This is a genomic window from Streptomyces sp. NPDC088354 (assembly GCF_044753585.1).
Classification (GTDB): domain Bacteria; phylum Actinomycetota; class Actinomycetes; order Streptomycetales; family Streptomycetaceae; genus Actinacidiphila.
In genome coordinates this window covers 1-55402 of the sequence record NZ_JBIVNJ010000020.1, presented here as the reverse complement: position 1 = coordinate 55402, position 55402 = coordinate 1, and the positions used below count along the sequence as shown (strand labels likewise).

General features: G+C 73.7%; 57 protein-coding genes, 1 pseudogene and 1 riboswitch (1 of these 59 cut by a window edge). Of the genes and pseudogenes, 26 read left to right on the top strand and 32 right to left on the bottom strand.

Going from position 1 to position 55402, the window contains the following annotated elements; translation table 11 throughout:
• The 4 genes from ACIP98_RS26015 to ACIP98_RS26000 form a co-directional block, all read right to left on the bottom strand.
• Positions 1 to 859: the 5' portion of a hemolysin family protein gene (locus ACIP98_RS26015; RefSeq protein WP_401978164.1), read on the bottom strand. It extends 533 nt beyond the left edge of the window; only the first 859 of its 1392 coding nucleotides appear in the window; its start codon is at positions 857 to 859; its stop codon lies beyond the left edge, outside the window.
• A gap of 108 nt (positions 860 to 967) precedes the next feature.
• The gene (locus tag ACIP98_RS26010) at positions 968 to 1423 is read right to left on the bottom strand and encodes a GNAT family N-acetyltransferase (protein ID WP_319660695.1); all 456 of its coding nucleotides are present in this window, start codon (positions 1421 to 1423) and stop codon (positions 968 to 970) included.
• Between the two features lie 567 nt (positions 1424 to 1990).
• Positions 1991 to 4558, bottom strand: a complete 2568-nt coding sequence (locus ACIP98_RS26005; RefSeq protein ID WP_401978162.1) for an ABC transporter permease — start codon at positions 4556 to 4558, stop codon at positions 1991 to 1993.
• Positions 4559 to 4567: 9 nt separating this feature from the next.
• A complete protein-coding gene (locus tag ACIP98_RS26000; protein WP_401978160.1) occupies positions 4568 to 5353 on the bottom strand; it encodes an ABC transporter ATP-binding protein in 786 nt (261 codons plus the stop codon).
• A gap of 150 nt (positions 5354 to 5503) precedes the next feature.
• Here ACIP98_RS26000 and ACIP98_RS25995 point away from each other — a divergent pair, with 150 nt between their 5' ends.
• Positions 5504 to 5731, top strand: coding sequence for a toxin-antitoxin system HicB family antitoxin (locus ACIP98_RS25995; protein WP_401978158.1), 228 nt, complete (start codon positions 5504 to 5506; stop codon positions 5729 to 5731).
• On the top strand, positions 5728 to 6099 hold the full coding sequence (locus tag ACIP98_RS25990) for a fic family toxin-antitoxin system, toxin component (RefSeq protein WP_319660691.1): 372 nt from the start codon (positions 5728 to 5730) through the stop codon (positions 6097 to 6099). Before ACIP98_RS25995 ends, ACIP98_RS25990 begins: the two co-directional genes overlap by 4 nt.
• A gap of 31 nt (positions 6100 to 6130) precedes the next feature.
• On the opposite strand, the gene ACIP98_RS25985 is transcribed toward ACIP98_RS25990, so the two are convergent.
• The 6 genes from ACIP98_RS25985 to bioB all read right to left on the bottom strand — a co-directional run bounded on the left by ACIP98_RS25985 (position 6131) and on the right by bioB (position 11359).
• Positions 6131 to 6721, bottom strand: coding sequence for a DUF4865 family protein (locus tag ACIP98_RS25985; protein ID WP_319660690.1), 591 nt, complete (start codon positions 6719 to 6721; stop codon positions 6131 to 6133).
• An 8-nt stretch (positions 6722 to 6729) separates the two neighbouring features.
• Positions 6730 to 7290, bottom strand: coding sequence for a TetR/AcrR family transcriptional regulator (locus ACIP98_RS25980; protein ID WP_401978155.1), 561 nt, complete (start codon positions 7288 to 7290; stop codon positions 6730 to 6732).
• Between the two features lie 39 nt (positions 7291 to 7329).
• Positions 7330 to 7995, bottom strand: a complete 666-nt coding sequence (locus ACIP98_RS25975; RefSeq protein ID WP_319660688.1) for a class I SAM-dependent methyltransferase — start codon at positions 7993 to 7995, stop codon at positions 7330 to 7332.
• 136 nt (positions 7996 to 8131) lie between these two features.
• On the bottom strand, positions 8132 to 8857 hold the full coding sequence (bioD, locus tag ACIP98_RS25970) for a dethiobiotin synthase (RefSeq protein ID WP_319660687.1): 726 nt from the start codon (positions 8855 to 8857) through the stop codon (positions 8132 to 8134).
• Positions 8854 to 10155 carry an adenosylmethionine--8-amino-7-oxononanoate transaminase gene (locus ACIP98_RS25965; protein ID WP_319660686.1) on the bottom strand — a complete coding sequence of 434 codons (1302 nt, stop codon included), beginning with the start codon at positions 10153 to 10155 and terminating at the stop codon, positions 8854 to 8856. Before ACIP98_RS25965 ends, bioD begins: the two co-directional genes overlap by 4 nt.
• Positions 10148 to 11359 carry a biotin synthase BioB gene (bioB, locus tag ACIP98_RS25960; protein ID WP_319660685.1) on the bottom strand — a complete coding sequence of 404 codons (1212 nt, stop codon included), beginning with the start codon at positions 11357 to 11359 and terminating at the stop codon, positions 10148 to 10150. Before bioB ends, ACIP98_RS25965 begins: the two co-directional genes overlap by 8 nt.
• A 147-nt stretch (positions 11360 to 11506) precedes the next feature.
• On the opposite strand from bioB, the gene ACIP98_RS25955 reads away from it, so the two are divergent.
• Entirely contained in the window at positions 11507 to 12655 is a 1149-nt protein-coding gene (locus ACIP98_RS25955) for an 8-amino-7-oxononanoate synthase (protein WP_319660684.1), read from the top strand.
• A gap of 2 nt (positions 12656 to 12657) precedes the next feature.
• Here the strand turns inward: ACIP98_RS25955 and ACIP98_RS25950 are convergent, their stop codons facing one another.
• Together ACIP98_RS25950 and ACIP98_RS25945 are read right to left on the bottom strand one after the other, a co-directional pair.
• Positions 12658 to 12909 (bottom strand): DUF397 domain-containing protein, encoded by a 252-nt coding sequence (locus ACIP98_RS25950; protein ID WP_319660683.1) that lies wholly within the window; start codon positions 12907 to 12909, stop codon positions 12658 to 12660.
• Positions 12910 to 12923: 14 nt separating this feature from the next.
• Complete coding sequence (locus tag ACIP98_RS25945) at positions 12924 to 13778, bottom strand: helix-turn-helix transcriptional regulator (RefSeq protein WP_319660682.1); 855 nt, start codon at positions 13776 to 13778, stop codon at positions 12924 to 12926.
• A 275-nt stretch (positions 13779 to 14053) separates the two neighbouring features.
• On the opposite strand from ACIP98_RS25945, the gene ACIP98_RS25940 reads away from it, so the two are divergent.
• On the top strand, positions 14054 to 14491 hold the full coding sequence (locus ACIP98_RS25940) for an ATP-binding protein (protein ID WP_319660681.1): 438 nt from the start codon (positions 14054 to 14056) through the stop codon (positions 14489 to 14491).
• Here ACIP98_RS25940 and ACIP98_RS25935 read toward each other — a convergent pair.
• Positions 14451 to 15416 (bottom strand): LysR family transcriptional regulator, encoded by a 966-nt coding sequence (locus ACIP98_RS25935; RefSeq protein WP_401978232.1) that lies wholly within the window; start codon positions 15414 to 15416, stop codon positions 14451 to 14453. The two genes, ACIP98_RS25940 and ACIP98_RS25935, sit on opposite strands and share 41 nt — an antisense overlap.
• 73 nt (positions 15417 to 15489) lie before the next feature.
• On the opposite strand from ACIP98_RS25935, the gene ACIP98_RS25930 reads away from it, so the two are divergent.
• The gene (locus ACIP98_RS25930; RefSeq protein WP_401978149.1) at positions 15490 to 16131 is read left to right on the top strand and encodes a LysE family translocator; all 642 of its coding nucleotides are present in this window, start codon (positions 15490 to 15492) and stop codon (positions 16129 to 16131) included.
• A gap of 5 nt (positions 16132 to 16136) precedes the next feature.
• On the opposite strand, the gene ACIP98_RS25925 is transcribed toward ACIP98_RS25930, so the two are convergent.
• The 4 genes from ACIP98_RS25925 to ACIP98_RS25910 all read right to left on the bottom strand — a co-directional run bounded on the left by ACIP98_RS25925 (position 16137) and on the right by ACIP98_RS25910 (position 18826).
• Complete coding sequence (locus ACIP98_RS25925; RefSeq protein WP_319660678.1) at positions 16137 to 16778, bottom strand: GNAT family N-acetyltransferase; 642 nt, start codon at positions 16776 to 16778, stop codon at positions 16137 to 16139.
• 73 nt (positions 16779 to 16851) lie between these two features.
• Positions 16852 to 17325 (bottom strand): C40 family peptidase, encoded by a 474-nt coding sequence (locus ACIP98_RS25920; protein WP_319660677.1) that lies wholly within the window; start codon positions 17323 to 17325, stop codon positions 16852 to 16854.
• A gap of 4 nt (positions 17326 to 17329) precedes the next feature.
• Positions 17330 to 17489, bottom strand: a riboswitch (cyclic di-AMP (ydaO/yuaA leader).
• 383 nt (positions 17490 to 17872) lie between these two features.
• Positions 17873 to 18178 (bottom strand): hypothetical protein, encoded by a 306-nt coding sequence (locus tag ACIP98_RS25915; RefSeq protein WP_401978146.1) that lies wholly within the window; start codon positions 18176 to 18178, stop codon positions 17873 to 17875.
• Between the two features lie 6 nt (positions 18179 to 18184).
• A complete protein-coding gene (locus tag ACIP98_RS25910; RefSeq protein ID WP_401978143.1) occupies positions 18185 to 18826 on the bottom strand; it encodes an ATP-dependent Clp protease proteolytic subunit in 642 nt (213 codons plus the stop codon).
• Between the two features lie 77 nt (positions 18827 to 18903).
• Here ACIP98_RS25910 and ACIP98_RS25905 point away from each other — a divergent pair, with 77 nt between their 5' ends.
• From ACIP98_RS25905 to ACIP98_RS25870, 8 genes are all read left to right on the top strand, one after another.
• Positions 18904 to 19197, top strand: a complete 294-nt coding sequence (locus ACIP98_RS25905; RefSeq protein ID WP_319660672.1) for a type II toxin-antitoxin system Phd/YefM family antitoxin — start codon at positions 18904 to 18906, stop codon at positions 19195 to 19197.
• Between the two features lie 256 nt (positions 19198 to 19453).
• Positions 19454 to 19756, top strand: coding sequence for an urease subunit gamma (locus ACIP98_RS25900; RefSeq protein ID WP_319660671.1), 303 nt, complete (start codon positions 19454 to 19456; stop codon positions 19754 to 19756).
• A gap of 9 nt (positions 19757 to 19765) precedes the next feature.
• Positions 19766 to 20077 carry an urease subunit beta gene (locus tag ACIP98_RS25895; RefSeq protein ID WP_319660670.1) on the top strand — a complete coding sequence of 104 codons (312 nt, stop codon included), beginning with the start codon at positions 19766 to 19768 and terminating at the stop codon, positions 20075 to 20077.
• On the top strand, positions 20070 to 21791 hold the full coding sequence (locus ACIP98_RS25890) for an urease subunit alpha (protein WP_401978141.1): 1722 nt from the start codon (positions 20070 to 20072) through the stop codon (positions 21789 to 21791). Before ACIP98_RS25895 ends, ACIP98_RS25890 begins: the two co-directional genes overlap by 8 nt.
• An 8-nt stretch (positions 21792 to 21799) precedes the next feature.
• Complete coding sequence (locus tag ACIP98_RS25885; RefSeq protein WP_401978139.1) at positions 21800 to 22546, top strand: urease accessory protein UreF; 747 nt, start codon at positions 21800 to 21802, stop codon at positions 22544 to 22546.
• 9 nt (positions 22547 to 22555) lie between these two features.
• Positions 22556 to 23257, top strand: a complete 702-nt coding sequence (gene ureG, locus ACIP98_RS25880) for an urease accessory protein UreG (RefSeq protein WP_401978138.1) — start codon at positions 22556 to 22558, stop codon at positions 23255 to 23257.
• The gene (locus ACIP98_RS25875; RefSeq protein ID WP_401978137.1) at positions 23254 to 24015 is read left to right on the top strand and encodes an urease accessory protein UreD; all 762 of its coding nucleotides are present in this window, start codon (positions 23254 to 23256) and stop codon (positions 24013 to 24015) included. The genes ureG and ACIP98_RS25875 overlap by 4 nt, the downstream gene beginning before the upstream one ends.
• A gap of 5 nt (positions 24016 to 24020) precedes the next feature.
• Entirely contained in the window at positions 24021 to 24464 is a 444-nt protein-coding gene (locus ACIP98_RS25870) for a type II toxin-antitoxin system PemK/MazF family toxin (RefSeq protein ID WP_319660749.1), read from the top strand.
• Positions 24465 to 24567: 103 nt separating this feature from the next.
• Here the strand turns inward: ACIP98_RS25870 and ACIP98_RS25865 are convergent, their stop codons facing one another.
• On the bottom strand, positions 24568 to 24885 hold the full coding sequence (locus ACIP98_RS25865; protein WP_319660665.1) for an antibiotic biosynthesis monooxygenase family protein: 318 nt from the start codon (positions 24883 to 24885) through the stop codon (positions 24568 to 24570).
• A gap of 292 nt (positions 24886 to 25177) precedes the next feature.
• Positions 25178 to 26086, bottom strand: a complete 909-nt coding sequence (locus ACIP98_RS25860; RefSeq protein WP_401978136.1) for a LysR family transcriptional regulator — start codon at positions 26084 to 26086, stop codon at positions 25178 to 25180.
• A 77-nt stretch (positions 26087 to 26163) separates the two neighbouring features.
• Between ACIP98_RS25860 and ACIP98_RS25855 the strand changes: the two genes are divergently transcribed.
• A complete protein-coding gene (locus ACIP98_RS25855) occupies positions 26164 to 26928 on the top strand; it encodes a hypothetical protein (protein WP_401978134.1) in 765 nt (254 codons plus the stop codon).
• A 107-nt stretch (positions 26929 to 27035) separates the two neighbouring features.
• Positions 27036 to 28628 (top strand): alpha/beta hydrolase, encoded by a 1593-nt coding sequence (locus ACIP98_RS25850; protein WP_319660662.1) that lies wholly within the window; start codon positions 27036 to 27038, stop codon positions 28626 to 28628.
• A 78-nt stretch (positions 28629 to 28706) separates the two neighbouring features.
• On the opposite strand, the gene ACIP98_RS25845 is transcribed toward ACIP98_RS25850, so the two are convergent.
• The 4 genes from ACIP98_RS25845 to ACIP98_RS25830 all read right to left on the bottom strand — a co-directional run bounded on the left by ACIP98_RS25845 (position 28707) and on the right by ACIP98_RS25830 (position 31816).
• Positions 28707 to 29060, bottom strand: a complete 354-nt coding sequence (locus tag ACIP98_RS25845; RefSeq protein ID WP_319660661.1) for a cupin domain-containing protein — start codon at positions 29058 to 29060, stop codon at positions 28707 to 28709.
• 9 nt (positions 29061 to 29069) lie between these two features.
• Complete coding sequence (locus tag ACIP98_RS25840; RefSeq protein ID WP_401978132.1) at positions 29070 to 29897, bottom strand: TIGR02452 family protein; 828 nt, start codon at positions 29895 to 29897, stop codon at positions 29070 to 29072.
• Entirely contained in the window at positions 29894 to 30997 is a 1104-nt protein-coding gene (locus ACIP98_RS25835; RefSeq protein ID WP_319660659.1) for an NAD-dependent epimerase/dehydratase family protein, read from the bottom strand. Before ACIP98_RS25835 ends, ACIP98_RS25840 begins: the two co-directional genes overlap by 4 nt.
• A 93-nt stretch (positions 30998 to 31090) precedes the next feature.
• Complete coding sequence (locus tag ACIP98_RS25830; RefSeq protein ID WP_319660658.1) at positions 31091 to 31816, bottom strand: lysophospholipid acyltransferase family protein; 726 nt, start codon at positions 31814 to 31816, stop codon at positions 31091 to 31093.
• 272 nt (positions 31817 to 32088) lie between these two features.
• On the opposite strand from ACIP98_RS25830, the pseudogene ACIP98_RS25825 reads away from it, so the two are divergent.
• Positions 32089 to 33284 (top strand): annotated as a pseudogene (locus ACIP98_RS25825) (S1 family peptidase).
• Between the two features lie 26 nt (positions 33285 to 33310).
• Here ACIP98_RS25825 and ACIP98_RS25820 read toward each other — a convergent pair.
• Positions 33311 to 34774, bottom strand: a complete 1464-nt coding sequence (locus ACIP98_RS25820) for an MFS transporter (protein ID WP_401978130.1) — start codon at positions 34772 to 34774, stop codon at positions 33311 to 33313.
• A gap of 126 nt (positions 34775 to 34900) precedes the next feature.
• On the opposite strand from ACIP98_RS25820, the gene ACIP98_RS25815 reads away from it, so the two are divergent.
• Entirely contained in the window at positions 34901 to 35605 is a 705-nt protein-coding gene (locus ACIP98_RS25815; protein ID WP_319660655.1) for a TetR/AcrR family transcriptional regulator C-terminal domain-containing protein, read from the top strand.
• A 211-nt stretch (positions 35606 to 35816) separates the two neighbouring features.
• Here ACIP98_RS25815 and ACIP98_RS25810 read toward each other — a convergent pair whose 3' ends face one another.
• From ACIP98_RS25810 to ACIP98_RS25785, 6 genes are all read right to left on the bottom strand, one after another.
• Positions 35817 to 35978, bottom strand: coding sequence for a hypothetical protein (locus ACIP98_RS25810; protein WP_319660654.1), 162 nt, complete (start codon positions 35976 to 35978; stop codon positions 35817 to 35819).
• 72 nt (positions 35979 to 36050) lie between these two features.
• Positions 36051 to 37097 (bottom strand): hypothetical protein, encoded by a 1047-nt coding sequence (locus ACIP98_RS25805; protein ID WP_319660653.1) that lies wholly within the window; start codon positions 37095 to 37097, stop codon positions 36051 to 36053.
• Positions 37098 to 37129: 32 nt separating this feature from the next.
• Positions 37130 to 38083: a cytochrome c oxidase assembly protein gene (locus ACIP98_RS25800; protein WP_319660652.1), complete on the bottom strand. Its 954-nt coding sequence runs from the start codon at positions 38081 to 38083 to the stop codon at positions 37130 to 37132.
• Between the two features lie 141 nt (positions 38084 to 38224).
• Complete coding sequence (locus ACIP98_RS25795; RefSeq protein ID WP_319660651.1) at positions 38225 to 39250, bottom strand: 6-phosphofructokinase; 1026 nt, start codon at positions 39248 to 39250, stop codon at positions 38225 to 38227.
• A gap of 167 nt (positions 39251 to 39417) precedes the next feature.
• Positions 39418 to 40146: a glutamine amidotransferase gene (locus ACIP98_RS25790; protein WP_319660650.1), complete on the bottom strand. Its 729-nt coding sequence runs from the start codon at positions 40144 to 40146 to the stop codon at positions 39418 to 39420.
• A gap of 31 nt (positions 40147 to 40177) precedes the next feature.
• On the bottom strand, positions 40178 to 41416 hold the full coding sequence (locus ACIP98_RS25785) for a MurT ligase domain-containing protein (RefSeq protein WP_319660649.1): 1239 nt from the start codon (positions 41414 to 41416) through the stop codon (positions 40178 to 40180).
• A 163-nt stretch (positions 41417 to 41579) separates the two neighbouring features.
• Between ACIP98_RS25785 and def the strand changes: the two genes are divergently transcribed.
• Complete coding sequence (gene def / locus ACIP98_RS25780; protein WP_401978127.1) at positions 41580 to 42125, top strand: peptide deformylase; 546 nt, start codon at positions 41580 to 41582, stop codon at positions 42123 to 42125.
• A 14-nt stretch (positions 42126 to 42139) separates the two neighbouring features.
• Here def and ACIP98_RS25775 read toward each other — a convergent pair whose 3' ends face one another.
• Positions 42140 to 42790, bottom strand: coding sequence for a TetR family transcriptional regulator (locus ACIP98_RS25775; protein ID WP_319660647.1), 651 nt, complete (start codon positions 42788 to 42790; stop codon positions 42140 to 42142).
• A 125-nt stretch (positions 42791 to 42915) separates the two neighbouring features.
• On the opposite strand from ACIP98_RS25775, the gene ACIP98_RS25770 reads away from it, so the two are divergent.
• Positions 42916 to 44139: an acyl-CoA dehydrogenase family protein gene (locus ACIP98_RS25770; RefSeq protein WP_401978126.1), complete on the top strand. Its 1224-nt coding sequence runs from the start codon at positions 42916 to 42918 to the stop codon at positions 44137 to 44139.
• 658 nt (positions 44140 to 44797) lie between these two features.
• Here the strand turns inward: ACIP98_RS25770 and ACIP98_RS25765 are convergent.
• On the bottom strand, positions 44798 to 46897 hold the full coding sequence (locus ACIP98_RS25765) for an FUSC family protein (protein ID WP_319660645.1): 2100 nt from the start codon (positions 46895 to 46897) through the stop codon (positions 44798 to 44800).
• Positions 46898 to 47478: 581 nt separating this feature from the next.
• Between ACIP98_RS25765 and ACIP98_RS25760 the strand changes: the two genes are divergently transcribed.
• The 7 genes from ACIP98_RS25760 (at position 47479) to ACIP98_RS25730 (ending at position 55280) form a co-directional block, all read left to right on the top strand.
• A complete protein-coding gene (locus tag ACIP98_RS25760) occupies positions 47479 to 48012 on the top strand; it encodes a winged helix-turn-helix domain-containing protein (protein ID WP_319660644.1) in 534 nt (177 codons plus the stop codon).
• Positions 48013 to 48199: 187 nt separating this feature from the next.
• Complete coding sequence (locus ACIP98_RS25755) at positions 48200 to 50338, top strand: SpoIIE family protein phosphatase (RefSeq protein ID WP_319660643.1); 2139 nt, start codon at positions 48200 to 48202, stop codon at positions 50336 to 50338.
• Positions 50339 to 50476: 138 nt separating this feature from the next.
• Positions 50477 to 51100 carry an SRPBCC family protein gene (locus ACIP98_RS25750; RefSeq protein ID WP_319660642.1) on the top strand — a complete coding sequence of 208 codons (624 nt, stop codon included), beginning with the start codon at positions 50477 to 50479 and terminating at the stop codon, positions 51098 to 51100.
• A gap of 98 nt (positions 51101 to 51198) precedes the next feature.
• Entirely contained in the window at positions 51199 to 52638 is a 1440-nt protein-coding gene (gndA, locus tag ACIP98_RS25745) for an NADP-dependent phosphogluconate dehydrogenase (RefSeq protein ID WP_319660641.1), read from the top strand.
• Positions 52639 to 52723: 85 nt separating this feature from the next.
• Complete coding sequence (locus ACIP98_RS25740; RefSeq protein ID WP_319660640.1) at positions 52724 to 53356, top strand: uridine kinase; 633 nt, start codon at positions 52724 to 52726, stop codon at positions 53354 to 53356.
• A 52-nt stretch (positions 53357 to 53408) separates the two neighbouring features.
• Entirely contained in the window at positions 53409 to 54431 is a 1023-nt protein-coding gene (locus tag ACIP98_RS25735; protein ID WP_319660639.1) for a GNAT family N-acetyltransferase, read from the top strand.
• 255 nt (positions 54432 to 54686) lie between these two features.
• Positions 54687 to 55280: a lytic polysaccharide monooxygenase gene (locus ACIP98_RS25730; protein ID WP_401978124.1), complete on the top strand. Its 594-nt coding sequence runs from the start codon at positions 54687 to 54689 to the stop codon at positions 55278 to 55280.
• The last annotated feature ends 122 nt before the right edge of the window (positions 55281 to 55402 follow it).

The following is a 55402-nucleotide window of genomic DNA, read 5'->3' as shown; positions in this document are numbered from 1 at the left end:
GCAGCGCGGTCAGCGGGTGGCCCGGCCGGCGCTCGGCCGGCACGGCCAGCACGTCCTTGATGTGGACGATGCCGATCACGTCGTCCAGGCCGCCGCGGTGCACGGGGAAACGGGACAGGCCGGTCGCCCGGGTGGCCTCGGCGACGTCCTGGCAGCTCGCGCGCTCGTCCAAAGAGGTGACCTGGACCCGGGGGGTCATGACGTTCTCGGCGGTCAGCTCCGCCAGGCCCAGGGTGCGGACGAACAGTTCCGCGGTGTCCGCCTCCAGGGCACCGGCCCGCGCCGAGTGACGGGCGAGCGCGACCAGTTCCTCCGGACTTCGGGCCGACGCGAGCTCCTCCGCGGGCTCCATGCCCAGGCGCCGCAGGATGCGGTTGGCGGAGTTGTTCAGATGGCGGATGAGCGGACCGAAGGCGGCGGTGAACGCCCGCTGCGCCGGGGCGACCGCCTTGGCGACCGGCAACGGACGGGAGATCGCCCAGTTCTTCGGGACCAGTTCGCCGACCACCATCAGCACGACCGTCGAGATCGCCGTGCCCAGGACCAGTGCCAGGGACGTCGCCGCCGAACTCGGCATCCCGAGCGCCCGCAGTGGCCCGGCCAGCAGCTTCGCGATGGAGGCCTCCGCCAGCATGCCGATCACCAGGCCCGTGACGGTGATCCCGAGCTGGGCCCCGGACAACTGCAGCGTCAGGGTGCGCACGGCACGCAGCGCGGCGGACGCGCCCCGCTCACCGGCCCGCGCGGCACGTTCCAGGTCGCCGCGCTCGACGGTGGTCAGCGAGAACTCCGCGGCGACGAAGACCGCGCACGCCAGCGTGAGCAGCAGCGCGACGGCCAGCAGGAGCACTTCGGTCATCGGGACACCTCGATCCCATGATCGGTCAGCGGACGGCGGCGCGCGCGCTCATGCCACCGTCGGCGGAACGGGCGCGTGTCCCTGCGGGCGACGGCGGTGCCGGGCGGGCTACCCGGCGGCCGGAGGGCCGGGCGGGCGGACCTCGACGAGCGGCTTGGTCCAGCGCCGCCACTGCTCGTTGGGGAGATAGCCCGCCGACCGCCAGGCGTGGTGGGCCCGCTCGTTGCGCACGAGCACCATGGCGTCCCCGCGGCGGCCGCCGAGCGCGGCGAACCGGCGCTCCGCCGCGGCCAGCAGCGCGGTCGCGACGCCCTGGCGGCGCCCCCGCGGGTGCACGGCCAGGCGGTACAGGTGGCAGCGCCAGCCGTCGAAGCCGGCGATGACGGTGCCGACGAGTTCCCCGCCGCGTGTCGCGAGGAGCAGCGCCTCGGGATCCCGGGCGATGAGGCCGCTCACCCCGGCCAGGTCGTCGCTGACCGTGGTGCCCTCGGCGGCGTCCTTCCAGAACGCCAGCACTCTTTCGGCGTCGGCAGGTGCCGCGGCCTGTATTCGCAGATCGTCCACGGTCCTCACCCAAGCAGGCCGTACGGGCGCCCGTCGAGGGTTTTACGTGCGGTTCCGCCGCGGTTCCGCGATCACGCGGGCGAAGTCCTCGGCCGTGGGCTCCTGGACGCCCCGCCGCGCCCGGGGCGCCGGTCCGGCTGGTCGGGCACCTGCACGGCGATCTGTGGGCGCGGTGCCGTGCGCCACGGCGCCCCGGTTCGTCCCCCGTGGCGGCGGGCAGCAGCCGCAGAGTGCCGTCATGCGTGCGTGGAGCGGCCTGCGTCCCGGTCAACGCGACGACGCTCGCTGGCCATCCGGCCCCAGCGTCCAGCTGCGGTTCGCCGGCGCACCGGCCGTCGCGCCCAGAGGCGGCGCAGCGTGGTGACGGTGTGCGTCGGGCGGTCCGGCCGCCCCGAACGCTTCGCGCAGGTAGCCCGCGCCGAGGGCCGGTTCCCGGCGTCCGCCAGAACCGCAGGCGGCGTTGAGCGCGAAGGTGCCGAGCCGGGCCCGCTGGGCGGCGTGCGCCGCCGTGTAGCCGGCCGGTCCGACGCCAGCGCCCCGCCGCCGCACGGCGCACCGCGCACGCCGTCATTCGTGCGCGATGGCCGCCAGCACGTTCATCCTCGAGGCGCGCAGCGCCGGCAGCAGGGCGGCGACCAGACCGACGACCACCGAGCCGGCCATGACCGCGCCGACCGTCGTCCAGGGCACCGTGAGCGCCCGGATGCCCTCCAGGGCGAGCACCTCGTGCGTCACCAGTCCCCACACCAGACCGAGTCCGAGGCCCAGCACCGCGCCGAACACGGCGATCACCACCGACTCCAGGCGGATCATGCGTCTGAGCTGGAGGCGCGACAGGCCGATGGCCCGCAGCAGCCCGATCTCGCGGGTGCGCTCGACCACCGACAGGGCAAGGGTGTTGACGACACCGAGGACCGCGATGAGGATCGCCAGCCCCAGCAGCGCGTAGACGAGGGTGAGCAGCACGGAGATCTGGGTGCGCACCAGCCTCTTGTAGTCGGCCTGGTCCCGGACCTCGACCTGCGGATAGGGCTTCAGCGCCCGCTCCAGCCGGGCGCGGAGCGTCGGCTTGGCGGTGCCGGGCGCCGCGTTCACGTACAGGGCGGCGTCCTGGCTCCCCGGCAGATGGCGCTCGGCGGTGGCGAGCCCCATCGTCAAGGTGGCGTCGTCCCCGAAGAGGGTGCCCTGGCTGGTGGTCAGGGCCCGCAGGACGAAGGTGGCCCTGCGGGCGTCGGCGAAGCGCACCGGCAGTCTGCTGCCCACCCGCAGCCCGTGCCGGGCCGCGTACTCCTGCGAGAGCGAGACGCTGTCCGCGGCGAGCGCCCGGGCGGTGTCACCGCGGGCGTAGTCGAGGTTGAGCACGTCGTCTGCGCCGGGGCCGATGGCGGCACCGGTGAGCTTCGCCGTACGACCGCCGGGCAGGGTGACCAGGACGGGCACGTAGCGCATCGGGACGATCCGGCCCGCCCCCCGCACCTTGTGCACCGCCTTGGTGACGGCGGGGGAGAAGGGCGCGAAACGGTCGCCCTGGACGACGAAGTCGGCGCCGAGTGCCCTGTCGATCTCGTGGTCGAACGAACTGGCCATCGAGGTCCCGGCCATCGACATGCCGGTCACCAGGGCGAGCCCGATCATCAGTGCCGAGGCCGTCGCGCCGGTGCGCCGGGGATTGCGCAGCGCGTTGCGCTGGCTCATCCGCCCCACCGGCCCGAACACCCGCGGCAGCGCCCCGCCCACCACACGGATGACCGGGCGTACGAGCAGCGGGCCCGCCACCACCGCGGCGATCAGCGAGAGCCCGATGCCCAGGCCCAGGAAGGACGCGGCGGCACCGATCGTCCCCGCGGCCGCCGCGCCCGCGAGCGCGGCCGCCGCCGGCAGCGCGAGGAGCCCGCCCGCGACCGCCCGTCCCCGCAGCGACCGGTCGCCGTCCGTGACCTCGACGTCGGCAAGCGCGGCCATGGGGGACACCCGCGAGGCCCTGCGCGCCGGCAGGTAGGCCGCGACGAGCGTCACCACCAGCCCGACCGCGTACGCCGCCACCGGTACCGGCGGACGCAGCACCATCTGCGAGGCGCCGATGTTCATGCCGAACGCGCCCAGCAGCCGGATCAGCCCGGCCGCCAGCCCCACCCCGCACAGCAGCCCCAGCGTGGAGCCGACCAGGCCGAGCAGCGCCGCCTCCACGAGCACCGAGCGCCGCACCTGCCGCCGGTCCGCGCCCAGCGCGCGCAGCAGCCCGAGTTCGCGGGTGCGCTGCGCGATCAGCATGGAGAAGGTGTTGACGATCAGGAAGACACCGACGAGGACCGCGACCCCGGCGAAGCCCAGCATGACGTACTTGATCACGTCGAGGAACGTCGCCAGGGACTCGGCGGCCGACTTCGCCTGTTCGGCCTGCGTCGTGTACGTGTAGCCGGGGCCCAGCGCGGCGGCGATCCGCCGCTTCAGCGTCGCGTCGGACACGCCGGGCGCGGCGTCGGCGCGCACCGAGGTCGCGGCTCCGGCCCGGCCGATCAGCCGGGTCTGCGCGGTGGGCGTGTCCACGAACAGCCGGGTCGTGCCCGGGTTGGTGGTGGTGAACGTGGCGATGCCGACGATGCGCACGGGGAACGCGCCCGGCTGCGCGAGTACGCGCAGGGTGTCACCGATACGCAGCCCGCGGTTGGCCGCGGTGTCCGCGTCGATCAGCGCCTCGCGGTCGCCGTGCGGCGCGTGGCCGCTGGTCAGCCGTACCGGACTGCGCGGGTCGCCGGACCAGTTGCCGGCCAGGACGGGTGCCCCGGTCGTCGGTCCGACGGGGCGGTTGCGGGCGTCGACGACGGTGGCGTTCCGGACGGTGGCGTCGACGTGCGCGTCGGCGACCCCCGGCACGGCCTCGACCTTGGCCAGCAGCGACGCGGGAAGTGTGCCGACCTGGCCCGAGGCGTAGTTCTGGTTCTCGGAGAACGCCTCGGGCGGACCCACCGTCACATCGGCCGCGGTCGAGGCGAAGAGCCGGTTGAAGGTGCGGTTGACGGTGTCGGAGAAGATCATGCTGCCGGTGACGAACGCCACCGACAGCAGGACGGCGAGCGCGGAGAGCAGCAGCCGGCCCTTGTGGGCCAGGAAGCTGCGCAGCGTCGCCCGGAGCACGGCAGGGGCCTAACCCTGCTTCCGCAGCGCGTCGAAGCGCTTGAGCCGCTCCAGCACGCCGTCGGCCGAGGGCCGGGACAGCTCGTCGACGATGCGCCCGTCGTTGAGGAAGAGCACCAGGTCCGAGTGCGCGGCCGCGGTGGGGTCGTGGGTCACCATCACCACGGTCTGGCCCAGCCGGTCCACGGCCTCCCGCAGGAAGCGCAGCACCTCCGCGCCGGACTGGGAGTCCAGGTTGCCGGTGGGCTCGTCGGCGAAGATCAGCTGCGGGCGGGACGCGAGCGCGCGTGCGCACGCGACACGCTGCTGCTGGCCGCCGGACAGCTGCGACGGGCGGTGCCGCAGCCGGTCGCGCAGGCCGAGGGTGTCGATGACGCGGTCCAGCCACTCCTGGTCGGGCCTGCGGCCGGCGATGTCCATCGGCAGCGTGATGTTCTCCGCCGCGGTCAGCGTCGGCAGCAGGTTGAAGGCCTGGAAGACGAAGCCGACCTGGTCCCGGCGCAGACGCGTCAGCTGCCGTTCGCCCAGCCGCGTGATCTCGGTGTCGCCGATCCACACCTGCCCGGAGGTGACGGAGTCCAGCCCCGCCAGGCAGTGCATCAGGGTTGACTTGCCGGAGCCCGACGGCCCCATGACGGCGGTGAACCGGCCCCGCCGGATGTCCACGTCCACCGCGTCCAGTGCCACCACGCGGGTCTCGCCCGTTCCGTACGCCTTGGTCAGTGCCAGGGCCCGGGCCGCCACCTCGGCGCCCGTCACGGTGTCCTCTGTGCCTGTTGTGGCCGGTGTCGACACGCTTGTCCCCCATCATGCCGATGTGCGTGCTGTCGTATGGGGCGAGAGTAGGTCGTCGTGAGCGCGCGTGCATCGTCCGGGGGTCGGGCTCCGGATCGCGCGTGTAAGGGGCACTTGTCACTGCTAGCGCATCGGCGCTAGCCTGATGGTATGGCCAAGACCCAGTTGAACGTGCGGGTCGACGAGACCACCGCCGCGACCGCCCGGGAACGGGCCGCGCAGCGGGGGATCAGTGTGAACCGCTACATAGAGGAACTCGTCCAGCAGGACGCGGGCGAGAACGGCCGCACTTTCGTCGAGGCGGCGGCCGACTTCATGAAGCAGTACGAGTCCGTCTTCGCCGAGGAGTTCGGCGCGGAGCGCGAAGGCCGTCGTTGACCCTGCGGATCGATCTCGCCTGGCTGCTCATGGTCGCCGAGCACAACACCCCCGGTGACCCCCAGGTCGCCGACTGGGGCGCGCTGGTCGCCGCCGTCAGCCGGCACCAGGCCGAGATATTCGGCGTGCCCGTGTACGCAGACACCTACGAGTGCGCCGCGTCCCTCATGCAGTTGCTGGTGCACGTCCCCGCCCTGGAGCGGTCCAACGTCATGTTCGCCTCGGCCGTGGCCTACGCCTATCTGGTCGCGAGCGGGCTCAAGGTCGCCACCTCGCCGGAGCGGGTGCGCGAGCTGGCCCGGCTGGTCAAGGGCGGCACGGCCGATGTGCTGGAGATCGCCGAGGTGCTGCGCGGCTGGAGCCTGTGAAGGGGTCGCCGGGCGCCGGTCGGTCCCGCGGCTACGGCCACCGGACGCCCACGGGGAGTTGGTCCCAGTGCGGCGCCGACAGGTGGAGCAGCGTGTAGCGGTCGGGGTCGTCGCCGACCGCCGGCTCCGCCCACAAGGTGAGGTGGACGATCTCCCAGTGCCGCGGGTCGACCGCGAGCACGGTCGCGTGCACGCCCGGGGCGGCGGAACGCTCCTGCCAGCGCTCCAGCGCGCGGGCCACCGGCTCGCGGGGGTCGGCGCCCGCCGGCAGGGGCTCGCGCAGGCGGCTCGCCGCCCGGGGCGCGGAGCCGTGGGCAGGGCCGGGGCGGAAGGCGGCACCGGTCCAGTGGTGCACGGACGGGCGGCCGAAATCGCCGACGATGCCCCCGAAGCCGCCGCCGCCCCACAGGAAGCGGTTCATCCCGCCGGTGTCGCCCCAGAGGTAGAAGGGGGCGTACTGGTTGACCGGCGAGCCGTCGGCGCCGCGCTCCCGCACGAGATAGGCCTTGAACCCCAGGCCCTCGTACGCGTCGGTGAGACCGCCGCGGGCGGCCACCCGGTCATGGATGATCCCCATGTCGTAGTCGGCGGGCAGGGTGATCTCGTACTGCATCGCGTACACGGAACCGCCTAGGAGTGATGCGACAGCAGCGCCAGCACTCCGCTGACGGCCTGGTCGAAGGGCGCGGCCGAGCCGGCCGCGCGGGCGAGCACGTAGCCGCCCTGGAGGACGGCGACGACGGTCGCGGCGATGTCGTCGGGGTCGAGCCCGGGGGCGATCTCGCCGCGTGCCTGGCCGCCCGCGAGCACGTCGGCGATCCGGCCGCGCAGCCACTCGAAGGTCTCGTCCACCGGAGCGCGCAGCGCCGGGCTGGTGACGATCTCCGGGTCCTGGGTGAGCCCGCCCACCGGGCAGCCGCGCAGCACCTCGCGCTCGCGCCGCAGATAGCGGGTGATCCGCTCGACCGCCGTCCCGGGCCCGGCGAGCTGCTCCTCGGCCGCAGCGCGCATCTCCGCGGCGGTGCGCCGTACCGCGGCGAGCGCGAGATCGGGCTTGCCGGAGAAGTGGTGGTACATGCTCCCCTGGCCGACACCTGAGCGCTGCTGGATGGCCTTGGGGCTGGTGCCGATGTAGCCGCGTTCCCACAGCAGCGCGCGGGTGCTCTCGATCAACCGGTCGGGGGTGTCCACGCGGGTGACTGTACATACCGGTAGGTACAGCGGGCAAGATCAGCCCGGGCGGCGCGCCGTGGCCAGTACATGCGGTGAACTCGGCACCTGGAGCCCGTGCTCCGGGACGCGCAGGCGGCGCAGCTCCAGCAGCTCGAAGCCGCTCGCCTGCACCGCCGCCGGAGTGTCCCGTCCCGTGCGGCAGCCCCCGAACAGCAGAGGCCAGAACGTGTGGTCCGCCACCCACTGCACCGCCGCCCCGCCGCGGCCCGGGGCCCGGCAGTGTTCCAGCAGCCGCAGTTCACCGCCCGGCCGCAGCACGCGCAGCAACTCGCCGAGCGCCCGCGCCGGATCCCGCACCGAGCACATCACCAGTGAGGACACCGCGGCGTCGAAACCCTCGCTCTTGACCGGCAGGGCCTCCGCGACGCCCGGCACCACGTCCACCGGCACCTGCGCACGCTGCGCCTCGTCCACGGCCAGCCGGCGCAGATGCCGTTCGGGTTCGATGGCCACGACTTCCGCCACCGTGCGCGGATAGTGACGGAAGTTCAGTCCCGGGCCGGCACCGATCTCGATCACCCGGCCGGACAGCCCGGCCAGGAGTTCCCCCCGCAGCTCCGCCAGGCCCATACGGGTCTCGGCGCCCCGGGCGCAGCGGGCGTAGAAGCGGGCGAACAGCGGGTGGTGGACGGGCTCGCGCATCACGCTGGAACGGATGGGCATGGCAGGCCCCTTCTTGTCGAGTACGCCTCGTCGTGCCCCCCTCTTCCGGATTCTGCCGCCGGGGCGGGCCCGCCATGCCTCGTGGTGCGCAGTTCCGGCTCGCGGTTCGGCCGCCGCCGGACGGCCGTTCGAGCCGTCAGATGATGGAGGACCAGATCGCCGTGAAGGCGTCGACGTCCCAGAGGCCGCCGATGCGGGGCGCGAGCCAGCCCGGCGCGGCCTCCCGGAAGGCGTCCGGCGAGAGCGCCGCGGCCCCTGCGGGGACGGCGCCGATCAGCGGTGCTCCGGTGCAGTCCGGGAGGTCGGCGAGGTTGCTGCGGGCCGCCAGGTCCGGGTCGCCGGGCCAACTGCCGATGACGAAACCGGCGCAGGCCAGTGCGCGGGCCCGCAGCGCCTCCGCCGTGAGGGCGGCCGTGTTGAGCGTCCCGAGCCCGGCGGGCGCGACGACGAGGACCGGTGAACCCAGCATCTTCGCCGCGTCCGCGAGCGTGGAGCCGTCCTGGTCGAACCGGACCAGGAGCCCGCCCGCGCCCTCGACCAGGACGATGTCGTGGACGGCCGCGAGCTTCGCGGCGGCCTCGGCGATCTCACCCGGGCCCACGGACGGCATGCCGGCGCGCCGGGCCGCCGTGGCCGGGGCCAGGGGGTCGGGGTAGCGGACGAGTTCGACGCCGGTGAGCTCGTGCCCGGCCAGCCGCGTCACCTCCGCGGCGTCGCCCGGCTCGTCGGGACCGAGGCCGGTCTGGGCGGGCTTGAGGTAGGCGACGCTGAAGCCCACCGCGAGCGAGGTCGCCGCGATGGCCGCCGAGACCACCGTCTTGCCGATCTCCGTGCCCGTACCGGTCACGAACAACACCGTCATGCCGCCTCCGCTGCCGCGCACACCGCCGCGCAGATGCGCGCGACGTCCTCGTCCCCCGTCACGTACGGGGGCATCGTGTAGATCAAGTCCCGGAACGGCCGCAACCATACCCCCCCGCGGACGGCGGCCCGCGAGGCGGCCGCCATGGCAGCAGCGTCGAGGGGGGTGTCGAGCTGGACGACCCCGATCGCGCCCAGCACCCGTACGTCCCGCACTCCCGGGAGGGCGGCGGCCGGCGCCAGCCCGTCCCGCAGTCCGGCCTCGATGCGCTTGACCTCCTGGGCCCAGTCCTGCCCGAGCAGCAGGTCGATCGAGGCGCAGGCGACGGCCGCGGCCAGCGGGTTGCCCATGAAGGTGGGGCCGTGGGCGAGGACGGGGACCTCGCCCCGGGAGATGCCGTCGGCGACCCGGGCGGTGCACAGGGTCGCGGCCATGGTCAGATAGCCGCCCGTGAGGGCCTTGCCGACGCACATCACGTCGGGGGAGACGCCCGCCTGCTCGGCGGCGAAGAGCGTGCCGGTCCGGCCGAAGCCGGTGGCGATCTCGTCGAACACGAGCAGCACGTCGTGCTCGTCGCAGGCCTCGCGCAGCACCCGCAGATAGGCCGGCGGGTGGAAGGACATGCCGCCCGCGCCCTGCACCACCGGCTCCACGACGACCGCGGCGAGTTCGTGCGCGTGGCGGGCGACTCTCTCCCGCAGATGGCGGGCGTACGCGTCGTCGTACTCGGCCGGTGGCGCGTCGGCGAAGACCTGACGGGGCAGCACCCCCGACCACAGCCCGTGCATGCCGCCCTCGGGGTCGCACACGGACATCGGCTGCCAGGTGTCGCCGTGGTAGCCGCCGCGCCAGGTCATCAGGCGCTGCTTGGCGGGCCGGCCGAGGGAGCGCCAGTACTGCAGGCACATCTTGACGGCGACCTCGACCGACACGGAGCCGGAGTCGGCGAGGAAGACGTGCCGCAGCGGCTCCGGGGTGATCTCCACCAGGCGGGCGGCGAGCCGGACGGCGGGCTCGTGCGTGAGCCCGCCGAACATGACGTGGCTCATGCGGTCCAGCTGGCCGCGCGCCGCCTCGTTGAGCACCGGGTGGTTGTAGCCGTGGATCGCCGACCACCAGGAGGACATGCCGTCCACGAGTTCGGTCACGCCCTCGACCGGTTCGGCGAGCCGCAGCCGGACCCCGGCGGCGGACTCGACGACGAGCGGGTCCTGACGGCCCGGCATGGGCCCGTACGGATGCCAGACGTGCTCCCGGTCCAGTGCCAGGAGCTCGCCCGCGGTGAGCGGTTCAGGCATTGGGCGGCAGGTCCGTCCCGGTGCCGCGACGGCGCACCGCCACCAGGTCGGTGCGCGGGGCACCCGCGGTGCCCGCCGGGACCGGGGCGGCGTCGCCGTGTCCGCCGCAGGGGCCGCAACCGCCCTCCCCGGCGTCGTGCGAGCCGCAGCCGTCGCTGTGCGAGCCGCATCCGGCACCCGCCCGCGCGTCCGCGACGTCGGCGCGGTGCTGGGGGAGGGTGACCGTGCCGGCGCCCTCCACCTCGAAGCCGGCGTCCGCGATCATGTCGAGGTCGGCCTGACCCGCCTGGCCCTCACTGGTGAGGTAGTCGCCCAGGAAGATGGAGTTGGCCAGGTGCAGCGCCAGCGGCTGCATGGTGCGCAGGTGCACCTCGCGGCCGCCCGCGATGCGGACCTCCACGTCGGGGCAGACGAAGCGCACCATCGCGAGGATGCGCAGGCACCGCTGGGGGGTGAGGTTCCACTCCTTGGCCAGCGGCGTGCCCTCGAACGGGATGAGGAAGTTGACGGGGACCGAGTCGGGGTCCAGCTCCCGCAGCGCGAACACGACGTCGACCAGGTCCTCGTCGCTCTCGCCCATGCCCGCGATCAGACCGGAGCAGGCGGACAGGCCTGCCGCCTGGGCCTGCTGCACCGTGTCGACCCGGTCGGCGTAGGTGTGCGTGGTGGTGATGTCCCCGTAGGTCGCCTCGGAGGTGTTGAGGTTGTGGTTGTACGCGTCGGCGCCCGCGCCGCGCAGCCGGCCGGCCTGCCCCTCGGAGAGCAGGCCGAGGCAGGCGCAGACCTCCACGCCCTCGTTCTGCTCCTTGATGGCTTCGATGGTCTTCGAGACCCGGTCCACGTCGCGGTCGGTCGGTCCGCGCCCGCTGGCCACCAGGCACACCCGCTTGGCGCCGCCCGCGACCCCCGCCGCCGCGGCGGCCGCCGCCTGTTCGGGCTTCAGCCAGGTGTACTTGAGGACACCGGCCTCGGAACCCAGCCGCTGCGAGCAGTACGAGCAGTCCTCGGGGCACAGCCCCGACTTGAGATTGACCAGGTAGTTCAGCTTCACGCGGCGCCCGAACCAGGCCCGGCGCACCTTGCCGGCCGCGGCCACCACGTCGAGCAGCTCGTCGTCGGAGGTGACCAGCACGGCGAGGGCCTCCTCGCGTGTGGGCAGCTCGCGGCGCAGCCCCTTCTCCACCAACCCATTGAGCAGATCCATGCCGTGATCCTGACGCACGCGGCGATCCGGAGCCAATGAGGCACCCCACAAGACCGCTCGCGCAGGGTGTGTGGATCACCACACCGTGCGAACCGGCAGGGCACACTACGGTGCTGCAGAGACCTCACGACGACCCCGGGGACGACCATGGCCCGCGACCCGTTCGACTGGATCGACGCGCACGCCGAACGGCGCGGCGCCGCGGGGCTGGTGCGCACCCTGCGGCCCCGCCCCGCGCGGTCGCCGCTGCTCGACCTCGCCTCCAACGACTACCTGGGCCTGGCCCGGCACCCGGAGGTCACCCGTGCGGGTGCCGATGCGTGCCTGCGCTGGGGCGCCGGGTCGACCGGCTCACGGCTGGTGACCGGCAGCACCGAACTGCACGCGGAGCTGGAGGCCGAACTCGCCGCGTTCTGCGGCTTCGAGGCGGCCCTGGTGCTGGCCTCGGGGTACGCCGCCAATCTCGCCGCGGTGACCGCGCTGACCACCGAGCCGGGCACCCTGATCGTCTCCGACGCGGGCAACCACGCCTCCCTCATCGACGGCTGCCGGCTCTCCCGGGCATCCACCGAGGTCGTCGCCCACGCCGACCCCGAGGCCGTGCGTAAGGCGCTGTCAGGGCACGACGGCCCGGCCGTGACCGTCACCGACTCGGTCTTCTCGGTGGACGGCGACGCTGCCCCGCTCGGTGAACTGGCCGCGGCCTGCGCCGAGGCGGGGGCCGCGCTCCTGGTCGACGACGCGCACGGGCTCGGCGTCCTCGGGGACGGTGGCCGGGGCGCGACGGCGGCCGCCGGGCTGGCCGGGGCCCCGGGGCTGGTGTGCACGGCCACGCTGTCCAAGTCGCTGGGCAGCCAGGGCGGCGTGGTGCTCGGCCCGGCCCGGGTCATCGGGCATCTGGTCAACGCGGCACGGACGTTCATCTTCGACACCGGCCTCGCGCCGGCGGCCACGGGCGCCGCGCTGGGGGCGCTGCGGCTGCTGCGCCGGGAGCCGGACCGCGCCGCGCGGGCCCGTGAGGTGGCCCGTGAGCTGTACGAACGACTGGCGGCTGCGGGGCTGGAGACCACCGCGCCGGACGCGTGCGTGGTGTCGGTGCGGGCGCCCTCGCCGGAGGCGGCCGTGCAATGGGCCGCGGACTGCCGGGAGGCGGGGCTCGGTGTGGGGTGTTTCCGGCCTCCGTCGGTGCCGGACGGGATCTCCCGTCTGCGGCTCACCGCCCGCGCCGACCTGACCGACCGGGAGATCGGCGACGCCGTCGGGACCATCGTCCGTACGGCGCCGCCACGCCGCTGAGCTCAGGGGCGCTCGGTGAGGGTTCCTGTGCGCACCGCGTCCAGGAACGCGTTCCACTCGGTGGGGGAGAAGAGCAGGGCCGGGCCGCGCACATCCTTGGAGTCGCGGACGGCGAGCTGTCCCGAGAGCGGCCCGGAGGGGAGCAGGGCCGTCTCGACGCAGTTGTTCGCCGCCGTGCTGTAGCTGCTGCGTCGCCAATTCACGCCGAAGAGGGACGCACTGGAGGAAACGTACTGAGGCAGTGCGCTGGACATGGGGGTGTGCCTCCTTACGCGCCTTTGCCGATGCCGGTGATGAAGGACAGCGACTGTTCACTCGACAGGGCGTGGGAGCGCAATCTGTTGAAGGCGGCACCGTACGCCCTGATGTCCTCTTTCTGATCCAGATAGAGACTACTCGTCAACTGGTCGAGAACGACAACATCCAGATCAGCAATGCGCGGAAACGAGAAGATGACGAAAGGCCCCGTGACGCCGATATGGCCACCGGCCGAGAAAGGCAGCACCTGCAGATGCACATGGGGCAGGGAACCGAGCTCCACAAGATGGCTTAATTGCGCCGCCATCACTTCCGGGCCCCCCACACTGCGCCGCAGCACCGCCTCGTCGAGCACGGCCCACAGCTCCAGCGGCGGTGACCCGCGGAGCACCGCCTGCCGCGCCATGCGCACGTCGACCAGCGTCGCGACCTGCCGCGGGCCGAGCTGGGGCAGCACCGAACGGGTCAGCTCGCGGGCGTAGTCCGGGGTCTGCAGCAGCCCCGGCACCACGGTCGTCTCCAGGGTGCGGGCCCGGCAGGCGTCGGTCTCCAGACTGATGAAGTCCCGGTACGCGGACGGGAGTTCCTCCCGGTACTCGTGCCACCAGCCGCGCCGGACGCCCTCACCGCCGGCCAGCGCAGCCAGCATGTCGCGCAGCCGCTGGTCGCGGACGCCGTACGCGTCCAGCAGTGCGGTCACGTCCTCCGGGCGCACGCCGCTGCGGCCGGTCTCGATGCGGCTCACCTTGGACTGATGCCAGCCCACGCGGAGGGCGACCTCTCCGCTCGTCAGGCCGGCCGTGTCCCTGAGACGGCGCAATTCGGAGCCGATCTTGCGGCGGCGGACCGCCGGCACCTGCTGCATGACTGTGTACCTCCTGGTTCCCGGCATGCCCCGCCGGTCCCCGGGCGAAGTCTGCCGCGCAAATACGTTCTCTCGTAGCAGAGTTCACCGCTTTGGGCGACAGATATATGCATATAGCTGTGGTGGCCCCTGTTTAACGGCACGATGGGTGGCACTCTGGCGCGTGGAAGCCGGTGCGCACCGTACGGGAAGTACGGACCACCGGCGGCCGGGCGCGCGGCCCGGACAGGCGTGCGCCGGAGTCCCGGTCACGGCGGGAAAGGGACAGCGTCGCCATGGCAGACCATCAGGAAGTATCCGTCACCCTGCCGAGCGACCCTGCCTCGGTACCCGCGGCCCGTCGTTACGTGTGCGACCTGTTGGTGGAGTGGGGGATGGCGGAGGACTCGTCGCCCGCCGACGCCGTCCGGCTCATCGTCTCCGAACTCGCCACCAATGCCGTCCTGCACACCCTCGGCCAGTCGCCGACCTTCACCCTCGACGTCCAGCTCGACCGCGACGAGCAGTTGCGGATCGGGGTCACCGACAGCCACCCGCGCTGGCCCCAGCGGCTGCCGGCCGCCGTCCAGCAGGACAACGGCCGCGGCATGGTGATCATCCGGCACCTCACCGCCGAGGCCGGCGGCCGGCTCCATGTCACCCCTACCGTCGAGGGCGGCAAGACCGTCTGGATCACCCTTCCGTGGGTGGCCGCGGCCGCCCCGGTGGAGTGAGCGCCGCGCCCGGCGTCGTCGCGGGGCGCCGGTAGGTTCCCAGCAGCAGGGCGCGCAGGGTGCGGACGCCGGGTGACGTGTCGTCACCGCGGCTCGCGAGCGCGATCGTCCGGTGGATACCGGGTGCCGCGAGCGCACGCACCCCGAGCGGCACCACCGAGGACTCCGCCATCATCCTGGGCACCAGACCCATCCCGAGCCCCGCACTGACCAGTGCGCACACCGTCACGTAGGCGGGGGTCTCGCACACCACGACCGGGCGCACGCCCGCGGCCCGCAGCGCCGCCTCCATCGCCTGCCGGTTCGGGTAGTCGGGTGCGCTGCTCACCAGCGGCTGGCCCGCGAGCTCGGCCCAGCGCATCGGGCCGGGCGCGGCGGCCAGCGCGTGCCCGGGGGACGTCACGAGGACCAGGTCCTCCACGAGGAGCGGCTCCACCGTGACGCCGGGGGGCGGTGCCGGATCCGGCCCCCCCTCGTAGTTATGGGTCAGCGCGAGGTCCGCGTCCCCGGCGGCGACGGCGGCCACCCCGGCCGGCGGCTCGTACTCGGCGACGCGCAGCTCCACCTCCGGGTGTTCGCGGCGGAAGGCGGTGAGTACGGGCGGCAGCAGATGGATGCCCGCCGTCGTGAACGTGCCGATGCGCAGCCGGCCCCCGGACAGCCCGCGCAACTGCGACAGTTCCAGCCGGGCCCGGTCCATCTCGTCCAGCGCCCGTCGGGCGTGCGCGACCAGCACCTCGCCCGCCGCCGTGAGCCGCGCGCCGCGGTGTGTCCGGACCAGCAGCTCGGCGCCGGCCTCCCGTTCCAGCTTGGCCAGCTGCTGAGAGAGCGCCGGCGCGGTGTAGCCGAGGCGCGCGGCGGCCCGGGTGATCGATCCGGCCTCGGCCACCGCGACCAGCCCGGCGAGACGGGTGGAGTCGAACAGTAAGCATTCCTTTGGACTGGCCCTCAAGATTGCACATACACACTAAGGGTCCCGGGGCCCCACGCTGGCAGGCATGGACGCACATCTCATCGCCTTCTGCGGGGTGGCGGCCGGCATGGTCGTGATGCCGGGCGCCGACTTCGCCGTGGTCGTGCGCAACGCGCTCGGATCCCGCCGGACCGGGGTCGCCACCGGTGTGGGGATCGCCGGCGGGCTGCTCGTGCACACCGCCCTCGCGGTCGCGGGGCTCGCCGCGGTGCTGGTGGCGGTGCCCACGCTGTTCCGGACCGTGCAGCTGCTGGGCGGTGCCTATCTGCTCTTCCTGGGGTCGCGCGCGGTCGTGGCGGCGGTGCGCCGCGGCCGCTCCGGCGCGGCGGACGGCGCGGCCGGCGGCGACCAGGACCCCGGCCGCGGGGTCGTGCGCGGGCTGCGGCAGGGCTTCCTGACCAACGCACTCAACCCGAAGGCGCCGGTGCTCTTCCTCAGTCTGCTTCCGCAGTTCGTCCCGGCCGGGCAGCCCGCCGTTCCCCGCACCCTGCTGCTGAGCGCGATCGTGGTGGCCATGGCGCTGATCTGGTTCCCCGGGGTGGCGCTCCTGGTCGACGGGCTCGGCACCTGGCTGCGCAGGCCCGCGGCGGCGAGCTGGGTGCGGGGGGTCAGCGGCGGCATGCTGGTGGCGCTGGGCGCGGTGCTGCTGACCGGGGTGCGGCCCTGAGGCGTTCAGTCGTGAGCGGGCACCAGCAGTGCCTCCGCGCCGATGGGTGTGAAACCCGCCGCCAGGAGCGCGCGCACGCTCGCCGCGTTGCCCGGGGCGATCTGGGCCCACAGCGTCCCGCCGTCCGGGACGAGGCGGCGTGCCTCCAGGGCCAGCCGTCGGCCGAGCCCGGCTCCGCGCGCCGCGGGCTCGACCTCGACCGCCATCTCCCACCGGCCCGCCACCCCGCGCCCGATGAGCACGGTGCCGCCCGGGACCGTCCACACGCGCACCTCGTCCCGGTGCGCCAGTGCCCGCGCCGCGCGAGGGTGCTCGCGCCCCGCGGTCTCCCGCAGGGCCAGCGGGGGGCCGGGTGGCGGACCGGGCAGGGCGGCGGCCGTCGCCAGCAGGTCGATGCCGTTCACCCGGCGCCCGAGCAGCCCGCCCAGGGCGGTCAGGAACGGCGGGTTGAGCGGCGCCGACAGGTCGCCGGGCGGCAGCAGTTCGCGGACGCGGCCGGGGTCGGCATCGGCGAAGACCACGGTGTGGGCCGTGAAGGCGAGGACGCCCGCGTCGCGTGCCGAGGGCTGCGGCAGGACCGTCACCGAGCCGTCGGGGGGCGGGAGGACACCCTCGGCGGCATCGGCGATCAGCTGCTGCAGCGTCATGGCCTCACGCTACGCGCGCCGGTACGCCGCGGGGCCTCCGGGTGGGCGCGTCCCGGGGCCCCGCGACGGGCGGTCACTTCACACGGCCGTACCAGACGCTGCGGGTCCAGATCTTTTCCAGGCGTACCCTGCCGCCCGGCTTGGGGGAGTGCCAGATCCTCCCGTGGCCCGCGTATATCCCGACGTGGTAGATGCTGCTCCCGTAGTGGAAGAACACCAGGTCCCCGCTGGTGCGGTCGGAACTGTGGATGTGCCGTGTGCTGTTGTACTGCGCGGCGGCGGTGCGAGGCAGCTTCCTGCCCACCCTCTTGAACGAGTAGAGCGTCAGGCCGGAGCAGTCGAAGCTGCGGGGGCCGGTGGCCCCGTACCGGTAGGGAGCGCCCTTCTTCGAGGCCGCGACCTTCAGTGCCTTGGCCCGGATCGTCGCGGCCTCGGCGTGCTGGGCCATGTCCGGAAGGACCGCGGGGCCGGCAACGGCAGCCGCCGTGAGGGCGGATACCGCCCCGAGCCGGGAGAGAACCGCGGACATGGCTGATGGCGCGATCATGCGCAAACCCTTCGTCGTCCGCCTGCGAAGGATGACCTGTCGGGTTCGGGCAGGCGAAGATGCCCGGCCGCTGCTGCGGCTTCACCCCAAGGGATCGGCCCGGGGGCCGGTCCCGTCGTACTCGGGTCCTCCGCTCCTGCCGTTGCGTTCGGTGTCGACCTGGCGTCCGCGACGGCGGCAGGACTCGGCGTCCGCGCGGACCGCCCCGCCGGATGACGGGGGCTTGTCGTCGAAGGGATGGTTACTCACAGAACCGGTCAGGACATAGCTCATCCGGTCGAATGTGAGTCTCTTCACGACTCACCTATTCGGGTGGACTCCGGTCTCGGGAGCCTCGCCTGACGACTCGAAACCAGTCGAACACCTGCGATGGAGCGTCAGATTCCGGATGTGTGCGGCCGGGGAGCGCAAGTCGGGACCGAGCGCGCGTCGACGCCGCGTACAACGATCGGGCGAGTCCATTCGGTGTCACTTCGTGTCGGGGCCGTGGTGGCGCATGACACGGTCGCGGAGAAGTGATCCGAACCCCCGGCGATGTGACGTCCCCTCAGCGAGGCGGCGGGGGAGGGAGGGTGACCATTCGCGTACGCCGTTCCCCGTCGAGCACGCGCAGGGCCCGCTCGATCGTCGTGGTGTGCAGTTCGCTCTCCCCCCGCAGATGCATCGTGGCCAGCGCGTCGCGCAGCTCCGCCGCCCGCCCCGCCAGGGCCTGGGCAGCCCGCAGCGCTCCGTAGGTGTCCCGGACGCGGGCGGGGTTGATCCTTCCCAGCAGATCCACGACCTCCAGATACGTGTCGATGAGCTCGCCCTCGGCGCGGGTCAGGGCCGGCAGCGGCGGCAGTTCGGGCAGCACGGCCGGTCACCGCAGGGCGCGCGGGCCGGTCCCGTCGTCACCCTTGCGGCTGACGGTGAGCCGGTCCACCAGTCCGTACGCGAGCGCGGACGGGGCGTCGAGGATCATGTCGCGCTCGATGTCGGCCCGGATCCGCTCCGCGTCCCGTCCGGTGTGCCGTACCAGCAGCTCCTCCAACTGGTCACGACTGCGCAGCAGTTCCCTGGCCTGGATGTCGAGGTCGGCGGTGGTGCCCTGGACGGCCTCCGAGAAGGAGGGCTGATGGATCAGTACCCGCGAGTGGGGAGTCGCCAGCCGCTTGCCCGGGGTCCCGGCCGCCAGCAGCACGGCCGCGGCCGACGCGGCCTGGCCGACGCACACCGTCGAGACGTCGCAGTTGACGAACTGCATGGTGTCGTAGATCGCCGTCATGGCGGTGAGCGACCCGCCGGGGGAGTTGATGTAGAGCGAGATGTCCTGCTCCGGGGCGGCGCTCTCCAGGTGGATCAGCTGGGCGATGACGTCGTTGGCGGACGTGTCGTCGATGGGTGTGCCCAGCAGCACGATCCGTTCCCGGAGCAGCTTGGAGTACGGATCCAGGGAGTGCACAGCCTCACTGGTGCGCTCGGTGAACTCGGGCAGGACGTAGCGGGCGGTCGGTCGAAGCATTGCGGCACCTCCGTCGGGGCACGGGTCCCCGTTCAGGTAAAAATGTACAGGACGTACATCCCGTTATGATGGGGAGCATGGCCCATGAAGTCCCCGTGACACAAGCGAGAGCAGAGCTCGCCGAGCTCATCAACCGTGTCGTCTACGGCGGTGAGCGCGTCGTCGTGACGCGCCACGGCAAGCCGCTCGTCGCCCTCGTCTCCGCCGCTGACCTGCAACGACTCCAGGAACTCGACGAGGCCGCGGACGAGGCCGTGGTCAGTACCGTCTCCTCGGTGCGCCCCACGCTGTCCGCCACGGGCGAACGGCGCCGCTTCGGTATCGCCGCCGAGCACCGCGGCACGACGAACGCCCGCCACGACGGAGCCTGAGCGGCACGCCGCCGCGTGCCGCGCCCGCGCGGCCCGGCCGGCGGGGTCCGCACGTGTCGTGCGCGGCGGGCCCGGGACGTCGTGGCATGCTGCCCGGGGCGCCCGGCGCGGCGGCGGGCCTCCGTCGAGGGGCGGCGAGTTAACGCGGACGAAACGACGCGGAACTAGCCTGCGACCTCCGGCTGTCGGAGAACGGAGCCGCAGGTCAGGGACGGCCCGCGGACCCGCTCACCCGGGACGACTGCGAGGTGTGGCCATGCAACTGACCCCTCATGAGCAAGAACGCCTGCTCATCCATGTCGCCGCCGACGTGGCGGAGAAGAGGCGGGCCCGGGGGCTCAGGCTGAACCATCCCGAGGCGATCGCCCTGATCACCTCGCACATCCTGGAGGGCGCCCGCGACGGGCGGTCCGTCGCCGACCTCATGGCCTCCGGTCGCAAGGTCCTCGGGCGTGACGACGTCATGGACGGCGTGCCCGAGATGATCCACGACGTCCAGGTCGAGGCCACCTTCCCGGACGGCACCAAGCTCGTCACCGTCCACGAGCCGATCGCCTAGGGGGCCCGCGTGATCCCCGGAGAGATCCTTTACGGCGACGAACCGGTCGAGCCCAACGCGGGCCGGCCGGTGACCCGCCTGGTCGTGCTCAACGCCGCCGACCGCCCGGTCCAGGTCGGCTCCCACTACCACTTCGCCGAGGCCAACCCGGGACTGCGCTTCGACCGCGCCGCCGCCCGCGGCAAACGGCTGGCCGTCGCGGCCGGCACCGCGGTGCGCTTCGAACCGGGCATCCCCGTGGAGGTGGACCTCGTGCCGATCGGCGGCGCGCGTGTGGTCGGGGGACTGCGCGGCGAGACCGGAGGTGCCCTCGATGGCTGAGCTCTCCCGCGCCGTCTACGCGGACCTGTTCGGGCCGACCACCGGTGACCGGGTGCGGCTCGCCGACACCGATCTGCTGATCGAGGTGGAGAGAGACCTGTCCGGTGGCCCCGGCAACTCCGGGGACGAGGTCGTCTTCGGCGGCGGCAAGGTGATCCGCGAGTCGATGGGGCAGTCCCGGGCCACCCGCGCCGAGGGCACCCCCGACACCGTCGTCACCGGGGCGCTGATCCTCGACCACTGGGGCGTGGTCAAGGCCGACATCGGCATCCGGGACGGCCGCATCGCCGCGATCGGCAAGGCCGGCAACCCGGAGACCATGGACGGGGTGCACCCGGACCTGGTCATCGGCCCGGAGACCGAGATCATCGCCGGCAACGGCAGGATCGTGACCGCGGGCGCCATCGACGCCCACGTCCACTTCATCTCCCCGACGATCGCCGACGAGGCCCTCGCCTCGGGGATCACCACCCTCGTCGGCGGGGGGACCGGCCCCGCTGAGGGCACCAAGGCGACCACGATCACCCCGGGGCCCTGGCACCTGGCCCGGATGTTCGCCGCGCTGGAGCACTACCCGGTCAACATCGGCCTGCTGGGCAAGGGCAACACCGTCTCGCAGGAGGCGATGCGCTCCCAGCTGCGCGGCGGCGCGCTCGGCTTCAAGATCCACGAGGACTGGGGTGCGACCCCGGCGGCGATCGACGCCTGCCTCACGGTGTGCGAGGCCACCGGCGCCCAGCTCGCGCTGCACACCGACACGCTGAACGAGGCCGGATTCGTCGAGGACACCCTGGCCGCGATCGCCGGGCGCGGCATCCACGCGTACCACACCGAGGGAGCGGGCGGCGGGCACGCGCCGGACATCATGACGGTGGTGGCGCACCCCAACGTGCTGCCCTCGTCCACGAACCCGACCCGGCCGCACACCGTCAACACCGTCGAGGAGCACCTCGACATGCTGATGGTCTGTCACCACCTCAACCCCTCGGTGCCGGAGGACCTCGCCTTCGCCGAGTCCCGGATCCGGCCCGGCACCATCGCGGCCGAGGACTTCCTGCACGACCTGGGCGCGATCTCGATCATCTCCTCGGACTCGCAGGCGATGGGGCGGGTCGGCGAGGTGGTGCTGCGGACCTGGCAGACCGCCCACGTGATGAAGAAGCGGCGCGGTGCGCTGCCCGGTGACGGGCGTGCCGACAACCTCCGTGCACGTCGATATGTCGCCAAATACACGATCAACCCGGCGGTCGCCCAGGGCCTCGACGGCGAGATCGGCTCCGTGGAGCCCGGCAAGCTCGCCGACCTCGTCCTGTGGGACCCCGCGTTCTTCGGCGTCAAACCCCAACTGGTGATCAAGGGCGGCCAGATCGCCTACGCGCAGATGGGCGACGCCAACGCCTCCATCCCGACCCCCCAACCGGTCCTGCCCCGTCCGATGTTCGGTGCGCTCGGTCGGGCACCCGGCCTGAACTCCGTGAACTTCACCACCGCCACGGCGCTGGAGGACGGCCTGCCGGAACGGCTCGGCCTGGCCAAGGAGTTCGTCGCCATCCGCAACACGCGCCGGATCACCAAGGCCGACATGCGCGAGAACGACGCCATGCCCCGGGTCGAGGTCGATCCCGACACCTTCACCGTCCGTATCGACGGCGACGTCGTCGAGCCCGCCCCGGCCGTGGAACTCCCCATGGCCCAGCGCTACTTCCTCTTCTGAGCGCGGCCATGACCGCGATTTCGACCACGACCACGACCACGACCACGACGACGGCGACGGCGACCGGTGCCGTCGCCACCGCGACCCGGGCGGCACTGCTGGTGCTGGCCGACGGCCGCTTCCCCGCCGGTGGCCACGCGCACTCCGGCGGCGCGGAGGCCGCGGTCAAGGCGGGCCGTATCCGCTGCCCCGCCACGCTGGAGTCCTTCTGCCGGGGCCGGCTGCACACCGCAGGACTGGTCGCGGCGGCACTGGCCGCCGCCGCGGCCGCCGGCCTCGACCCGCTGGAACTGGACGAGGCCGCCGACGCCCGCACCCCGTCGCCCGCGCTGCGCGCGACCGCGCGCCGGCTCGGCCGGCAACTCACCCGGGCCGCCCGCGCGGCCTGGCCGTCGGAGGCCCTCGACGCGCTCGCCGCCGCCAGGCCCCGCGGCGCCCACCAGCCCGTCGTCCTGGGCCTGACCGCCCGCGCCGCGGGCCTCACCCCGCCGGACGCCGCCCACGTGGCGGCCTACGAGTCCGTGACCGGACCGGCGACCGCCGCCGTACGCCTGCTGAGCCTGGACCCGTTCGCCGTGACCGCCGTGCTCGCACGGCTCGCCCCCGACCTGGACGAGGTCGCGCGGCGGGCCGGTGACGCGGCGCGGCGCGCGCTGACCGAGGGCACCGGCGCGCTGCCCGCCGCGTCCGCGCCGCTGCTCGACGTGTACGCCGAGCAGCACGCCACCTGGCCCGTACGCCTCTTCGCCTCCTAGGACGCCACCATGCATCTCGACCACGACCACGAGTTCCCCGAGCGCTCCGCGTACACCACCCCCGCCACCCCCGTCACCCGCCTCGACGGCAGCCGCCGCGCGCTGCGCGTCGGGCTCGGCGGCCCCGTCGGCTCCGGCAAGACCGCCACGGTGGCCGCGCTGTGCCGGGCGTTGCGCGACCGGCTGTCGCTCGCGGTCGTCACCAACGACATCTACACCCGCGAGGACGCCGACTTCCTGCTCCGCAACGCCGTCCTGCCGCCCGAGCGGATCACGGCCGTGGAGACCGGTGCCTGCCCGCACACGGCGATCCGCGACGACATCTCCGCCAACCTCGAAGCCGTCGAGGAGCTGGAGGAACGCCTCGGCCCGCTGGATCTCGTGCTCGTCGAGTCCGGGGGCGACAACCTCACCGCGACCTTCTCCAAGGGCCTGGTCGACGCGCAGATCTTCGTCATCGACGTGGCCGGCGGCGACGACATCCCGCGCAAGGGCGGACCGGGAGTGACCACCGCGGACCTGCTCGTGGTCAACAAGACCGACCTCGCCCGCTACGTCGGCTCCGACCTGGACCGGATGGCCCGCGACGCGAAGGCGCAACGCGGTGAGCTGCCCGTCGTGTTCACGTCACTCGTCGCGGAGGACGGCGTCGCCCCCGTGGCCGAGTGGATCCGCGCCCGCATCGCCGCCTGGACCGCGGTCCCGGCGTGACGGGTGTCCGCGCAACCGCACGGATCACCGCCGCCCCCGACGGCCGCGGCGGCACCGCGCTGCCGGAACTCGTCGGGGACGGCCCGCTCGCGCTGCGCCGCACCCGCTCGTCCGAGGGCGCCACGGCCCGGGTCACCGTCGTCGGCGCCATGAGCGCGCCGCTCGGCGGCGACCACCTCGCGATCCACGCGGCCGTGCTGCCCGGCGCCGCGCTGCGCGTGGACGCGGCGGCGGCGACGGTGTCCCTGCCCGGCCGGTCCGGGGAGCCCGCCCACTACGAGGTGCGGCTGACCGTCGGCGAGGACGCCGTACTGCACTGGCTGCCCGAGCCCCTCATCGCGGCCGAGGGCAGCGACCTGCGCATGACCACCACGGCCGAACTCGCCCCCGGTGCCCGGCTCGTGCTGCGCGAGGAGCAGATCCTCGGCCGGGCGGGCGAGCGCCCCGGGCGGCTCGTCTCCCGGCTGGTCGTACGCGTCGGCGGGCGCCCGCTGCTCGACCAGGCACTGTCCTTCGGCCCCGGCGCGCCGGGGTGGTCCGGCCCGGCGGTGCTGCACACGCACCGGGCGGCGGGTCAACTGCTCGTGGTGGATCCGGCGTTCGAGGAGAAGCCGGTGAGCGCGCGCGTCCTCGCTGCGGACCCGGCGCGGGGTGAGGCCGTGCTCACCCCGCTGGCGGGGCCGGCCGCCCTGCTCACCGCCGCGGCGGAGGACGGGCTGTCCCTGCGGCGGCTGTTGTCGGCTAGCGTGGGTCCGTGAGTTCGATAGACACCGATGACACCGAGAGCCCGGGCCGGTACGGCCCCGGCGCGACCACCGAGGCCGAGCCCGAGCAGGTCGGTCCCGTCCGCACCGAGTACTCCCCGGACCACGACGGAGACCCCGACCCCGGGGAAATCGTGTGGACCTGGGTCCCGTTCGAGGAGAACGACGGCCGCGGCAAGGACCGTCCGGTCCTGGTCGTGGCCCGCGAGCCGGCCGGAACCCTGCTCGCCGTCCAGCTCTCCAGCAAGGAGCACAACGACGACCGGGAGTGGGTGCCCATCGGCTCCGGCCCCTGGGACAAGTCCGGCCGCGCCTCCTGGGTCAACGTCGACCGCGTTCTGCGGGTGCACGACGAGGGCATGCGCCGGGAGGCGTGCGCCCTGGACCGGGGCCGTTTCAACATCGTCGTGAACCGGCTCAAGGAGCTCTACCGCTGGCGCTGAGCCCGGCGGCGACGCGAGACGAGGGCCCCCGGGCGGTCGTGCCGCCCGGGGGCCCTCGCGTGCGTGGCCGGTCCGCGGGCCGGTCCGCGGGAGCGTCCGCGGATCACTCCGCGACGACGGAGTACTGCGAGGAGTCGTGCTCCAGCACGCACTTGCGCATGCCGGCGCGACGCGCCGTGAACTCCTCGCTCGCGACGAACGCGAGGTACTGCTCCATGGACGCCCATTCGCTGGTGACGATCCAGCAGTCGGGGTCCTTGACGGACTTGCACAGCTGGGAGCTGATGTACCCGTCGGCCTTGGCGATGTCGTGGTGCACGAGGTCGTATGCCGCCGCATACTGGTCGCCCATGCCCTCGTGCAGCTGGATGCGCAGGACGACGCGCGTTTTCGTGGGTGAAGTCTTCGGTGAAGTACTCATGACCCTCGACCTCCCGTGGGACAACGAGGACGCTGTTGCTTCGCCGGATGCTCACTCTGCGCGGCCGTCGGGCCACGATGCGGGACGGCGGCGGGTCCGGCGGGCCGGGACCGCGAGGCGCGGATCCCCGGCGGGTCGGTGACGTGGCGAGAGGGTGTCCTGCCCCGCGTTTCCCATGAGCGGACTCCCATGGGGCGCGGGCACCCCGAATGCCGCCGTCCCACGACTGTGGCCCCCTCACCCGGGCGGCGCAAAACCGATGAGCCGAACGGGTGAGCGGGCCCTTGGGGCGTCAGGCCGTCAGCTCCGGCGGGTCGGCCGCCGTCGGCAGTGCGGCGAGTGCGCCCGCCGCCTCCCCGGGACCCCCGCGGCGGTGCAGGAGCTCGGTGCGGTGCACCAGCCGCGGTGCGGCCAGCGGTACCGCCACGACGCCCTGACGGCCGGCCACGGCCGACCGGGGCAGCAGTACGGGACCCAGCCCGGCCCCTACCAGGTCGAGCACCCCGCGCACGTCCGGCCCCTCGTAGCGCACGCCGGTGCGGAAGCCCTCGCCGGCCGCCGCCGGGTGGAGTCCCGCGGGCGACACCGCCGCGGCGGGCGCGTCCACCCACAGGGCGTCGGTGAGGTCGGCCAGCCGCAGTCCGGACCGGCGGGCCAGCGGGTGGTCCGCGGCCAGGGCGACGACCAGCTCCTCCTCCGCGCACCGCACGGCCCGCAGGGCACCGGCGCCCGGCATCCCCAGCGGATCGCTCGGCGCGGCGGCGCCGTCCACCAGGCCGAGGTCCAGGTCACCGGCCGTCACGCCGGCCACCACCGCGGCCCGTTCCAGGACCCGCAGCGTCACCTCCGCACGCGGCCGCTGCGCCCGCAGCCGGGCCACCGCGCGCGCCAGACGGCCCCCCATGGCGGGTGCCGAGACCCCGGCCGTGATCCGTGCCGCCGGGGCACCTGACACGCGGGTGACCTCGGCGCGGGCCGCCGCCAGGCGCAGCAGCAGCGGTTCGGCGTGTTCCAGCAGCCGGGCGCCCGCCTCCGTCGGCGTCACCGGCCGTCGTCGCAGCAACTCCACCCCGAGATCGGCCTCCAGGGCGGCGATGTGCTGCGAGACCGCGGACTGGGTGTAGCCGAGTTCCCGCGCGGCGCCGGAGAAGGAGGCGCACCGGACCACCTCGGTGAAGGTGCGCAGCAGATGAGGGTCCACGGCCGATCAGTATCGCTGATCGGCCGTGCGCACATCATCGTTGGACGCGATGCGGACGGGTGCGGACGATGGTGCGCATGACCTCGACCACCGGACGTCCGCAGGCCACCGCCCGTCTCGCCCTCGTCGGCGACCGCTCCGAGTCCGTGCGTTCGCACCGCCGCGTCCCGCGGCTGCTCGAGGCGCTCCGGACACGCGACGGGCTGCTCCTGGACGCCTACTGGATCCCCACCGAGGAGGTCGAGGCGGCAGGCGAGACCGGCGGTGTCGAGGGCTTCGACGCGGTGTGGACGGTGCCGGGCAGCCCGTACCGCAGCGAGGCCGGGGCCCTGGCCGCGATCCGTACCGCCCGCGAGCGGGGCATCCCGTTCCTGGGCACCTGCGCCGGATTCCAGCACGCGCTGCTGGAGTTCGCGCGGAACGTGTGCGGCGTCGCCGGCGCCCGGCACGGCGAGAACGAACCGGACGCGGGGGACGACGCGTTGATCGTGCCGCTCGCCTGCTCGCTGGCCGGGCACGAGGGCCCGCTGCTGATCACGCCCGGCTCGCGCACCGAGGCGGTGCTCGGCGCCACGCGGACCGTCGAGCGCTACCACTGCTCCTTCGGACTCAATCGCGACCGGCTCGGCGAACTCACAGGCCGGGGCCTGGCCTTCACCGGTCACGACCCGGAGGGCGAGCCGCGGATCGCCGAACTCCCGGGCCACCGCTTCTATGTGGCCACCCTCTTCCAGCCGGAGCTGGCGGGGGACGGCTCGGTGCCGCACCCCCTCGTCCGGGCCTTCGCCGCGGCGGCCGTCGCCCGCGCGGTCAACCGCCGCGTCATGCATACGGCTTGGTAAAGATACGCCCGTACGATCTTCTCCTGACGGCCGTGCGGGCGAAATGATCCCCCTGAAGTTCTGTGCTCGCGCCGCCACAAGCGGCTCAACAGCAGGGGGACGTCATCGTGAGACGCACAGCCGTGCTCGGGCTCACCGGAGCCCTGATAGCCGGCACCGTGGTCGCCGCCGCGCCGCAGACCGCGGTCGCCGGGGGCGCCGGCCACGGCCACCATGTGAACGCGGAGGACGCCGGTGTGCGGGTCGCCGCCGCGCGCGCCGCCAGGGCGGGCATCGACTGGGCCGCCTGCCCCGCCGACTGGGGCATCGCCGCCCCCGTCCAGTGCGGCTGGGTCACCGTGCCGGTCGACTACGCCAAGCCGAACGGCAGGACGATCCGGATCGCCGTGGACCGGATCGGCAACACCGGCACCGCCGCCGAGCGGCAGGGCGCCCTGATCTACAACCCCGGTGGCCCCGGCGGCTCCGGCATGCGCTTCCCGCTCCGCGTCACCGCCAAGAACCCCATTTGGACGGCCACCGCCAAGGCGTACGACTTCGTGGGCTTCGACCCGCGCGGCGTCGGCCACTCCGCGCCCATCTCCTGCGTCGACCCGCAGGAGTACGTGAAGGCTCCCAAGGCCGACCCGGTCCCGGACAGCGAGGCCGACAAGCGGGCGCAGCGCAAGCTCGCGGCCGAGTACGCCGAGGGATGCAAGGAGCGCACCGGCGCCGCCATGCTCTCCCAGATGACCACGCCCAACACCGCCCGGGACCTCGACGTCATCCGCGCCGCGCTCGGCGAGCGAAAGCTCAACTACCTGGGCGTCTCCTACGGCACCTACCTCGGCGCCGTGTACGCCACGCTCTTCCCGGGGCACGTCCGCCGCATGGTCGTCGACAGCGTCGTCAACCCGGCCCGCGACCAGATCTGGTACCAGAACAACCTCGACCAGGACGTGGCCTTCCAGGGCCGCTGGGACGACTGGAAGGCGTGGGTCGCGAAGTACGACTCCGTCTACCACATCGGCAGCACGCCGGCGAAGGTCCAGGCGCAGTGGGAGCGGCTGCGCGCCACCGCCAAGGCCCACCCCATCGGCGGTCTCGTCGGCCCGAACGAACTGCTCGGGCTCTTCCAGTCCGCCCCGTACTACGACTCGTCGTGGGCGGCCGTGGCCGGGGTCTGGAGCAAGTACCTCGCCGGGGACACCCAGGCCCTGGTCGACGCGGCGGCCCCGGACCTGTCGGACACCGCGGGCAACACCGCGGCGGAGAACGGCAACGCGGTCTACACGGCCGTGGAGTGCACCGACGCCAAGTGGCCGCGTGACTGGCGCGTCTGGGACCGCGACAACACCCGGCTGCACGCCAGGTACCCGTTCCTGACCTGGGCCAACGCATGGCTGAACCTCCCGTGCGCCACCTGGGGAGTCCCGCAGAAGAACCCGGTGGAGGTGCGGACCGGCCACGGCCTGCCGCGCGTCCTGATCGTCCAGAGCACCCGTGACGCGGCGACCCCGTACCCCGGGGCCGTCGAACTGCACCAGCGGCTCAAGGGCTCGCTCATGATCACGGAGAAGGGCGCCGGCTCGCACGGCGTCACCGGTCTGGTCAATCCCTGCATCAACGACCGGGTGACCGGCTACTTCGTCAGTGGCGCGCTGGACCGCCACGACGTCACGTGCACCCCGCACGCGGCGCCGGTGCCGGCCGCGGGCTGACCCCGGCACCACCCCGCACGAACGGTCCCGGCCCCCGGTCGAGGGGGGCCGGGACCGTTTGCCTCGGCAGGGGGCGGGTCAGGCCGGGCGCACACCCGTCGTGCCCTCGTTGCCGTCACCGGTGTTGACCGTGCCGCGCGGCTCGAACATCAGGATGCGGGTGCCCTCCTCGGCGCGCGGCCGGTGCGGAACGCCCTTGGGCACGGTGAACACCTCGTGCGGGCCGAGCGTCACCGTGCCGTCCGGCAGGTCCAGGTGCAGCCGGCCGGCCAGCACGAGGAAGAATTCGTCGGTGCCGGCGTGGGTGTGCTCGCTGAATTCACCCTCGACATTGGCGACCTTGACGTCGTAGTCGTTGACCTCGGCCAGGACGTGCGGGAGCCACTTCTGCTCCACGGCGTCCATGACGGTGTCGATGTTGCGTTTGTCCATGCTTCCTCCCTACCCGGGGAACGCGGCGGCGAAGGCCGCGCGGGTGGGTGCGTCCCGCTGCCGGTCCAGAACGGCGAAGACGACCCGGTCGAAGCGCTCCGCGAAGCGTCCGCCGGGATGCAGCAGGCCGCGGAACGCCGCCGCGACGCGTACCGGGTCGTTGCGGAACACCCCGCAGCCCCACGCGCCCAGCACCAGCGCCCGGTATCCCCCGGCGGACGCGACCTCCAGTACCCGGCAGGCCCGCGCGTCGATCGCGGCGGGCAGCCGGACGGCGGCCGGCGGGTCCCGGAGCTCGACGACCCCGGCATTGGGCGCCGCGCAGGTGAGGAAGCCCACCTCGAACGGTTCCTCCAGCAGCTCCCCGCGCGGGTCCCGGAACACCGGGACGGCGGGGGAGTGGACGACGCGGTCGCTGTAGAAGGGACTGCCGTCGGTGCGGTGCCAGGTGTAGAAGTCCCGCGCGGCGAGCAGCGTCGTGTACAGGGCCGAGGAGCGGCACAGCGCCTCCTCCTGGGCCTGGGCGCCATTGAGATAGCCGCCGCCGGGATTGCGGGCCGAGGCGAAGTTGAGGACCGCCACCGGACCGGCGCTCTCGCGGTCGAGTCGTCCGGCCGCCTGGAGGCTGTCCTCGCCGGTCACCTCGAAGGCGGTCGGCGCCGCGAGCACCGGTGCGGCACCGGGGTCGACGGGCTCCGGCCCGAGGACCCGGGTGCCCGCGACGGCACGTCGCACCGCCGTGCCGATCGACACCTCGGTGCCCCGCGCCGTGCGGTAGCCGCCCGCGGCGACGACGTCCTCCGTCGCCCGGGCCATCGCCCGCAGCCGGGCGCTCATGAACGATCGCTTCCCACGGCCGAAGGCCAGTGGGGGCCGGTCCGGGGAGCGAGGGGTTTTCCCTCCGCCAGCCAGCGGTCCTCGGCCGCGTAGTCGAAGAGGTCGCCGAAACGGTCGTAGGTGGTGGCCAGCACCGGGAACGCGGCACGCCAGTCACGGTCGCCGAGCCGCGCCACGAGGCCCTGCACGGTCGCCGGCAGCGACTCCGCGTAGCCCGTCACGGCCCGGTAGCCGAGCTCGCGCGCGGCGGCCGCCATGTCGAGGACGAAGGGGTGCGCCGCGCTCCACGGGGTGTCGCCGACGTTCGGGGCCGGCGGCGGCCCGTCCACCAGGACCGTCTCGGCGTCGTGGTCCAGCAGCGCGCCGATCGCGGCGGCGATCTCCGCGACCGTCGGGGCGTACGGATCACCGGCGTTGAGGACGCGCGAGCCCGGACGGCGGGCGGCCAGCCGGACGAGTTCGGCCAGATTGGCGGTGTGGACCGGGTGGAAGCGGCTCTCGCCGTTGTGGGCCATGATCATGACCGGCCGCCTGTCCAGGGCGCGTTTGACGAAATACATCTCGCGCGGGCGCAGGTCGTGCGGGCCGTGGACGGCGCCCGCCCGCACCAGTGTCGTGGGCAGCCGGTCGCCCGCCGCGAGGAGTTCACGTTCGAGGGCGGCCTTGCGCGTGGCGTAGTCGCGCGGCCCCGCGGGGACGAGCGACTGGGTCTCGGGGATCGGGACGGGCAGCACCGGGGCGCCGTCCGGTTCCTCCTGGGTCTGCAGGCTGCGGCCCCGGTCGTCGGCGTAGACCGAGCAGCTGGAGACGACGACGGCGGAACCGATCCGTCCGGACAGGTCCAGCAACTGGCGTGCGTGCTCCGTCCCGTACGCCACGCAGTCCAGCAGCACGTCGCAGCCGTCACCGAGGGCCGAGGCCAGTGCCGCGGTGTCCTCGCGGTCCACCGTGACGGGCCGTACGCCATCGGGCCAGGGCACATCGCCGCCGCCCCCGCGGGAGGCCGCGCGCACCTCCCAGCCGTCCTCCGCGAGGGCGCGCACCGCGGCCCGCCCGATCTGTCCCGTCGCCCCGATCACGAACGCGCTTCCCGTCGTCATGCGGCGACGGTAGGCGGCCGCCCGGGGCCCCGGCCAGGCGGGTTCGCCCTGCGCGGATCCGCTGAGGGCGCAAGGCGCGCGGCGAGGGGCCGCTCAGGCGCCGCGCCGCAGCCGGGAACCGACGCCGCGCCCCGGATTCCGGCTCTGCTGCTCGGCCTTGACGTCCGCGGCGTAGCGGTCGACGTACTCCTGGCCGGACAGTTCCAGGATGGCGTACATGATCTCGTCGGTCACGGAGCGCACCACGAAGCGCTCGTGGTCCATCCCCTCGAAGCGTGAGAACTCCAGCGGTTCGCCGAAGCGGATGGTCACCGGCTTGATGCGCGGCAGCCGGCGTCCGGCGGGCTGGATCTCGTACGTGCCGATCATCGCGCACGGGATCACCGTGACCTTCGCGCGCAGCGCCATCGTCGCCACGCCCACCTTGCCCTTGTACAGGCGTCCGTCGTGCGAGCGGGTGCCCTCGGGGTAGATGCCGAGCAACTCGTCCTTGGCCAGCACCTTCAGCCCCTCCCGGATCGCCGACTCGCCCGCCTTGCCGCCGGAGCGGTCGACCGGGATCTGCCCCGCGCTCCGGAAGAACGCCGCGGTCAGCCGGCCCTTGATGCCGGGGCCGGTGAAGTACTCCGCTTTGGCGAGAAAGGTGATGCGGCGCGGCAGGATCGCCGGCATCAGGAAGTGGTCGGAGAACGACAGGTGGTTCCCGGCGACGATCGCCGCCCCCTCCTCCGGGATGTTCTCCATGCCCTCGATCCTCGGGCGGAACAGCAGCCTGAGGAGCGGGCCGAGGAGCACGTACTTGAGCACGTAGTAGAACACGGTGCGACTCCCAACCGTCCGGCTCGGCCTCGGGGCAGCGTTCTGCCACGTCGGAAGGCGTGTCGGGGACGGCCAGTGTAGGTCCCCGCCTCGCCGTCCGTCACCGGTTGCGGGCGGCCCTCGTGCCGACGTGGGCGAAGTTGGTGTGGACATGACTAATCGTCGGCCCCGGGTTCGCCGCGACATCGTCGGTGAGAGCGCTCTCATGGTATTCCTCCGCACCCTCCGCACCCCCTGCAGACTTTCCTCCCACCACAGTCAGGGGACCTGTCATGAGACGCAGGACCAGCGCGCGCATGGGTCTGTCCGCCTCCTCGTACTGGCCGGGCTGGGCGGCTCGCTCACCTCGCTCTCGGCCGCCGCCTCGACCGCCTCCGCCTCCGCGGCCGGTACCTCGGCCCGCGTCACGGCGCCCGCCGCGGCGGAACTGGCCGGCGTCGTGGCGGGCGATCTGGGGCTGACCCGCGGTCAGGCCCGTGAGCGGCTCCGGGACGAGGCCGCCGCGACGCGGCTGGAGCCGACCGCCCGGCGCGCGGCCGGCGCCGCGTACGGCGGTTCCTGGTACGACGCGGACAGCGGACGGCCGGTCGTCGCGGTCGTGGGTACCCGCGGGGCCGAAGCCGTGCGCGGCACCGGGGCGGCGGCCCGGCTCGTCCGGCACACCGCGGGCGAACTCGACGCGGTGAAGGCCGGCCTGGACCGTGCGGCCCGGGCGAAGGCCGCTCCGTCCGGGGTGACGGGGTGGCGGGTCGACCCGCGCGCCAACCGCGTCGTGGTCGACGTCCGCGCCGGAGCGGAGCACGTCGCCGCCACCGAGGCCTTCGTGGCCCGGGCCCGCCGGGCCGCGCCGTACGCCGTCGTCACCTCGGTCCGGCCGGCCGGCCGGGCCCCGGTGACCCTCGCGGCGGGCACGGTCGGCGGCGACCCCTACTACAGCCACAACATCCGCTGCTCGATCGGCTTCTCCGTCCACGGCGGCTTCGTGACCGCGGGCCACTGCGCCCAGCTCGGCGCGGCCGTGAACGGATGGGACGGCTCCTCCATCGGCGCCTTCCGGGGCGGGACGTTCCCCGGCAACGACTACGGTTGGGTCGACGTCGGCAGCGGGTGGTGGACGGTCCCGGTGGCGCTCGGCTGGGGAGCCGTCCCCGACGCCCTGGTCCGCGGCTCCGCCGAGGCGCCGGTGGGCGCCTCGGTGTGCCGCTCGGGGTCCACGACCCACTGGCCCCGCGGCACGGTCCTGGCGAGGAACGAGACCGTGAACTGCGGCCGGGGCAGCGTGTTCGGCCTGACCAGGACGAACGTGTGCGCCGAACCGGGCGACTCCGGCGGCTCGTTCATCAGCGGTGACCAGGCCCAGGGCGTCACCTCCGGCGGCTGGGGCAACTGCTCCTCCGGGGGTGAGACCTGGTTCCAGCCCGTGAACCCGATCCTGTCCCGGTACGGACTGACCCTCCACACCGCCTGACCACCCGAACGCCCGGCGTCGCCCGGTCAGTGCCCCGTCGCGCCCTCCCTGGCGCGGCGGGGCATCAGGAAGGTGGCCACCAGGGCGACGACGAAGGCCGCCGCCGCCATGAGCGCCGTCCACTGGGCGGCGTCCACGGTGTCCCCGTCGGCCGCGTACGAGAAGAAGGCCGTGCCGAGCACCGCGACACCGACCGAACCGCCCAGCTGCTGAACGGCGTTGAGGACACCGGAGGCCGATCCGTTCTCGTGCTCCTCGACGTCGGCGAGGGCGATGTCGAAGAACGGCGCCATGACCAGGCCCATCGCGAAGCCGTTCAGCAGCAGTGCGGGCAGCAGTTGCCAGGTGGTCGCCCCGTGGCCCGCGAGGTGCACGGTGAGGGCGAGTGCGGCCACCGCGACGGCGGACAGCGCGAAGCCCGCCTGGATGGTGAGCCGGCCGTACTTCGGTCCCAGCACCGCTCCGGAGAGAACGGCGCCGATCACGGTGCCGAGGGACCAGGGGATCATCGAGGCGCCCGCGTGCAGGGCGCTGTATCCCAGGCCCACCTGCAGGTGCAGGGTGAGCACGAGCATCAGCCCGCTGATCGCGGCGAAGAAGACGATGCCCACGACGAGCGCGGCGCTGAAGCCGCGGTGCCGGAACAGACCCGGCTCGACCAGCGGTGATCCGCCGCGGGCCACCAGTCGCCGCTGGTAGCGGACGAAGAGCCAGAAGACCGGGACCGCGCCGGCCATCGACAGGTAGGTCCACAGAGGCCAGCCCAGGTCGCGGCCCTGGACCAGCGGATACACCAGCAGGAGCACCCCGAGGCTGACCAGCGCCGACCCGGGCAGGTCCAGCCGCGGCCCGTGCGGCGCGCGGCCCTCGGGCAGGATGCGCAGCGCGGCGACGAAGGCGACGGCGCCGATCGGGACGTTGATCAGGAAGACCGCGCGCCAGCCGGAGCCGAACAGGTCCGCGTCGGTGAGGAAGCCGCCGAGCACCGGGCCGGCGACCGCGGCCAGTCCCATGACCGGTCCGAAGGCGCCGAAGGCCGCGCCCTGCTCCTGCGGAGGGAACATCTGGCGCAGGATGCCGAGGCCCTGCGGGACCATCATCGCGGCGAACACCCCCTGCGCGGCCCGTCCGCCGATGAGCATCCCGGCCGAGCCCGCCGCCGCGCACAGCGCGGAGCAGACCGTGAACCCGGCGAGTCCGACCAGGAACATCCGGCGGCGGCCGACGATGTCGCCCAGCCGCGCCCCGGTGATCATCAGTACGGAGAACGTGAGGGTGTAGGCGGCGGTGATCCACTGGATCTGTGTGGAGCTGCCGCCGAAGTCCGCGCGGATCGAGGGCGAGGCGACGCCGACGATCGTGGCGTCGAGCAGATCCATGATCTCGACGGCCAGGACCACGGCGAGGCCGAGCTTGCGCAGGGGGTGGCCGCCGGAGGGGGCGGCCGCAGGCGTCGGCGGGGAGAGGGACGCTGATGCTTCGGTGCTCACGGGAGGGGCCTCCGGTTCGGTGCACGGGGCGAACAGTGTTCGTTCGGAACGAACAGTGTTCTAGAAGACGAACGCCGTTCGTGTCAAGTACGCTGTTCGTGTTCAGCTCCCGGAGGTACGCAGCCCGTGACATCGGTCCCCGCCCCGCCCTGGCGTCCCGAGCGCAAGAAGGCCACCCGCCGCACGCTCAGCCAGGAGGCGATCGTCACCGCCGCCCTGCGGATCGTCGACGCCGAGGGCCTGGACGCGCTGAGCATGCGCCGCGTCGCTCAGGAACTGGACACCGGCGCCGCCTCGCTCTACGCGCACGTCGCCAACAAGGAGGAGCTGCTGGAGCTCCTCCTGGACCGTATCCAGACCGATGTGACCCGCCCGGAGCCGGATCCCGAGCGGTGGCAGGAGCAGGTCAAGGAGATGGCCCGCGAAGGCCGCCGGGTCCTCGTCACCCACCGCGACCTGTCCCGGGCCGCCCTGGGCCAGGGCATCCCCTCCGGCCCCAACGCCCTGCTCAACGCCGAGGCCATGCTCGGGATCCTCAAGGCCGGCGGACTGTCCGACCGGGTCTGCTCCTACGGGGTGGACGCCCTGGCGCTCTTCATCACCGCGACCGCCGTGGAGGACGCGCAGCGCGCGCAGGGCTTCGGCGCGTCCGAGGTGAGCCTGGAGGAGCAGGTGGCCCGCGCCCGCGAGTACTTCGCCGCACTGCCGTCCGATCGGTTCCCGCACATCACGGGCATGGTCGACGCGCTGACCCGCAGCGAGGGCGACGAGCGCTTCGAGTTCGGCCTCGACCTCCTCGTCTCCGGCCTCGCCCGGCACGCGACGGGCTGACCGCGGCCGCCCGGTCGCGGCCCGGTGGATCCGCGGGACGGGACGACGCGGTCGCCGGCCGGGGCATCGCGCAGTGCGCCGAAGCCTCGTCGGGTGACCCCTCCAGGTCGGGGCGGGCGGCCGGGTCGTGAGCCGGGACGACTTCGGCGGGCTCACCGGCGGGCGCCGGCCACCGTCGGCCACCGCCCCGGAGCCCCTGGGCGAGGGGGGGTCAGCGGGGTGTGCGGATCGCGAACGTGCCGATCGTCGCGAGGCCGAGCACGACCCAGGCGAACCAGAGCCAGCCGTTCGGCCCGAGGGCCACCGTGTACGCGGTCACGGCGACCAGGCAGGCCACCGTGAGCGCGATCATCGCCTTCGCAGGTGCGGGCATCGAGGCCCTCCTCCCCGGGCGGCGTACGGCGGCGGCCCGGACACCATGGTCGCCCCGCAGGGCCCCGGGGCGCTACCAGTCGCCGTCCGTGACCGATCCGTCACCCTTGAGCTGTTGCACCTGTCCCGGCACCGGGGGCACCCAGGGCGACTCGTCCTCGCCCAGCCAGTCCCCGACCGGCTTCACCCGGGTGAGGGTGTCGGGGGCCGCCAGGTCCTCCGCGTCGGCGTCGTAGTAGTCGAACCACGGGAGCCCGGCCGCCGTGTACGCCGCCCGGTTCACCGGGGACGGCGGCGGTGCCTCGCCGGTGATGCGGCGCCACTCGGGAGCCGTCGTCAGATGGACGTAGATCCGGCCCGACGGCTCGTCCCGCCAGTCGGAGGGCTTGCGGTCGTCGCGGTAGACCTCCTGCCGCATCCGCCCGCCGGCGCCCAGCCCCATCGCGGGGGCGGACCGCGCCGGCCCGCGCGTCCGTCCGGAGGGCGCCGCACCGGGGGCGGGGGCCGCCATCGGCGCCATCGGCATCGCGCCCGCGGGACCGCCGTACCCGCCGAAGGCCGCCCGGGGCATGCCGTCCCCGCGCCGCTGCTCCGCGTGCCAGGCCGCCAGCCGATCCTCGCGGAGCTCGGAGACCTGGAGTTGCACGCCGCCCCAGACCTCCTCACCGGTGACCTGGCCCTCGACGGTCGCGCCGAGGCCGAGCGGCACGGCCACGAACTGCCGGATCGTGCCGGAGCCGGAGTTGATGCCGTCCAGCCACGGCTGGCGCGGCAGCACCACATAGTTCTGCGGGTTCTGCGTGAGCCGGTCGCTCCACGGCGCGCCCGACACCGCGCAGACCTTGCCGACGCCCACCTGCAGCGCGGCCGGTGCGGCGGCCGAGAAGCTCAGCCACATCGCCTCGCGCTGGTAGACCGGCAGCATGACGCCGCCGCGCGCGAGCCACTGCTCGGGCGCCCGGTCGGGGAAGTCCGCGACGCGGCGCAACGGGAAGGTGCCGAGCCCTGGTGGCAGCGGGTGCGTGCCCGTCTCGGGCAGGCGCAGCGTGCGCATGAAGCGCACCGTCACACCGCCCGGCAGGAGCAGCGCGTCGCCCGATATCCGTACCTGGTCGCCCATCGAGGGCCTCCCTTCGCGGCGGGCGGCCCCGGTCAGCCGCGACCCCGCGCCTCCAAGGATGCCAAGTAGGCGTTGTACGCGGCCAGTTCCGCGTCACCGTCGCGGTCCGCCGCACGGTCCTTGCGGCGGGCGTGCCGCTGTTCCGAGGTGTACCACTGGATCAGCAGCGCCACCAGCACGAGGACCGAGGGGATCTCGCTGAACGCCCAGGCGATGCCGCCGGCGGCGGTCTGGTCGTCGAGGGCGTCGATCCCCAGGGAGGCCGACGGGTGCTGGAAGGTGCGGATCATGGGCTCGGAGGCCATCATCAGCGCGATGCCGAAGAACGCGTGGAAGGGCATGCCCGCGAACAGTTCCAGCATCCGCATCACGTACCCCGGCCGGTGCGGTCCGGGGTCGACACCCATGATCGGCCAGAAGAAGACCAGGCCGACGGCGAGGAAGTGCACCATCATCGCGATGTGCCCGGCCCGGCTGCCCATCAGGGTGTCGAACAGCGGGGTGAAGTAGAGCCCGTACAGGCTCGCGATGAACAGCGGGATGGTGAACGCCGGATGCGTGACCACCTGCATGTAGCGGCTGTGCAGCACCGCGACCAGAAGCTCGCGCGGTCCCTTGCGGCCGCGCGCGGCCGCGGGCAGAGCGCGCAGCGCCAGGGTCACCGGGGCGCCGAGCAGCAGCAGGATCGGGGCGACCATCGAGAGGACCATGTGCTGCACCATGTGGACGCTGAACATGACCATGCCGTAGTCGTTCAGCGCGGTGCACATGGCCAACCCGATGGACAGTACACCGCAGGTGAAGGCGACGACGCGTCCGACCGGCCAGCGGTCGCCGCGGCTGCGCAGGCGTACGACGGCGGCGCCGTACAGGCCCAGCGCCAGCAGGCAGCCGACGAGGAAGAACGCGTCCCCGCTGAAGGCGAGTCCCCTGCCGAGAGTGAACGGCGGGAGCTCCGTCATCATGCCGTGTCCGCCGTGGTCCATCCGTCACTCTCCTGTCGTGCCCGTCCGCACGCACCGCGCCGTCGGCAATGTGCCGGTTGGGGCGGGTGCGCCCGCACCAGACTAGAACCGCCCCCGGTCGCGCTCGCGGCCGGGGGCGGTTCCTGAAGGGTGATCAGCGCGTCACAGCACGCACTCGGCCTCGACGTAGCGCTCGACGGGCACGGTCTTGAGGTGCTCGACGGCCTCGGCCAGCGGGACCAGCGTGATGTCGGTGCCGCGCAGCGCCGTCATCATGCCGAAGTCGTCGTTGTGCGCGGCCTCCACGGCGTGCCAGCCGAAGCGCGTGGCGAGCACGCGGTCGTACGCGGTCGGGGTGCCACCGCGCTGCACGTGGCCGAGGATCACCGGACGGGCCTCCTTGCCCAGCCGCTCCTCCAGTTCCACCGAGAGCCGGGTGGCGATGCCGGTGAAGCGCTCGTGGCCGTAGGCGTCCTTGACGCCGGCCTCGAACGACATGGTGCCCTCGCGAGGCTTGGCGCCCTCCGAGACCACCACGATGGCGAACTTCTTGCCCGCCGAGAAGCGCTCGCCGACCCGCCGGGTCAGCTCCTCGATGTCGAAGGGACGCTCCGGCACCACGATCGCGTGCGCGCCGGCCGCCATCCCGGAGTGCAGCGCGATCCAGCCCGTGTGGCGCCCCATGACCTCGACGATCAGCACGCGCTGGTGCGACTCGGCGGTGGTCTTGAGGCGGTCCAGCGCCTCGGTGGCGACGGTCACGGCCGTGTCGAAGCCGAAGGTGACGTCGGTGGAGGCGATGTCGTTGTCGATGGTCTTGGGCACGCCCACGATCGGCAGCCCGTTGTCCGACAGCAGTCGGGCGGCCTTGAGGGTGCCCTCACCGCCGATCGGGATGATCGCGTCGAGGCCCAGGTCCGCGACGTGCCCCTTGGCCCGTTCCACACCGTCCCGCAGGTGCTCGGGGCGGACCCGGGAGGAACCGAGGATCGTGCCGCCGCGGGCCAGGATGCCGCCCACCGCGTCGAGGTCGAGCTTGCGGTAGTCGCATTCGAGGAGGCCCTTCCACCCGTCGTGGAAACCTATGACCTCGTCCCCGTGGTCGACGACCGCGCGGTGCACGACCGACCGGATGACGGCGTTCAGGCCGGGGCAGTCGCCGCCGCTCGTCAGCACACCAATACGCATTGCTCGTTACTCCTGGAAGATCGATCCGGGCGCCGGACGCCGTCGTCCGGATGGACCTGCGACGCACGCGCCGCAACACCTACGTTATCGAGCCGGGCGCGGACGACGGAAACGCCGCCCGCACTGCGGACACTCCCGGCCCGGGCCCCGCTCCCGGTACCGCTGCTTCAGGCAGGCTGCGTGGCGGAGGCGATCCGCTCCGCGCGCAGCGCCTCGTACCACTGGTCGTCCACGGGCGGCAGTGCCCTCACGTCCATCGCCAGCTTGATCAGCATGTCCGCGATCTGCGGATTGCGGGCCATGACCGGTCCGTGCATGTAGGTGCCGAAGACGGTCTCGTTGTACGCGCCCTCGGTGCCGTCGCCGGTCCCGTTGCCGTTGCCGAACCGGGTGCGGGCCAGTGGGCGGGCGTACTTGCCCACCTGCGTGATGCCCTGGTGGTTCTCGAAACCGGTCAGCGGCGGCAGGCCGAGCGCCGGGTCGATGTCGGCCAGGACGTCGCCGACGCACCGCTCGCCCTCGCCGCGGACGCTGACCACGTCGAGCAGGCCGAGGCCGGGCTCGGGGCGGCCGAGGTCGTTGACGAACTCGTGGCCGAGGATCTGGTAACCGGCGCAGACCGAGAAGACGATGGCACCGTTGTCGACCGCGCGGTTCAGCCCGCCGTCGCGGCGCAGCCGCTCGGCGGCCAGCCGCTGCGGCCGGTCCTCGCCGCCGCCGATCAGGTAGATGTCACCGGAGGTCGGGATCGGCTGGTCGGACCGTACGTCGATGCGGGTGACCGGGACCCGGCGCTGGCGCGCACGGCGTTCGGTGACCAGCACGTTGCCCTGGTCGCCGTAGGTGCTGAGCAGGTCGGGGTAGACCCACACCAGGCGCAGGCTGGAGTCGCTCATGGCGTGTTCTCCTGTCGAAACGGGTCTTCGGTCAGTTGCCGACGCGGCGGCGCAGGTCCTGGAACGCGGTGTAGTTGGCGATGGCCTCGATCCGGCCCTGCGGCGAGGTGCGCACCGCCTCGTCGAAGTCCGCGCACACCTGGAACTGCAGCCCGGCGACCTCCAGGCGGACCGCCAGGTCCAGCTTACGGTCGCCGATCACCCGGATCGGGTGCCCGGCCAGCCGGGTGTAGTCCACGTCCCACAGCCAGGACGTGTCGGTGCCGTCGGCGCCGCGGGCGTTCACCGAAAGGATCACCGGCGTGGGCGGCCTGTCGATCAGCGAGAAGGTCTCCAGCCAGCCGGCCGGGTTCTTCGCCAGCAGCAGCCGTACGTCGCGGCCCTGGAACTGCACCACGTCGTAGCGTCCGGCCACCGCCTGGACCTTGTACATCCGCTCCAGCGCGACCTTGGGGTCCACGCCGAAGGCGGCGGCAGCGGCGGCGGAGACGGTGGCGTTCGACTTGTTGGCGCGGCCGGGCAGCTGCAGCTGGATCGGCCAGGCGGAGCCGTACGGGTCGATCACGTGGTCGCCGGAGAGCGCCCACGTCGGGGTCGGGCGCCGGAAGCCGCACTCACCGCAGAACCAGTCCTCGGAGGGGCGCTGCAGCACACCGCCGCAGGACGGGCAGGACCAGGCGTCGTCCTTCCACTCCTGGCCGGCGGCGACCCACACGACGGTCGGGCAGGAGGAGGCCGCCCAGGTGATCAGGGGGTCGTCGGCGTTGGCGATGATGATCGCGTCGGTGCCGGCCAGTCCCTCGCGCCACTTCTCGGCCAGCATGCGCGTCTCGGCGGCCCGGTCCAGCTGGTCGCGCGACAGGTTCAGCAGGGCGATGGCCTTGGGACGCACGTCCCGTGCCACACCGGCCAGGTACTTCTCGTCGACCTCGATCACGCCGTAGCGGGCCTCGGAGCCGCCCGCCAGGGCCGAGGTGATGCCGGCCGGCATGTTGGCGCCGAGCGCGTTGGAGACGACCTCACCATGGGCACGCAGCGCCTCTGCGAGCAGCCGGGTGGTGGTGGTCTTGCCATTGGTGGCCGAAACGAGCACGACGTCGAGGTGCGTCGCCAACCGGGCCAGCAGGTCCGGGTCGAGTTTGAGCGCCACCCGGCCGCCGATCACCGATCCGCTGCCGCGTCCCGCCGCCCGCGACACCGCCGCCGCGGCCTTGCCCGCCGTCACGGCCAGCTTGGCCCGCGGCGACAGTGGCTCCGCGTTGCCTGCCATCGTCTCCACCATCCTCCTCGCGTCCGGCCCCGGTCGCCCTCCCCGGCGGTCGGCCGGAGCGCGTGCCCCGGCCGTCGCACCGGCCGGAAGGCATCGGTCGCCGATCAGCCTATCCACTTCCCCTACCGGCGCTGAAACGAGCCGCCCCCGTACCCTGGCCCGCATGCCACACGTCACCATCCCCGGCAGCTCCGGGACCGTCCGTCCGATGCGTCTGCTGGGAGACCCGGAGCTCACCGCGCCCTGCCGCGAGGTGACCGCTTTCGACGCCGAACTCGCCGCGCTCGTCGAGGACTTGTTCGCCACGATGTACGCGCACGACGGAGTCGGCCTGGCCGCGAGCCAGGTCGGCGTCCCGCTGCGGGTGTTCGTCTGGGACTGCCCGGACGACGAGGAGATCCGCCACCTCGGCCATGTGGTGAATCCGCGGGTGACGCACGCGGGCGGGGTCACGGTGACCGGCCACGAAGGCTGTCTGTCGCTTCCGGGCGTGCACGCGCCCACGCCCCGCCACGACGAGACCGTCGTCGAGGGCGTCGACCTGCACGGCCGGCCGCTGCGCGTGGAGGGCACCGGATTCTTCGCGCGCTGCCTGCAGCACGAGAGCGACCACTTGGACGGCGGCGTCTTCACCGACCGGCTCACCGGCCTGCGCCGGCGCAGGACACTGCGCGCCGCCCGCCGAGCTCCGTGGGCGGTGACCCGCTGACACGTCGGCGGGCCCTACAGCAGCGGGGCGCCGGGGCGGTCGCCCACCGCGGCCAGCCGGCCCCACAGGAGATCGGCCAGGTGCCGCACCAGCACGTCCCGCGAGCAGGGGCGTTCACCGAGCCACCAGTCACCTGCGGCGTGCATCATGCCGACGATGCCGTGGCCCCAGACCCGGGCCGCCTCCTGGCCGTCGGGGCCCAGGTCCAGCCGCTCGGCGATGAAACGGGCCAGTTCCTCGCCCATGCGGCGCAGCACCGGGGCCGAGTGCCGGCCCACGTCGAATCCGCGCTCGCCCTCGCCGGCGTCCTCCGCCGGGTGCATCAGGAACCGGTAGACCTGGGGCCGGGCCTCGATCGCGGAGAGGTACGCGTGGAGGGTCGCCTCGACCCGGTCGCGGCGCTCGTTCGGCGCGTCCAGGGCGGCCCGCAGGTTGGCGAGCAGCGCGTCGGTGTGACGGATGGCCAGGGCGCGGTAAAGACCGCTCTTGTCGCCGAAGTGCCGGTACAGAATGGGCTTGGTGATGCCCGCCTCGGCGGCGATCGCGTTCATGGACGCCTCGGGGCCGTCCCGCAGCACGACGCGGTCCGCGGCCTCGAGCAGCTCCCTGCGGCGTTCCTCCGCCGCGGTCGCCGTTCGCTGGTCCTGCCGCTGGCTGGTACCCACCCGAGCCTCCCCGCCCGTTCGATTTCTCCCGTCTGCGCAACGTAACACCCCAGGTTCGGTTGACATCGCTTACCGGCCGGTAACAGACTGGCGTTACCGCAAGTAACCAGCACGTGGAGGGGACCATGGGCGGCTTCACGCTCGAGCTCGACGACGACCAGAAATCGGTGCGTGACTGGATCCACGGCTTCGCCGCCGACGTCATGCGCCCGGCCGCGGCGGAGTGGGACGAGCGCGAGGAGACCCCCTGGCCGGTGATCCAGGAGGCCGCGAAGATCGGCCTGTACTCCCTGGACTTCTACGCCCAGCAGTACTTCGACCCCACCGGTCTGGGCATCCCGATCGCCATGGAGGAACTCTTTTGGGGCGACGCCGGTATCGGCCTGTCCATCGTCGGCACCGGACTCGCGGCGGTCGGCGTCCTCGCCAACGGCACCGACGAGCAGATCGGCACCTGGATCCCGCAGATGTACGGCGACGCCGCCGACGTCAAGGTGGCCGCGTTCTGCTCCTCGGAACCGGACGCGGGCTCCGACGTCGGCGCCATGCGCACCACCGCGGTGTACGACGAGGCCAAGGACGAGTGGGTCATCAACGGCACCAAGACCTGGGCCACGAACGGCGGCATAGCCAACGTCCACGTCGTGGTCGCGGTCGTCGACCCCGCGCTGGGGTCCAGGGGCCACGCCTCGTTCATCGTCCCGCCGAACACCCCCGGGCTCTCGCAGGGGCAGAAGTTCAAGAAGCACGGCATTCGCGCCTCCCACACCGCCGAGGTCGTCCTCGACGGCGTCCGCGTCCCCGGACACTGCCTGCTCGGCGGAAAGCAACGGCTCGACGAGCGCCTCGCCAGGGCCCGGGAGCGCGCCCTGGGCGGCGAGCGCGTCAAGAACGCCGCCATGGCCACGTTCGAGGCCTCCCGGCCCGCCGTCGGCGCGATGGCGGTGGGCACCGCCCGTGCCGCGTACGAGGTCGCCCTCGACTACGCCACGACCCGCACCCAGTTCGGCCGCCCGATCATCGACAACCAGGGCGTCGCCTTCCAACTCGCCGACATGCGCACGCAGATCGACGCCGCCCGCCTCCTGGTGTGGCGCGCCTCCTGGATGGCGGTCGCCGGCAAGCCCTTCACGTCGGCCGAAGGCTCGATGTCCAAGCTCTTCGCGAGCGAGACGGCCAAGAAGGTCACGGCCCAGGCCATCCAGATCCTCGGCGGCAACGGCTACACCCGCGAGTACCCGGTCGAGCGCATGCACCGGGATGCGGCCATTTACACGATCTTCGAGGGCACCAGCGAGATCCAGCGCCTCGTCATCGCCCGCACGCTCTCGGGCGTGACCATCCGCTGAGGAGCCGTTCCGCGGCGGTGTTCCGGCGGTGCGGCACGGTGCCGCCCCCGCCCCCGCTGCGCGTGCGTTCCGCCCGATGCGGGGGACGCCGGGGAGCCGGCCGCCGGCCGACACCCGCGTCTCCCGCGCCTCGCCGCCGGTCTGAACCCGGCGGGACCGGCCTGGTCGGCCGTCGCGCGGCTGCCGCTGGGTACGGCGGCGGACCTGGCGGGGCGTCCTCGCGGTGGGCGCCGGCGTGCCGTTGCGGGGTCGCGGCACCGTGTCGCCTGCTCCGGGTGCTCTTCTCCGTCCTGTGTGGGCGGTGGGGGCAGGCCGGCGCATTGGTGGTGGGGTGCCGACGGGCGTTCGCCCGGCCGGCGCCGTGAGTTGCTGACGGTCGCGGTCGTCAGCGGCCGCGGCGCCGGTGATCGCGTCGCCGTGTGGCGCGCTCCGGCTGCGCCCCTCCGCTCTTCGTGGGCAGTGAGCGGCAGGCCGGTGCTGTCGCTGTGGCCCCGACGAGCCGTGGCACGCTGTCCGCCGCCGGTGGCTGACGGGGTGGTGGCGCTGCGCGCGGTCGTCAGGTGGGGTGCGGGGTCGCGGCACCGCGTCGTTCTCCTTGGCCCCGCGAGGGTGGTGAGCGGCAAGCGGGTGCCGCGTACCGGCGCGCGCCTCGCCTGGGTCACGCGCCCCAGGACGGGGCGCTGCGGCGGCGGGAGGGGCGGGTGCGGGGGAGGGGGCGGAACGCGGCTTCGAGGTCGTCGAGGGTTTCGACGAGCAGTTCGGCGCTGCGGCGCACCACGCGGTCGTCCGCCGACGGCGGCCACCGCTCCAGTGTCGTCCGGACGCCGGAGAAGTCCGGTGGGCGCCGGGTGCGTACCGCGGCGGCGCCCTGGGCCGTGGCGTCGCGCAGTGCTGCGGCGAAGGGGACGGCGTCGGGCACCGGGGGAGCGTCAGGGGCGGGGATGTGGGCCTCCATGAGCATCGGGACGCGGCCCAGGGCCGAGAGCGCGGCGTCGGCGGCGTCCGCGGAGCGGCGGGAGAGCCCGCGGCCGCGGACCGGCTCGGCGTTCGCGCGGGCCACGGCCTGGTCCCACGCCATGGCCGCGGAGCGCGCGTCCAGCAGAGCGGAGCGTACGGCCTCGCGGCGGCCGGTCCCCGGGGCGCCGTGCGCGTCGAGGGCCGCGGCCGCGTAGCGCCCCGTCGCCTCGATGCGCTCCGCGAGGCGGTCCCGCAGCCGGGGTGTCTCCCACGCGGGGAAGACCGCGTACCCGATCATCGCCAGCAGCCCGCCGAGCAGGGTCAGCAGGACCCGCTCCGGCACGGTCTGCGTCCACTGGGCGCCGGCCATGCCCAGCAGGAACACCACGTACGCGGAGACGGCCACCTGGGAGACCAGGTAGCCCGTGCGCATCAGCAGGTACAGCAGGGCGACCGCGACCAGGGCCAGGGCCGCGCACGGGTACGGCCCGGGGGAGAAGGCCTGCATGACGGCGGTCGCCACGGTCACCCCCGCCAGCGTGCCGACGAAGCGCGCCACACCGCGCGCATACGTCTGCGAGAAGTCCGGCCGCATCACCATCACCGAGGTCAGCGGTGCCCAGTAGCCGTGGCCGAGCGGCAGCGCGGCGCCCAGGGCGTAGCCGGCCGGGGTGACCGCCGCGAGCCGGATCGCGTGCCGGAGGACCGGGGAGTCCGTCCGCAGTTCCCGGCGTACCGTGCGGGCGGTCAGCGGCACGAGCTCCCACAGCGTGGGACGGCGCAGGTGCGCGGTGTCGGCCCCGACGGAGCCCTGGCGGCCGGCCGCGGAGGACACGGCCTCGCTGAGCAGCGCGATCAGCCGTAGGCCGGTGCGCCGGGCGGGCCCGGTCAGCCGGTCCTCGGGTCCGGGCTCGACGAGCACGACGGCCTCGGCCTCCGCCGGCACGCGGACCGGCTCGGCCTTGCGCACCGCCCGCGCCACCGCGTCCAGCACATCGGCGGCGGCCGCCAGCAGCTGCCGGGCCCGGTCGCGCTCGGGCCCCTCTGCGGCCGCGCCGACCGCAGGGTCCGCCAGAGAGGCCAGCACCGGGCGGATGCGCTCGGCCAGTACGCGTTTGCCCCGCAGCGCCGCCGGCCGGCGGCGGGCCTGGCGGGGCGTGACGGTGGCGGCGCTGCGCGCCGCCATCAGCGGCGCGGGATCGAACGGCGCCACGGGGTCGTGCCGCAGCCGGCGGGCGTAGTCCGCCTCCGCCGCGAAGGCATCGGCCAGGGCGTCGCGCTGCGGCCCCCAGCGCCGCAGGGGGATGAGCACGATCAGCGCGGCCTGCACCGCTCCACCGGCCGCGATCACCGCCGCGTGGCCCAGCGCCGTCGCCACCGACGTGGGCAGCGTGACCACGACCAGCATCACCGCGACCGTCAGCGACGACACCAGGCCCGCCGTCGGGCCCAGCGCCCACGCGGTGCCCGCCAGGAACGCCCAGACCGCGATCAGCACCACGAACAGGGCCCAGTGGGCGCCCGCGAGGTAGCCCAGGAAGGTGCTCACCGCCAGCCCGGTCCCGGTCACCAGGGCCAGCAGCGGCCGCGGGCGCCAGCTGCGCTGGAAGGTCGCCATGCCGGAGGCGAAGGCCCCGAAGGCGGACGCCGCGGCGAACACCGGGGAGGCCAGCCACAGCGTCACGCCGACCACGACGGCGACGCCCGCGGCGCCGCGCAGGGCGATCAGCGGCTCCAGCTTGGCGGGCTCCAGCCGCAGCCCCGCACGGGCGGCGCTGCCCACCGCGCGCAACCAGCTCATGATCCAGAGGATAGGACCCGGAGCGTCGGGTAAGCGCAGCGCAAGATCCGTTCCGGCGAGCCCCGAGGAGGACATCCCGCCATGACCGCCGTTGCCCGCGCACCCCGCGCGACCGTGCCTCCTGTGCCGTCCCCGAACCCCGTGCCGCCCTTCCCGCCCGATCCGGTGCCGCCCTCGCCGCATCCGGTGCCCGGTCCCGCACCGGACCCGCTGCCCGAGCCGCCGTCGCGGCCGGACCCCGATCCCGCGCCCGAACCTCAGCCGGAACCGCAGCCGCTGTGACGAAAGGGCCGAACGCCCGGGGTCGCCGGGTATTCGCGTTCGCGGCGGGCAGGGCCCGTGGTTCAATGGTTTCCATGGCCAGCCTCACTGACACCGCGACAGGTCGCAGCGACCTCGAGCCGTTCTGGCCGTCTCGGCAGGAGTACCAGTTCGACCGGGAGTGTTGTCGCGCGGTTCCCGCGCGGACCCCGGCCCACAGCTGACGCCCCCGATTCACGGCTGCCGCCCGCTGTCGGTGTCCCGGTCGTCCCGCGCAAGACGTCGTCCACGACTCCCTCGCGCGAAAGAACCGAGACCCCATGTCGCTCACCCCGTCCCTCCCCGTGCCCGCCTCGGGCCGCCAGCGCCTGCGCGCCGTGCGTCCCGGCGAGGTCCCGCCGCCCGTTCCCGACTTCCTGCCGCCCGGTGCCACCTGGCTGCCCGCTCCGGGGCATGTGATCCCCGAACTGGCCGGGCAGCCCCCGATGGTCGGCTACCTCGTCCTCGTCCCCGCCGAGCAGGTGGCTCCCGCGCCGGAGCCGCCCGCCGCGCCCGTCCCGCCGCCGCTGGTGCGCGTCGACGCCGAACGGCGTGTCGCCCAGGTGCGCGGCCGCACCCTCGACCTCACGTACCTGGAGTTCGAGCTGCTCGCCCACCTCGTCGCCCACCCGCACCGGGTGCACACCCGGGACCAGCTGGTCACCACGGTCTGGGGGTACGGCCACGTGGGTGACGGCCGCACCGTGGACGTCCACGTCGCCCGGCTGCGCCGCAAGCTCGGGCCCGAGCACCGCGGCAGCATCGTCACCGTGCGGCGGGTCGGCTACAAGTACGCACCGCCCGCGACGGGCTGACGCTCCGTGAGCCGTGCGGGCCGGTCCCGCGACGGCCTCGCGACGCCGCCGGGGAGCTTCCGTGGCCCCGGCGGCGTCCACTTTTCCCACACGTAACGCCGGTGGCACGTCCCCCCACCGGACTATGGGTACGCTGTCCCCATTTCCGGCGCGGCCCGGCGCGACGGAGGCAGGTCCGGAGGGCGTGATGGCTGAGTCTCGGGAGTGGGCGCCCCCGGCATCCGGGATACCCGTGCCGGCCGGCTGGCCGGCCTCCGCCGCCACGCACATGGCGCTCAACGGCGTGGGCGGTTTCGACTGGGACCTCGACCGCGACCGCGTGCACCTGGACGCCGAGGCGCTGCGCGTGCTCGACGTGCGCCCCGACGAGTTCGACGGCGACCCGCTCGCCATGCTCTCCCGGCTCACGCCCGACGACGCCGCCGCCGTCGGCCGCACGATCAAGCAGGCGCTCGCCGAGGGCCACGCGTCCTGGGGCGCCTACAGCCGGCTCACCCGCCGTGACGGGCGCTTCGGATGGGTCCGCCTGCGCGGCCGCGTGGTGCGCGACGGCGACGGCCGGGCCTGCCGCGTGATCGGCATCGCCATCGACGCCACGGACGAACTCGCCCAGGCCGCCGCCTGTCTGCGCGAGGAGGACCGGTCCACCGAGAGCAACCTCGTCGTCGAGGTGACCGCGTCCCTGGCCCGTGCCGTGACCGTCCGCGATGTGACCGCCGCCCTGACCGGCAACCGCAGGATGGACCGGCTCGGCATCGCCAGCCTCTTCCTCGGCCAGGTCGAGGGCGGCCGGGTGCACGTGGTGAGCGACGCCAAGGAGACCAGCTGGGTCCCGGAGCTCCAGTTCACCCGCATCGACGACGACTACCCGATGAGCGAGGTGGTCCGCACGCTCACCCCGCGCTTCATCACCTCGCCCGAGGAATTCGCCCGCCGCTACCCGACGTTGTGGCCGCACATCGAGCCGCTGGGCGCCTCGGCCGCGGCCTATCTGCCGCTCGTCGCGCAGGGCAAGCCGATCGGCGCGCTGGGTCTGCTCTACCGGCACAAGACGACGTTCTCCCCGCAGGAGCGCGACCTGCTCATCGCGCTCGGCGGCAGCATCGCCCAGAGCCTGCAGCGGGCCATCCTGTTCGACCAGGAGCACGACATCGCGCAGGGCCTGCAGACCGCGATGCTGCCCCGTACGATCCCGGACGTCCCGGGCGCCGGGATAGCGGTGCGCTACCGCTCGGCGCGACTGGCCCGGGACATCGGCGGCGACTGGTACGACGTCGTGGCGGTCCCCGGGGGCCGGGTCGCCGTCGTCATCGGCGACGTCCAGGGACACGACACCCACGCGGCCGCCGTCATGGGGCAGTTGCGGATAGCACTGCGCGCCTACGCCGCCGAGGGCCACCCGCCGGCCACCGTCATGGCCCGTGCCTCCGCCTTCCTGCACGAACTGGACACCGACCGCTTCGCCACCTGCCTGTACGCCGAGGCCGACCCCGCCACCGGCGCCACCCTCGTGGTCCGCGCCGGGCACATCGACCCGCTCGTGCGGCAGGCCGACGGCACCGTCCGCGTGCTGCCCACCGTCGGCGGGCTCCCCCTCGGGCTGTCCGCACAGTTCGGCCCGGCCGAGTACCCGGTGACCCGGGCCGAACTCGCCCCGGGCGAAACGTTTCTGATGTTCACCGACGGACTGGTCGAGCGGCCCGGCGCCGACCTCGACGACGGCGTGCGCCTGCTGGCGGGGGCGCTGCGCGACGGCCCCTGCGGCCTGCAGAACCTCGCCGACCACCTGACCACCGTCATGGGCGAGCCGGGTACCGAGGACGACATGGCGCTGCTCCTGCTGCGCCGCGACGGTGACGCCGAGCCGGCCCCGGCCCGCCGGCGGCACCGGCACGTCGCCCCCGGGGACCCGCGGGGGCTGGCCGGGGCCCGCGCCATGGTCCGGGACGCCATGACGGACTGGGGCATGCCCGACCGGGCCGACGAGGCCGCGCTCGCCGCCGACGAACTGATCACCAACGCGCTGGTGCACACCGACGGCGGCGCCGTGCTCACCCTGCGCCTGCTCCCCGATCCGGCCCCCGCCCCGGCACACGACGGCGCGGGCCCCGCCCGGCGGCTGCGGGTGGAGGTGCACGACCTGGCCGCCGACTGGCCGCGCCGCCGCCGTCCCGGCGACGGCGAGCCGTCCGGCCGCGGGCTGCTGCTGGTGGACGGGCTCGCCGACGCCTGGGGGGTGGAACCGCACGGTTCCGGCAAGTCGGTGTGGTGCGAGTTCCACGCCCCGGGGGCCTGCGCGCCGGCCCCCGGTACCCCGGCCGGCTGAAAGCACGCGGCCGCGTCCTCCCCGGGGTGCGTTTCGGCCGGTCACGGGCCTCGGATTCACCCGTACGGCTCACCCGCCACGACACGCCGCCTTTTCCCCCGCACGCTGTCGGTGAGGAGCCAAGAGGGAACTGCTCACATGCTGGCCGCGCCGGCACCGGGGAGGTCTGCGATGCCGACGGTGTCTACAAGCGTGATCGTCACCCGAACCGTGGAAGAGGTCTTCGACTTCCTGGCCGACGCCCGCAACCTCCAGGTGTGGAGCTCGGGCGTGGCCGCCGTCTCGACGGAGTGCGTGACACCGGGGGAGCGGGCCGTGTACCGCTACCACTATCCCGGCCGCCACCGCGAACACCGGCTGGTCTGCTCGGTCTACCAGCCCTGCCGCAGGATCACCTATCGGGGACGGCGGATGTGGAGCCCGCTGGGCACCCAGGTCCCCGAGTACGCCTTCCGTATGCTGCCCCACGCACAGGGCTCGTTCGTACAACTCAGCGTCACCAGTACGCTCGGCGGGGGCATGCTGCTACTGGCCCCTTTTCTCGGCTGGGCCTGGCGCCGCGACCTCCCCGAGGACGCCCGCCGGTTCCGCGAGGCGCTCGGCAGCCCCATGGTGGCGCCCCCGCAGCCGCCCCCGCCGGCCGGGCAGGTTCGTGCCGGCGCCCCACGCGCACCGGCCGCCGCGGCGATGCTCCCGGCGGCCGCCCTGCGTCCCGCGCTCCCGCGCGTAGCAGGTCAGGACCGCATAGGCACGGGCACCTGACGGATCCGCCTGAAGTTACCTCGATCGGGTTACTTCGCTGACAGGCTGGACGCCGTAGGTGCCCCACCCCCGCAGGACTGAACAGAGAGGACCCGCAGATGGCGGAGCAGGCCCGCATCGGCGTCACCGGACTGGCGGTCATGGGCCGCAACCTGGCCAGGAACCTCGCGCGGCACGGTCACCCGGTGGCCCTGCACAACCGCACCCCGGCAAGGACGCGGTCCCTGGTCGAGGAGTTCGGCGGCGAGGGCGAATTCCACCCCGCGGAGACCCTCAAGGAGTTCGTCGACTCCCTCGAGCGCCCCCGGCGCATCATCATCATGGTCAAGGCCGGTGCCCCCACCGACGCCGTGATCGACGAGCTGGTGCCGCTGCTCGAACCGGGCGATATGGTCGTCGACGGCGGCAACGCCGACTACCGCGACACCCGGCGACGGGAGAAGGCACTGCGCGAGCAGGGCCTGCACTTCGTCGGCACCGGCATCTCCGGCGGTGAGGAGGGCGCCCTCAACGGCCCCTCGATCATGCCGGGCGGCTCGGCCGAGTCGTACGAGTCCCTGGGCCCGATCCTGGAGGACATCGCCGCCAAGGTCGACGGCGTCCCGTGCTGCACGCACGTGGGCCCCGACGGCGCCGGGCACTTCGTGAAGATGGTGCACAACGGCATCGAGTACGCCGACATGCAGCTCATCGCCGAGGCGTACGACCTGCTGCGGCACGCCGCGGGCAAGCGCCCGGGCGAGATCGCGGAGATCTTCCGGACGTGGAACTCCGGGCGCCTGGAGTCGTACCTCGTGGAGATCACCGCCGAGGTGCTGGCGCACACCGACGCCGAGACCGGCAAGCCGTTCGTCGACGTGGTCCTCGACCGCGCCGAGCAGAAGGGCACCGGCCGCTGGACCGTGCAGAACGCGCTCGACTTCGGTATCCCGGTCTCCGGCATCGCCGAGGCGGTGTTCGCGCGCTCGCTGTCCGGCAGCACCGAACTGCGCGAGGCGAGCCAAGGACTGCCCGGGCCCGGCGAGACCTGGCTCGACAGCGCGGCGAGCGACCGCTTCGCCGACGACGTCGAGGAGGCGCTGTACGCCTCGAAGATCGTCGCCTACGCCCAGGGCTTCAACCTCATCCAGGCCGGCAGCGCGGAGTTCGGCTGGCAGGTCGACCCGGGCGCCATGGCCACCATCTGGCGTGGCGGCTGCATCATCCGGGCCCGCTTCCTCAACCGCATCAAGGAGGCGTACGACACCGATCCCGGCCGCGCCACCCTGCTGACGGACTCGCACTTCGCCGACGCGCTCGGCGCCGCGCAGGACGCCTGGCGCCGCGTCGTCACCACGGCCGCCCAACTGGGCGTCCCCGCGCCCGGGTTCTCCGCCGCGCTCGCGTACTACGACGCGCTGCGTGCCGAGCGGCTGCCCGCCGCGCTCGTCCAGGGACTGCGGGACTTCTTCGGGGCGCACACCTACGGGCGCGTCGACAAGCCGGGCGCGTTCCACACGCTGTGGGGCGGCGACCGTTCGGAGATCTCCGCCGGCTGAGTCGCCGCGGGGCCCCCCCGGGGGCCGCCCCCCCCCCCCCCCCCGGGGGGGGGGGGGGCCCCGGCGGGCCCGGCACAATAGGGGCGTGCGACTGACCCCCGTGAGCTGGGAACGGCTGACCGAAGCGGTGGCCGACCGCGTGGTGGAACTGACCCCGCAGGACGGGGGAGAGCGCCCGCGCGTGGCCGTCGACGGAGCCCCCGCGGCGCACCCCGAGGCGCTGGCGGAGGCCCTCGCGGACGCCCTGCGGCTGCGCGGGCGGCCGGTGCTGCGGGTCGGCGCGCGGACGTACTGGCGGCCCGCGTCGCAGCGTCTCGAGCTGGGGCGGCGGGACCCGGACGCCTACTACGACCGCTGGCTCGACACCGGCGCGCTGTGGCGCGAGGTGTTCGACCCGCTCGCGCCCGGCGGCAGCGGGCGGGTGCTGCCCTCCCGCTGGAACCCCGAGACGGACCGAGCGACCCGCGCGGCGTACGAGGAACTGCCGCCCGGCGGCGTGCTGCTCCTGGAGGGCGCGCTGCTGCAGGGGTACGGGTTCCCGTTCGACCTGAGCGTGCACCTGCGGATGTCGCGGGCGGCGCTGGCCCGCCGGACCCCGCAGGAGGAGCACTGGACGCTCCCGGCCTACGAGCGGTACGAGCGGGAGGCGGCGCCGGGGGAGACCGCGGACATCCTCGTCCATACCGACGACCCCCGGCATCCGGCCTGGACGGGCTGACCGGGCGCCGCTTGCCGCCGCCCCACGGCGACCGTTAGCGTCCCGGAGCACCATGACTGTCGCCATAGCTCCGCTGACCACCGAGCACGTCCCCGAGGCCGCCGCACTGCTGGACCGCTGGTACGGGAAGGTACGAAGAGGGCTGCCGCTCCAGCCGGGACGGGCCGCGGTCTCGCCGGGCGGCGAGGAACTGCTCGGGAAGATCCTCGCCGGGCCGCGCGCGGAGGCGGTCGCCTCGCGCGCCGGCGACGGCGCCATGACCGGCTACCTCGCGGCGACCGCGCTGGACCTCGCGGACGACGACCGTGCGGCGCTGCGCGCCCACCCGCGCTCGGCGCTGGTGGGGTACGGCGGGCACGCCCTGCGCGGCGGCCGTGAGGGACTGCGGGACGACGTGCTGCGCGGGCTGTACGCGACGGTGGCGCAGCGGCTGGTCGCGGACCGCCGCTATGTGCACTACGTGGACCTGCCGGCCGACGACGAGGCCGCGCTCGCCTGGTTCCGCTGCGGTTTCGGGCTGGAGCGGGTGCGCGGACTGATGGCGGTGCGGCCCAAGGGCCGTCAGCCGCGGGGTGTGGACGCCCTGTCGGTACGCCGGGCGGGCCCGGGGGACCTGGAGCGGATCGGGCGGATGGCGGTCGAGGCGGCCCGCGCCGACCGTGGTTCCGCGGTCTTCCGCCCGCAGCCCGAGCCGGCGCTCGCCACACTGCGCACGCACTACGCGGGCGCCTTGGCCGATGCGCGCAGCGGGGCGTGGGTCGCGCTGCGGCGCGGCGAGGAGATCGGCATGGTCGTGCTGGTCCCCGCCGAGCCGGGCCCGGTGGTGCCGGAGGGCTGTGTCGAGCTGGTCGAGGCGTACGTGACGCACGTCGCCCGCGGGGAGGGGATCAGCCGGGTGCTGCTGGCGACCGCGCTCGCCTGGGCGTACGACCACGGGTACCGGCACATCACGGCGAGCTGGGCCGCCGGATCGCCGGTGTCCGCGGGGAATTGGCCGGCGGTGGGGTTCCGCCCCGTGGCGTACCGGCTGCAGCGAGTGCTCGACCCGCGAATGTGGGCGACCCCACAGCGCTGAGGAGTTTGGCGGTTCGAATCACCTCTCCTTGACTGTTAAACTATCGTTGGATCGCGCGGCGAAGAGAATCGTTTCCGCTGCGCGCCTCCATGACTGCCCCGGCCAGATCCCCCCGTCCTGGCCGGGGCTTCTCCTTTTCTTGGTCTAGACATGACCAACTCGTCGGAGTAGCTTCACTATTGGTCCAGACCAAGCCGGTCCTGCAGGCTCCGCAACTGCTCTCAGAACTCCCCCACGTTCTCCGAGGAGCGAAGCATGCCCAGAAAACTCGGTGCGGCCGTCGTCGGCCTCGCCCTCGCCGGGCTGTCCGTCCTGGCCACCGGCAGTGCCTACAGCCACGGCTACACGGACGCCCCGATCAGCCGTCAGAAGCTCTGCGCCAACGGCGCGGTGCCCAACTGCGGTGACATCCAGTGGGAACCGCAGAGCGTCGAGGGCCCCAAGGGCTTCCCGTCCGGCGGGCCCTCCGACGGCACCATCTGCGCGGGCGGCAACAGCCGGTTCGCCCAGCTGGACGACCCTCGCGGCGGGACCGGCTGGCCCACCACCAAGGTGACGGGCGGCCAGAACTACAGCTTCCGCTGGCAGTTCACCGCCTCGCACGCGACCGCCGACTTCAAGTACTACATCACCAAGCAGGGCTTCGACCCGAGCCGGCCGCTGACCCGCTCCGCGCTCACGCTGACGCCCTTCCTGACGGTCGACTACAACGGGGCCCGCCCCCCGGCGACCGTCACCCACCAGGGCACGATCCCGACCGGCCGCACCGGGCGCCACATCGTGCTCGCGGTGTGGACCATCGCGGACACGGGCAACGCCTTCTACGCCTGCTCCGACGTGCAGTTCTGATCCCCCGGTCCTGATCCCCCCGGTCGCGGGGGGGGGGGGGGGGGGGGGGGGGGGGGGGGGGGGGGGGGGGGGGGGGGGGGGGGGGGGGGGGGGGGGGGGGGGGGGGGGGGGGGGGGGGGGGG

Bases quoted from the DNA above. Each gene is read 5' to 3' on its own strand.
- ACIP98_RS25995 (WP_401978158.1), top strand. From the start codon at position 5,504: ATGGCCAAGACCCAGTTGAACGTGCGGGTCGACGAGACCACCGCCGCG.
- ACIP98_RS25975 (WP_319660688.1), bottom strand. From the start codon at position 7,995: ATGCCCATCCGTTCCAGCGTGATGCGCGAGCCCGTCCACCACCCGCTG.
- bioD (WP_319660687.1), bottom strand. From the start codon at position 8,857: ATGACGGTGTTGTTCGTGACCGGTACGGGCACGGAGATCGGCAAGACG.
- ACIP98_RS25965 (WP_319660686.1), bottom strand. From the start codon at position 10,155: ATGCCTGAACCGCTCACCGCGGGCGAGCTCCTGGCACTGGACCGGGAG.
- bioB (WP_319660685.1), bottom strand. From the start codon at position 11,359: ATGGATCTGCTCAATGGGTTGGTGGAGAAGGGGCTGCGCCGCGAGCTG.
- ACIP98_RS25955 (WP_319660684.1), top strand. From the start codon at position 11,507: ATGGCCCGCGACCCGTTCGACTGGATCGACGCGCACGCCGAACGGCGC.
- ACIP98_RS25950 (WP_319660683.1), bottom strand. From the start codon at position 12,909: ATGTCCAGCGCACTGCCTCAGTACGTTTCCTCCAGTGCGTCCCTCTTC.
- ACIP98_RS25945 (WP_319660682.1), bottom strand. From the start codon at position 13,778: ATGCAGCAGGTGCCGGCGGTCCGCCGCCGCAAGATCGGCTCCGAATTG.
- ACIP98_RS25940 (WP_319660681.1), top strand. From the start codon at position 14,054: ATGGCAGACCATCAGGAAGTATCCGTCACCCTGCCGAGCGACCCTGCC.
- ACIP98_RS25930 (WP_401978149.1), top strand. From the start codon at position 15,490: ATGGACGCACATCTCATCGCCTTCTGCGGGGTGGCGGCCGGCATGGTC.
- ACIP98_RS25925 (WP_319660678.1), bottom strand. From the start codon at position 16,778: ATGACGCTGCAGCAGCTGATCGCCGATGCCGCCGAGGGTGTCCTCCCG.
- ACIP98_RS25920 (WP_319660677.1), bottom strand. From the start codon at position 17,325: ATGATCGCGCCATCAGCCATGTCCGCGGTTCTCTCCCGGCTCGGGGCG.
- ACIP98_RS25910 (WP_401978143.1), bottom strand. From the start codon at position 18,826: ATGCTTCGACCGACCGCCCGCTACGTCCTGCCCGAGTTCACCGAGCGC.
- ACIP98_RS25905 (WP_319660672.1), top strand. From the start codon at position 18,904: ATGGCCCATGAAGTCCCCGTGACACAAGCGAGAGCAGAGCTCGCCGAG.
- ACIP98_RS25900 (WP_319660671.1), top strand. From the start codon at position 19,454: ATGCAACTGACCCCTCATGAGCAAGAACGCCTGCTCATCCATGTCGCC.
- ACIP98_RS25890 (WP_401978141.1), top strand. From the start codon at position 20,070: ATGGCTGAGCTCTCCCGCGCCGTCTACGCGGACCTGTTCGGGCCGACC.
- ACIP98_RS25885 (WP_401978139.1), top strand. From the start codon at position 21,800: ATGACCGCGATTTCGACCACGACCACGACCACGACCACGACGACGGCG.
- ureG (WP_401978138.1), top strand. From the start codon at position 22,556: ATGCATCTCGACCACGACCACGAGTTCCCCGAGCGCTCCGCGTACACC.
- ACIP98_RS25865 (WP_319660665.1), bottom strand. From the start codon at position 24,885: ATGAGTACTTCACCGAAGACTTCACCCACGAAAACGCGCGTCGTCCTG.
- ACIP98_RS25855 (WP_401978134.1), top strand. From the start codon at position 26,164: ATGACCTCGACCACCGGACGTCCGCAGGCCACCGCCCGTCTCGCCCTC.
- ACIP98_RS25845 (WP_319660661.1), bottom strand. From the start codon at position 29,060: ATGGACAAACGCAACATCGACACCGTCATGGACGCCGTGGAGCAGAAG.
- ACIP98_RS25840 (WP_401978132.1), bottom strand. From the start codon at position 29,897: ATGAGCGCCCGGCTGCGGGCGATGGCCCGGGCGACGGAGGACGTCGTC.
- ACIP98_RS25835 (WP_319660659.1), bottom strand. From the start codon at position 30,997: ATGACGACGGGAAGCGCGTTCGTGATCGGGGCGACGGGACAGATCGGG.
- ACIP98_RS25810 (WP_319660654.1), bottom strand. From the start codon at position 35,978: ATGCCCGCACCTGCGAAGGCGATGATCGCGCTCACGGTGGCCTGCCTG.
- ACIP98_RS25805 (WP_319660653.1), bottom strand. From the start codon at position 37,097: ATGGGCGACCAGGTACGGATATCGGGCGACGCGCTGCTCCTGCCGGGC.
- ACIP98_RS25800 (WP_319660652.1), bottom strand. From the start codon at position 38,083: ATGGACCACGGCGGACACGGCATGATGACGGAGCTCCCGCCGTTCACT.
- ACIP98_RS25795 (WP_319660651.1), bottom strand. From the start codon at position 39,250: ATGCGTATTGGTGTGCTGACGAGCGGCGGCGACTGCCCCGGCCTGAAC.
- ACIP98_RS25790 (WP_319660650.1), bottom strand. From the start codon at position 40,146: ATGAGCGACTCCAGCCTGCGCCTGGTGTGGGTCTACCCCGACCTGCTC.
- ACIP98_RS25785 (WP_319660649.1), bottom strand. From the start codon at position 41,416: ATGGCAGGCAACGCGGAGCCACTGTCGCCGCGGGCCAAGCTGGCCGTG.
- def (WP_401978127.1), top strand. From the start codon at position 41,580: ATGCCACACGTCACCATCCCCGGCAGCTCCGGGACCGTCCGTCCGATG.
- ACIP98_RS25770 (WP_401978126.1), top strand. From the start codon at position 42,916: ATGGGCGGCTTCACGCTCGAGCTCGACGACGACCAGAAATCGGTGCGT.
- ACIP98_RS25765 (WP_319660645.1), bottom strand. From the start codon at position 46,897: ATGAGCTGGTTGCGCGCGGTGGGCAGCGCCGCCCGTGCGGGGCTGCGG.
- ACIP98_RS25760 (WP_319660644.1), top strand. From the start codon at position 47,479: ATGTCGCTCACCCCGTCCCTCCCCGTGCCCGCCTCGGGCCGCCAGCGC.
- ACIP98_RS25755 (WP_319660643.1), top strand. From the start codon at position 48,200: ATGGCTGAGTCTCGGGAGTGGGCGCCCCCGGCATCCGGGATACCCGTG.
- ACIP98_RS25750 (WP_319660642.1), top strand. From the start codon at position 50,477: ATGCTGGCCGCGCCGGCACCGGGGAGGTCTGCGATGCCGACGGTGTCT.
- gndA (WP_319660641.1), top strand. From the start codon at position 51,199: ATGGCGGAGCAGGCCCGCATCGGCGTCACCGGACTGGCGGTCATGGGC.
- ACIP98_RS25735 (WP_319660639.1), top strand. From the start codon at position 53,409: ATGACTGTCGCCATAGCTCCGCTGACCACCGAGCACGTCCCCGAGGCC.
- ACIP98_RS25730 (WP_401978124.1), top strand. From the start codon at position 54,687: ATGCCCAGAAAACTCGGTGCGGCCGTCGTCGGCCTCGCCCTCGCCGGG.